Annotated in this window: 49 protein-coding genes (1 of these 49 running past the window's edge); 17 read left to right on the top strand and 32 right to left on the bottom strand. The window is 48.8% G+C overall.

From position 1 onward, the window contains the following. Window positions 1–402, top strand: the 3' end of a protein-coding gene (locus ACKFKF_RS09750; protein WP_446867549.1) for an NACHT domain-containing protein. Its footprint begins 2,781 nt before the window's first position; only the last 402 of its 3,183 coding nucleotides appear in the window; its start codon lies beyond the left edge, outside the window; the stop codon is at window positions 400–402. On the opposite strand, the gene ACKFKF_RS09745 is transcribed toward ACKFKF_RS09750, so the two are convergent. The 13 genes from ACKFKF_RS09745 to ACKFKF_RS09685 all read right to left on the bottom strand — a co-directional run bounded on the left by ACKFKF_RS09745 (window position 393) and on the right by ACKFKF_RS09685 (window position 6,754). Then, window positions 393–866, bottom strand: coding sequence for a hypothetical protein (locus ACKFKF_RS09745; protein WP_446867548.1), 474 nt, complete (start codon window positions 864–866; stop codon window positions 393–395). The genes ACKFKF_RS09750 and ACKFKF_RS09745 overlap by 10 nt on opposite strands. 36 nt (window positions 867–902) lie before the next feature. Further along, complete coding sequence (locus tag ACKFKF_RS09740; RefSeq protein ID WP_446867547.1) at window positions 903–1,754, bottom strand: hypothetical protein; 852 nt, start codon at window positions 1,752–1,754, stop codon at window positions 903–905. A 51-nt stretch (window positions 1,755–1,805) separates the two neighbouring features. Beyond that, window positions 1,806–2,087 (bottom strand): hypothetical protein, encoded by a 282-nt coding sequence (locus tag ACKFKF_RS09735; RefSeq protein WP_446867546.1) that lies wholly within the window; start codon window positions 2,085–2,087, stop codon window positions 1,806–1,808. A gap of 54 nt (window positions 2,088–2,141) precedes the next feature. After that, entirely contained in the window at window positions 2,142–2,633 is a 492-nt protein-coding gene (locus tag ACKFKF_RS09730; protein ID WP_446867545.1) for a hypothetical protein, read from the bottom strand. Window positions 2,634–2,663: 30 nt separating this feature from the next. After that, window positions 2,664–2,942: a hypothetical protein gene (locus tag ACKFKF_RS09725; protein ID WP_446867544.1), complete on the bottom strand. Its 279-nt coding sequence runs from the start codon at window positions 2,940–2,942 to the stop codon at window positions 2,664–2,666. A gap of 41 nt (window positions 2,943–2,983) precedes the next feature. After that, window positions 2,984–3,541: a relaxase/mobilization nuclease domain-containing protein gene (locus ACKFKF_RS09720; RefSeq protein WP_446867543.1), complete on the bottom strand. Its 558-nt coding sequence runs from the start codon at window positions 3,539–3,541 to the stop codon at window positions 2,984–2,986. A gap of 105 nt (window positions 3,542–3,646) precedes the next feature. Continuing rightward, window positions 3,647–3,988: a hypothetical protein gene (locus ACKFKF_RS09715; RefSeq protein ID WP_446867542.1), complete on the bottom strand. Its 342-nt coding sequence runs from the start codon at window positions 3,986–3,988 to the stop codon at window positions 3,647–3,649. A 12-nt stretch (window positions 3,989–4,000) separates the two neighbouring features. After that, entirely contained in the window at window positions 4,001–4,372 is a 372-nt protein-coding gene (locus tag ACKFKF_RS09710; protein WP_446867541.1) for a hypothetical protein, read from the bottom strand. Between the two features lie 189 nt (window positions 4,373–4,561). Beyond that, window positions 4,562–5,224: a hypothetical protein gene (locus ACKFKF_RS09705; protein WP_446867540.1), complete on the bottom strand. Its 663-nt coding sequence runs from the start codon at window positions 5,222–5,224 to the stop codon at window positions 4,562–4,564. Between the two features lie 131 nt (window positions 5,225–5,355). Continuing rightward, on the bottom strand, window positions 5,356–5,646 hold the full coding sequence (locus tag ACKFKF_RS09700) for a type II toxin-antitoxin system RelE/ParE family toxin (RefSeq protein WP_446867539.1): 291 nt from the start codon (window positions 5,644–5,646) through the stop codon (window positions 5,356–5,358). Beyond that, window positions 5,634–5,900 (bottom strand): ribbon-helix-helix domain-containing protein, encoded by a 267-nt coding sequence (locus ACKFKF_RS09695; RefSeq protein ID WP_446867538.1) that lies wholly within the window; start codon window positions 5,898–5,900, stop codon window positions 5,634–5,636. Before ACKFKF_RS09695 ends, ACKFKF_RS09700 begins: the two co-directional genes overlap by 13 nt. Window positions 5,901–6,021: 121 nt before the next feature. Next, window positions 6,022–6,147, bottom strand: coding sequence for a hypothetical protein (locus ACKFKF_RS09690; protein ID WP_446867537.1), 126 nt, complete (start codon window positions 6,145–6,147; stop codon window positions 6,022–6,024). A 253-nt stretch (window positions 6,148–6,400) separates the two neighbouring features. Beyond that, the gene (locus tag ACKFKF_RS09685) at window positions 6,401–6,754 is read right to left on the bottom strand and encodes a hypothetical protein (RefSeq protein WP_446867536.1); all 354 of its coding nucleotides are present in this window, start codon (window positions 6,752–6,754) and stop codon (window positions 6,401–6,403) included. A 319-nt stretch (window positions 6,755–7,073) separates the two neighbouring features. Here ACKFKF_RS09685 and ACKFKF_RS09680 point away from each other — a divergent pair, with 319 nt between their 5' ends. Genes ACKFKF_RS09680 through ACKFKF_RS09665 form a run of 4 tightly spaced genes read left to right on the top strand, consistent with a single transcriptional unit; the run spans window position 7,074 to window position 10,405 of the window. After that, window positions 7,074–7,496: a hypothetical protein gene (locus ACKFKF_RS09680; protein ID WP_446867535.1), complete on the top strand. Its 423-nt coding sequence runs from the start codon at window positions 7,074–7,076 to the stop codon at window positions 7,494–7,496. 12 nt (window positions 7,497–7,508) lie between these two features. Continuing rightward, entirely contained in the window at window positions 7,509–8,624 is a 1,116-nt protein-coding gene (locus tag ACKFKF_RS09675; RefSeq protein WP_446867534.1) for a ParM/StbA family protein, read from the top strand. Between the two features lie 13 nt (window positions 8,625–8,637). Continuing rightward, window positions 8,638–9,594, top strand: coding sequence for a hypothetical protein (locus ACKFKF_RS09670; RefSeq protein ID WP_446867533.1), 957 nt, complete (start codon window positions 8,638–8,640; stop codon window positions 9,592–9,594). Continuing rightward, a complete protein-coding gene (locus tag ACKFKF_RS09665) occupies window positions 9,581–10,405 on the top strand; it encodes a DUF6753 family protein (protein ID WP_446867532.1) in 825 nt (274 codons plus the stop codon). The genes ACKFKF_RS09670 and ACKFKF_RS09665 overlap by 14 nt, the downstream gene beginning before the upstream one ends. 55 nt (window positions 10,406–10,460) lie before the next feature. Here the strand turns inward: ACKFKF_RS09665 and ACKFKF_RS09660 are convergent, their stop codons facing one another. The 7 genes from ACKFKF_RS09660 to ACKFKF_RS09630 form a co-directional block, all read right to left on the bottom strand. Continuing rightward, the gene (locus ACKFKF_RS09660) at window positions 10,461–11,042 is read right to left on the bottom strand and encodes a hypothetical protein (protein WP_446867531.1); all 582 of its coding nucleotides are present in this window, start codon (window positions 11,040–11,042) and stop codon (window positions 10,461–10,463) included. Window positions 11,043–11,130: 88 nt separating this feature from the next. Further along, window positions 11,131–12,948: a DNA polymerase gene (locus ACKFKF_RS09655; RefSeq protein WP_446867530.1), complete on the bottom strand. Its 1,818-nt coding sequence runs from the start codon at window positions 12,946–12,948 to the stop codon at window positions 11,131–11,133. A gap of 50 nt (window positions 12,949–12,998) precedes the next feature. After that, complete coding sequence (locus ACKFKF_RS09650) at window positions 12,999–13,718, bottom strand: response regulator (protein ID WP_446867529.1); 720 nt, start codon at window positions 13,716–13,718, stop codon at window positions 12,999–13,001. Between the two features lie 4 nt (window positions 13,719–13,722). After that, window positions 13,723–16,524: a response regulator gene (locus tag ACKFKF_RS09645; protein ID WP_446867528.1), complete on the bottom strand. Its 2,802-nt coding sequence runs from the start codon at window positions 16,522–16,524 to the stop codon at window positions 13,723–13,725. A 281-nt stretch (window positions 16,525–16,805) separates the two neighbouring features. Continuing rightward, on the bottom strand, window positions 16,806–17,801 hold the full coding sequence (locus tag ACKFKF_RS09640; RefSeq protein ID WP_446867527.1) for a DUF5895 domain-containing protein: 996 nt from the start codon (window positions 17,799–17,801) through the stop codon (window positions 16,806–16,808). A 61-nt stretch (window positions 17,802–17,862) separates the two neighbouring features. Then, window positions 17,863–18,450 (bottom strand): methyltransferase, encoded by a 588-nt coding sequence (locus tag ACKFKF_RS09635; RefSeq protein WP_446867526.1) that lies wholly within the window; start codon window positions 18,448–18,450, stop codon window positions 17,863–17,865. A gap of 107 nt (window positions 18,451–18,557) precedes the next feature. Further along, the gene (locus ACKFKF_RS09630; protein ID WP_446867525.1) at window positions 18,558–19,190 is read right to left on the bottom strand and encodes a hypothetical protein; all 633 of its coding nucleotides are present in this window, start codon (window positions 19,188–19,190) and stop codon (window positions 18,558–18,560) included. 175 nt (window positions 19,191–19,365) lie between these two features. Between ACKFKF_RS09630 and ACKFKF_RS09625 the strand changes: the two genes are divergently transcribed. From ACKFKF_RS09625 to ACKFKF_RS09585, 9 genes are all read left to right on the top strand, one after another. Further along, window positions 19,366–21,183 (top strand): type IV secretory system conjugative DNA transfer family protein, encoded by a 1,818-nt coding sequence (locus ACKFKF_RS09625; protein ID WP_446867524.1) that lies wholly within the window; start codon window positions 19,366–19,368, stop codon window positions 21,181–21,183. Between the two features lie 200 nt (window positions 21,184–21,383). Further along, window positions 21,384–24,659, top strand: coding sequence for a DISARM system SNF2-like helicase DrmD (gene drmD, locus ACKFKF_RS09620; protein ID WP_446867523.1), 3,276 nt, complete (start codon window positions 21,384–21,386; stop codon window positions 24,657–24,659). After that, window positions 24,656–29,893 carry an Eco57I restriction-modification methylase domain-containing protein gene (locus ACKFKF_RS09615; protein WP_446867522.1) on the top strand — a complete coding sequence of 1,746 codons (5,238 nt, stop codon included), beginning with the start codon at window positions 24,656–24,658 and terminating at the stop codon, window positions 29,891–29,893. The genes drmD and ACKFKF_RS09615 overlap by 4 nt, the downstream gene beginning before the upstream one ends. 47 nt (window positions 29,894–29,940) lie before the next feature. Next, window positions 29,941–30,225 carry a hypothetical protein gene (locus tag ACKFKF_RS09610; protein ID WP_446867521.1) on the top strand — a complete coding sequence of 95 codons (285 nt, stop codon included), beginning with the start codon at window positions 29,941–29,943 and terminating at the stop codon, window positions 30,223–30,225. After that, on the top strand, window positions 30,222–30,641 hold the full coding sequence (locus ACKFKF_RS09605) for a type II toxin-antitoxin system VapC family toxin (RefSeq protein WP_446867520.1): 420 nt from the start codon (window positions 30,222–30,224) through the stop codon (window positions 30,639–30,641). The genes ACKFKF_RS09610 and ACKFKF_RS09605 overlap by 4 nt, the downstream gene beginning before the upstream one ends. Before the next feature lie 5 nt (window positions 30,642–30,646). Continuing rightward, entirely contained in the window at window positions 30,647–31,249 is a 603-nt protein-coding gene (locus ACKFKF_RS09600; RefSeq protein ID WP_446867519.1) for a Uma2 family endonuclease, read from the top strand. 156 nt (window positions 31,250–31,405) lie between these two features. Then, the gene (locus tag ACKFKF_RS09595; RefSeq protein WP_446867518.1) at window positions 31,406–32,032 is read left to right on the top strand and encodes a type I restriction endonuclease subunit R; all 627 of its coding nucleotides are present in this window, start codon (window positions 31,406–31,408) and stop codon (window positions 32,030–32,032) included. After that, window positions 32,029–37,929 (top strand): DEAD/DEAH box helicase, encoded by a 5,901-nt coding sequence (locus ACKFKF_RS09590; protein ID WP_446867517.1) that lies wholly within the window; start codon window positions 32,029–32,031, stop codon window positions 37,927–37,929. The genes ACKFKF_RS09595 and ACKFKF_RS09590 overlap by 4 nt, the downstream gene beginning before the upstream one ends. After that, window positions 37,929–39,989, top strand: coding sequence for a 3'-5' exonuclease (locus tag ACKFKF_RS09585; RefSeq protein ID WP_446867516.1), 2,061 nt, complete (start codon window positions 37,929–37,931; stop codon window positions 39,987–39,989). The genes ACKFKF_RS09590 and ACKFKF_RS09585 overlap by 1 nt, the downstream gene beginning before the upstream one ends. A 4-nt stretch (window positions 39,990–39,993) precedes the next feature. Here the strand turns inward: ACKFKF_RS09585 and ACKFKF_RS09580 are convergent, their stop codons facing one another. Together ACKFKF_RS09580 and ACKFKF_RS09575 are read right to left on the bottom strand one after the other, a co-directional pair. Next, window positions 39,994–41,913 (bottom strand): helicase-related protein, encoded by a 1,920-nt coding sequence (locus ACKFKF_RS09580; protein WP_446867515.1) that lies wholly within the window; start codon window positions 41,911–41,913, stop codon window positions 39,994–39,996. Between the two features lie 179 nt (window positions 41,914–42,092). Further along, window positions 42,093–42,770, bottom strand: a complete 678-nt coding sequence (locus ACKFKF_RS09575; RefSeq protein WP_446867514.1) for a DEAD/DEAH box helicase — start codon at window positions 42,768–42,770, stop codon at window positions 42,093–42,095. A gap of 71 nt (window positions 42,771–42,841) precedes the next feature. Between ACKFKF_RS09575 and ACKFKF_RS09570 the strand changes: the two genes are divergently transcribed. From ACKFKF_RS09570 to ACKFKF_RS09560, 3 genes are all read left to right on the top strand, one after another. Beyond that, on the top strand, window positions 42,842–43,096 hold the full coding sequence (locus ACKFKF_RS09570) for a hypothetical protein (protein ID WP_446867513.1): 255 nt from the start codon (window positions 42,842–42,844) through the stop codon (window positions 43,094–43,096). A 355-nt stretch (window positions 43,097–43,451) separates the two neighbouring features. Beyond that, window positions 43,452–45,860 carry an AAA family ATPase gene (locus ACKFKF_RS09565; protein WP_446867512.1) on the top strand — a complete coding sequence of 803 codons (2,409 nt, stop codon included), beginning with the start codon at window positions 43,452–43,454 and terminating at the stop codon, window positions 45,858–45,860. A gap of 2 nt (window positions 45,861–45,862) precedes the next feature. Continuing rightward, window positions 45,863–48,667, top strand: coding sequence for a hypothetical protein (locus ACKFKF_RS09560; RefSeq protein ID WP_446867511.1), 2,805 nt, complete (start codon window positions 45,863–45,865; stop codon window positions 48,665–48,667). Window positions 48,668–49,022: 355 nt separating this feature from the next. Here the strand turns inward: ACKFKF_RS09560 and ACKFKF_RS09555 are convergent, their stop codons facing one another. From ACKFKF_RS09555 to ACKFKF_RS09510, 10 genes are all read right to left on the bottom strand, one after another. Then, entirely contained in the window at window positions 49,023–49,253 is a 231-nt protein-coding gene (locus ACKFKF_RS09555; protein WP_446867510.1) for a hypothetical protein, read from the bottom strand. Between the two features lie 87 nt (window positions 49,254–49,340). Beyond that, window positions 49,341–49,631, bottom strand: coding sequence for a type II toxin-antitoxin system RelE/ParE family toxin (locus ACKFKF_RS09550; RefSeq protein WP_446867509.1), 291 nt, complete (start codon window positions 49,629–49,631; stop codon window positions 49,341–49,343). Continuing rightward, complete coding sequence (locus ACKFKF_RS09545; protein WP_446860330.1) at window positions 49,631–49,864, bottom strand: addiction module protein; 234 nt, start codon at window positions 49,862–49,864, stop codon at window positions 49,631–49,633. The genes ACKFKF_RS09550 and ACKFKF_RS09545 overlap by 1 nt, the downstream gene beginning before the upstream one ends. Before the next feature lie 162 nt (window positions 49,865–50,026). Further along, complete coding sequence (gene holA / locus ACKFKF_RS09540) at window positions 50,027–50,983, bottom strand: DNA polymerase III subunit delta (protein WP_446867508.1); 957 nt, start codon at window positions 50,981–50,983, stop codon at window positions 50,027–50,029. 83 nt (window positions 50,984–51,066) lie between these two features. Continuing rightward, window positions 51,067–52,461, bottom strand: a complete 1,395-nt coding sequence (gene dnaX / locus ACKFKF_RS09535) for a DNA polymerase III subunit gamma/tau (protein WP_446867507.1) — start codon at window positions 52,459–52,461, stop codon at window positions 51,067–51,069. An 80-nt stretch (window positions 52,462–52,541) separates the two neighbouring features. Further along, complete coding sequence (dnaN, locus tag ACKFKF_RS09530) at window positions 52,542–53,801, bottom strand: DNA polymerase III subunit beta (protein ID WP_446867506.1); 1,260 nt, start codon at window positions 53,799–53,801, stop codon at window positions 52,542–52,544. A gap of 206 nt (window positions 53,802–54,007) precedes the next feature. Then, window positions 54,008–54,274 (bottom strand): hypothetical protein, encoded by a 267-nt coding sequence (locus ACKFKF_RS09525; RefSeq protein ID WP_446867505.1) that lies wholly within the window; start codon window positions 54,272–54,274, stop codon window positions 54,008–54,010. A gap of 133 nt (window positions 54,275–54,407) precedes the next feature. Next, window positions 54,408–55,754, bottom strand: coding sequence for an ATP-dependent DNA helicase (locus ACKFKF_RS09520; RefSeq protein ID WP_446867504.1), 1,347 nt, complete (start codon window positions 55,752–55,754; stop codon window positions 54,408–54,410). 66 nt (window positions 55,755–55,820) lie between these two features. Next, window positions 55,821–56,381 (bottom strand): hypothetical protein, encoded by a 561-nt coding sequence (locus ACKFKF_RS09515; protein WP_446867503.1) that lies wholly within the window; start codon window positions 56,379–56,381, stop codon window positions 55,821–55,823. A 94-nt stretch (window positions 56,382–56,475) separates the two neighbouring features. Continuing rightward, entirely contained in the window at window positions 56,476–57,423 is a 948-nt protein-coding gene (locus tag ACKFKF_RS09510; protein ID WP_446867502.1) for a tyrosine-type recombinase/integrase, read from the bottom strand. Between the last annotated feature and the right edge of the window lie 248 nt (window positions 57,424–57,671).

The following is a 57,671-nucleotide window of genomic DNA, read 5'->3' as shown; positions in this document are numbered from 1 at the left end:
CTGGCAACAGAAGCGGTATGGATGCTAGAGAATACAAATCGGTTTTTTTCTTTCGATTTAGCTTCTATTAAGGCGTTACTGCAATCAAATACAGTTTCAGAAAATCTACTGGCGCTGAAGCAATTGCAAAAAATCTATGAAGATGAAAGAGCAGTTGGTTCCATTTTTAGCCAAAGCCCCAAAGTGCCTGTTGACTTTAAGTGGGAACGAGCTACACAAATTCAATTGCCTTCAACCGTTCTAGTACAAGCCCTTGAACATCCGTCTATTGGAATTCGTTGGAATGCAGGTTTGCTCATAAAACACGGTGCTGGAGGGCAAGAAGCCATTGAAATAGCAAAGAGTGTTATTGGAGAAGATGAGTGGCAAGAATTTGAAGCAATGCAAGAAATTTACGTTTGAGGTCGCAATGGCTTCTTACGAGGCTGATTTATTGCCTGCCAACGCTGAATGCTAAGGACGATCGAGTCCAGCGATCGACTGGCATAGGCAGGAGTTTTACCAGCACTCTGCCAAATGGTATCCGCTTCATCAGAGTCAAGTGGTGGAGAGCAGCGATCGCAGTAGCGTTGAAACAATCGCTGCGGATCAGAATAATACGCAATCCCTTCCTCATCGAGCAGGTTCGCTGTGCCCAGTAAATCACGAGCCAGCTTGTACCCTGCATTGTTGCGGTTGCCTTCCCCTTCGCCCCACTGCAACAAACGTTGATCATCGTGAGTCAGGCAAATCAATAGCGGAATAGCTGCGCCGCTATCGCGTCGCTGGGGGCGCTTGATCGGTTGTGGGTTGCGTCCCACCTGCCCTGACCGTTTCAGAGGTTGCAGTCGATTCGGTTGGGAGGGCAGTACGGGTGGATCGAGCAAAGCAGAAAGTGGGTCAACGGTTTCATCGGCTTTCGATCACCGCGTGAGCCGCACCCACTTTCGCCACCGTTGCTCAGGTAAGTCATAGGGAAATAAACCAGTAGCATCGAGTGCAGTTTCCAATTCCTCTGGACTATATTGACGATCGCTCTCTTCTTCCAGCGTGATTGGAATGGGTAAACCCAACTGACCATCAACAACTTTGCGACGTACCATTCCTGCTAGCCGCATCGATCGCGCTGGGTTACAAATTGCAGGGTCAGCATTCTGCAAAATGGCTAATTTGCGGTTGAGCCTCAACCAGTGTTCAGGAGCTAATGGTTGTTGACAGCGAATATAAACATGAAGGGACTTACCGCCCGTATAGGCAATAGCAGTGGGATGCAGTCCTGTCTGGTCTTTCAAGCGCTCCAGAGCTAATTGTTGCTCAGTCAACTGTTGGTCGTCAATTTCGTAAAAAAGGCAATTGCAATGGTTGACGTGATCGTTACTGATGCCCTGCTCTGGTTGGTTGGGGTAGAAGCAAACCGTTGCACCCAGCCACGAAAATTTAAAGGCAACTTTCCAGCCATCTCGATAACGGCGACGGCTCACTTTCCAGCGAGTATTGCCTGCTGCATCTCGTCCACTATGCATGCAGGCGCACAAAGTGAAACCCCGTTTCGTCACCTTGCCGCAAAATACATAGTGCTGATAAATTTGCTTGTCCCCTTTCTGGTAGGAGTCCCACCTGGGAGGAATCAACTGAGTTAGCAAATCCCACGAAATCCGCAGCCAGATTCGATTACCAGGACGAAACCCAATGCGGCGCAAAAATCGAACGGTGGTCTGTCGAAGTCCAGCACGATCCAAACGGATAGTTTGAGGTGAAGATAGATTCTCAGTCATAACCTTTTGAAAAAGCACCCCCGGTAGTCGTGGTCGCTGGAGTCAGTTGCATTACTGCATGGCTACTTTTTGGTATTTCTGAAGTGCAATCTCAAAACCATTGCGGTTGAAGGCGTATTGAGCAATTCCTGTATGGCAATGCCAGTCAGCTTCTTGTGCCAGTTGCCCAACCGAGAGTTCAAGCCACATAATGATGGCTTGTCGGAGAAACATGAGGTCGTAGACAGTATCATCTTGCTGTGCAAAGAACTGCTGAAGCTTTCTGGCAGCCTCATCAATTAAATCCCCTGAAACAGAAAGTTGGATGGAAGTTTGAGTCGTTGCGGTGTCCATAACGCATCCCATGAAGGTCAGGACACGGGGTCGCGGTAGCGGCTTTTCTAAAAATTATTCCCTGATATGGCTTTCACCGCAGTCTAAGCAAAAGTAGGTGCTTGACCAGACACCAAGTTGTTTCCAGTAACGGTTGTAGGCACGATCGTAAGCAATTTTTTGCAGCCACCAGATACCCACACTCCCGATCGCCATGATCAAAAATTTCTGCACTGATGATGTCACAAATGCTTGCTGACTCATGCCACCCGTTAAGCAGTAAAACAATTCCCACAGCACTCCTGGAAACCAAAAAACAATCCAGAGTGCGATCGGAATTGCTGACATTGTGGGTGCTGTCGGTCGGGCTGCACGCTGCGCCAACTTGCTCTGGGCGGTAGAAGTGCCACGATACCTTCCGGTACCGAGTGAATATCCACTATGAGTCACTTGATAAGTGCCTTCCTCATAAATCTTGTCAGCACTTTTGATTCTGTCACTCCCGCAGTGTGGACAGGTGGGAGGTTGCCGTCGAGACGGGATTGGCTTGATGCTTTGTCTACTCACGGCAATCGCTCCTGAAGATTCGAGGTCGTTTCACCAATCGATATCTTTACCCTTCACCCCTTTAACTGTCCACCACCCGTAGGCACGTTGTTCCAGATTTTTTAGCACTTCCGGTTGGGTCAGGTCAAGATTGGGAAATCGTGCTTGAACCACCGCGAATGTACCTTGCCATTCTTGTTTCAGAATTCGTTGTGCTGCGATCGGCGATCGCCATAGTTTGGAGTAGAGCATTTTGGCGTAGGACTGAATTAATTGATTACGAGATTGAGGATCAAGTGCATCAATCGGTTGCGAGTTAGGTAAAACCATAGACGAAATAACAATGCTTCACCACCTCTCGGCGGTAGGCATCACAATTCTAACTGACGACTTTGTTCGTATGGAATGGAAAGTCTTTGATGGTTATTTTCTTCATTAATGCTAGGCAGTACCATCTCTGGATATTGCCTCTTTTCCTTCTCCCAAGTAGATTCAACTGGAGTCAAATTAAACTCCTGTTCTAATTTTCTCATCACTGTCTGAATACGAAGGTGATCCCAGCTATCTGAGACACAAAAGCCATTCAGCTTGATACGACTGGCAATAATGTGAACATGATCATGGGCACGATCACAATGCCGCACAACCACATACTGGTTATCATCAAAACCCATCTGTTTCAAATACTTTTGTGCAAGGGTATGCCAGACCGCATCCTTTATCTGCTCTGGTGGAGGCAGACTGAGGGATGCATGATACATACAGCGATCGACTGCCGGATTCAGCCGTTTGAAAAAATCAAATTCTTGGGCTAAGTCAGCAGGTTGTGAATTTGCCATGTTGCTGCCAATCAACTTCGCCCCTTGCTTTCCGAGCGCGTATGCCAGCACTGGATAAAACGCTTTTCCTTTGAACTGCTTACCAATCATCAAAACAGTACTTTTAAGATTGAGTCGCTATGCGATCGTTCAATGAGTCAGAGAATTACTGAGGTGGCTGCAATTTGGCTCTACCGCTTCGAGCGTCGTTCTCACCTACCGTTCCTCAATCGCTGTGCGAATCTGCTCACCTAGGGCCGTGTAGATTTCGTTCAAGGTATTCTCAATCTCAGTCAGAATGACTAAATCAGCCGGACCCTGCTCCCCTTCATAGTGATTTGCAGGATCAAGTTCTCGACAGAGCCTCCCTAATTTAACCACTTGTTCTCGGTGCAACATTGCACTGGCAACCGCACCATATTTGGACAAGATTTCATAGCTGATCAGTTGAGCTGCACTAATGCCCAATTTTCTTGCCCGTTGTTCTGATTCAAATTGTCGGACTGAGTCAATCGGAAACTCAATGCGTAAATGGTCTTGAGGTCTTGCTAAATTCACAATAGTTCTCCTTCAAGCATTAATTTGGACAATGAGATTTTGGATTTGCTTGATCATCTCATCCAACTCATCAAGCAGGGTTACACTCACAGCTATCGAAGCTTCTGGCTGAGACACGTTACTTAATTTCCTAACTTGATCAAGCACCGTATGAATCGCGCCGAGTTGTCGATAGAGGACAGCCAGTTGCAGAAGCTTCGTCTTTGAGAGCGATCTCGACTGATCAGGAAATAGAAGCGATCGTTGAGCCGCCTGCTTCAACAACACTCGGATGAGATCACTCACTGACAGGTCATATTGAGTCGCTAATTGCTCTGCCAGCTCCCGATCTTCATCACTGGCTCGGAATTCAATGCGATCCAGACGCTGTGTAGACTTTGGCATTTGGCTTTGTCCAAGATGATTATTAAACGGATTATTGCAGAGAGCATAACGGCTTCCTGATCAGTAAGTATCTCAAGTGTTGCCACTCGTCGCCTCATATCGCCTCTCCCACATGACCGGAAAAATTGTCCCTTCCAATAGCAACAAAAACATTTCCAAGCGGTTTCACCTGCTGAGAGATGGAGTACGTCAGTCAAATAGGCTAACTTGCATCGTATTAGAGAGTTCCTCTACCACAATCGGCTTGAGCGCCTCAGTCTTCTGGCGATACTTGGGTGCAGACCTGACTACTTTTCTACGAATGTCCATCCCCAGTTCCCGGTAAGTTCGTTCAACTCGCTCAAATGAGATAGGCACATCGCCGTTCATCTCAAAAAATGAACTATACCCCGCTGGCACTCGGTTATGTCGTTGCAGCACTTGATCAAATGCCCATAAGACTAAATCCGCATAATCGCGATGCAGCGGTGCTTCCAATGTCAGTGGTTGCAAAGCGCAAACAATCTCAGCCGGGGTCGATCGTTCTGTAATTGCGCCCTGCTCAAATTCATCCAGGATTTGTTCAAACCGCTCCCGTCTAACAGCCTGCAACAGCCAATCAGGAAGCACATCTGCCCAGGCACTTTTGCCAACCACAATTGAACCCCGGAAGTAGTGGAGATGTTCAGCTTTGACCTGGAGCAGCAGCAGGCAAATTTCCATAAAGGCTGTCGGCGCTGGCTCCAATACTGAAGCCATTGCTTTCATTTGGGCAATGGTTTGAGCAAGCCTTTCGCCATCTGCTTTGCACACAACGTGAGGAGCGCCAGTCGTTTGGTCAGCAATACCGAAAAGTTTGAGCTGGTCTGTCATGGCGTAGTGGGTAACTCATTGCCATGACCATTGCGGTAGCAGAACCAACAACCTTTGCTATTGGAGAGAGTGAGACTATTACCTGCCTACTTCATGCACTGCCCATTACTACAGAAATGCTCCAGAGCAAATTAAGTTGGTCTATCCTCCAAGCCTTGCCAAATCTGAAGAATGTATATGGTGTCGTCTTGAATTCCAAAGTAAATCAAATACCCACGTTTACCCCAAAATACTCGCAGTTTCCTCCGATTCGGATGCGTTCTAAGTTGTGGACAGCGGAAAGGGTTTTCTGCCAAACTATCGGCTGCCTCAAAAATTGCCTGAACCGCACGAGCGGCAGCGTCGGGATTTTTAGATTCTAAGAAAGCATAGACTCGGTTGAGATCATCGAGGGCTTCTGGCAGCCAGACTATTGCGGACATGACAAGGGATTGTCCGTACTCAGGCTGTAAGCCCACTCTCTGACATTTTGATGGGAAACAGCATGACCTGTTTTCTGAAACTTCTGCCAGCGACGATCGTTCTCTTCATCTACCTGTGCTTCAAGTGCCGGGTCAATTAACTCATCAAATTGCAACAACGCCGCTGCAACGACCTCATTAGGACTACCGTAGGCACCAGAAGCAAGTTGCCGTTCGATGATTGCCGTTAGCTCAGGAGTCAGAGAAATTTGCATCGCGAGTACCAATGGGCTGCTGAACGATTTAGATGATTCTAGTTTAGTCGATTTCACGGCTGATCGCGATCATCACATCTCCAGCGATCGCATAGCGTCTCACAGGAGAATCGTTCATTGCCTAGCTTTCACCAGCAACGATCGCCTTCAACACCTGTGTGTATTCTCTAAAAACAAATTGTCCGTACACCAACATAGCTTGCAATGTTTTTCGAGGGGCAGTTCGCGGCGTAAACGAATGGCACATTGCCGCATCCTGACGCACACAGCATCTTGTTCAGTATCAAGCATTACCTGTTGCTGACAGCTATTTCTAATAGGTGGTTAAAGAAAATCGGCAGTAGAAGGCATTTTGAGGGCGATCGCCGCTATGCGTCTCAAACCGCCACGTCACGAATCAGAACAGAGGAACTACTCCTTCGCCCTCACAAAGCGGGTGGGCTGGGTGGGCAAAAAGTAGCCCCATCCCTGAGTAGGAATTCGGAATGGGGATTGTTGGCTTAAGCGGTTAGCTCTGCCACATCGTTGCGGGCAACGGCTGCTTTGTAAGCATTCTGGCGTTTGTAAAACGTTGCCAGTTGCTTCTGGCGCTCTGCCCGCACTTCTTCAACCGAAGTGAAGCCGAACTTTGCTGCTTCAGCCATCAACTCGTCTAAATCGAGCTTGCCATACTGCCGTTCAAATAGCACCTTAAACTTTTTCCAATCAAAGTTCTTACCCTGACTGGAAGCTTTGATTTCAAGGGCATGTCCAGTCAATTCTCGCAGGGTGTTGAGCACCATGCGGACTTGCACTTCACCATTGAGGTGTTCGGTGGCAGCATCAATCAAGTTCACGCGAGTGGTCTGAGCCATGTTGATTCTCCTTGTTATTTTCAGGTTGTTCAGGTTGAGCCATGCTCACGATTGGCACGACCGTGGTCGCTCCTTGCGCTTAAGCAGCGTTTGCTCACCCTTACCGCGACAGCGTCGCTATTTCAAATTCCTTGCGCGTTGGGGAGGTGGGTGGGTGCTGAATCGGTATTGAGTGTTGATCATCTCCCAACTGGCTAAAGTTCTTTGAGTGCTAGCCACTCCTTCACTTTTGAATGGGAGATTTTTCTTGTCCATCCTTCAGAGGCGATCTGCCACAGGTACTCGCTACGGTAAGCAATGTCATTGGTCACGATTTGCTATGACATCTTCCTCCGAATTGGCAGAACTATCTTGTCGCCTGCGGGTTCCGGCAACCTCCATTTATGCTCATTTGTTGCGCTACCTGAAGGAACACCCGTATCACACCATCAGTGATTTTTTGCTGGATGCAGCTACCGCCTTCTATCTGCCGCTGTCACTCATGGAACCGTCGATCGCGTCTGCTATCTCACTAGAAGATCTGCACATCTATGGCTGTCAGGCAGTCTCCGCGTTAACGGCTCAATCCGCTTTGATTACTTCCCGGCTGAATGCCCAACTTCCGACCTCACTCCAGATTCACACATCACTGACAACATTCAATCAAACCTTAACTGCAAATAAAGATGTCGTCCAAGCGACAACTGTGCCTGATAAACTCGTCAACCCATTTAGTAATGCAAACTTCAGCAAACTCAAGTAGTGGAACCATTTCATGCCAACGACTAAACTTCAGTCACGTCACCTTATGGTTGCGATCGACTTTGGCGGCTCGTCTACCAAAGCAATTTATACAACCCTGAACGAAATTTCATCTCCTACCAGTCTGGTAATGGCTCCTGAAGCGGCTCAGATCTCACCTACCAGTTTGGAGCAATTGCAAACAACCCAATTGTTTACACCTGCTCCAGAACACAATACTTGGGTGAAGTTGGGTAATGATTGCTGGGCAGTAGGGACACTCGCCAAACGCTTTCACGCCCATGCTGGACTGAATCAACCCAAGTTTGAGCGTGCCCTCTACAAAACACTGGCAGCCATTTGGGTGATTCAGCAGCGACTACAGTTTCCGCATGAATTTCACCTGTCGCTTTCCTGCCTACTGCCACCGAATGAGTATGAGGATAGAACACGCTTTGAGAAACAACTTCGCTCTGCTCTGACCCGCTTTGAAACGCCCAGAGGTGGATTGAAGGTGAAGCTAGAGCAGTTTGACTGTCAACCTGAAGGAGCGGGGATTGCCATTCGCTATGCCAATAGGCATAAAGACAAGTTCTCAACTCAGCGAATCGCGATCGCCATGTTAGGACACCGCAATGCTAGCGTGATTGCTTTTGAACATGGAGCCTTGTCTGTCTTCAAATCCTCTAACCTGGGTTTCATTCGTTGTCTGGAACAGATTGAGCAACGCAGCAGTGGGCAAACTCCTGAACGTCTGCTTTCAGCGATCGTCGAGTGGATTGGCAGTAAGATGCAAAGTGAGGAACCCTTTGTGGAGATCGCCCGCTCCACTCAAGCATCCAATCGAACAGAGGAAGCCAAACATTTGGCAGCGATCGCTCGGCAAGCACGGGCTGACTACATTCGAACTATCACCTCCTGGCTACAAGAAGTGATGCCCAACGGTGCCGATGAGTGGGTACTCGCTGGTGGCACAACCAATCTGATTGCTACGGAGTTAGTCAAGCACTTTGGTCAGCATCTTTCCTTTCATGCCGATGTAGAAATACCAGAACCCATTGACACTGACGAACTGGGACACCGGCTCTCAGACGTTTGGGCACTGTTTCAGTATTTCTGCTCGATTCACCCACAACTGCAACCTGTTTGATTTGGAGGCAACCATGCAACCTACAATTCATATCGTCGATGGCTCTGGGGGTGGGCGCGGCAAATCCTTGTTTACCTGTGCGATGGCGCATTATTGCCAGACTCACAACTACCCGATTCAACTGTTCGATGCGGATAATGCACACAATTACAACGTCAAAAAGTTCTACAACGATGCTGTTGAACTGGTCTTGAGCGAGATTGAATACCAAGACCTGGACAAAGTGTGGAGCAGCGTGGAGCAACATTTGATTCCCCTGGTTAACCTGCCTGCCGGAGCACATCAGTTTGTCTACGACTGGTTCAAAAGCAACGGGCTGCTGGAACTCAATCTCACAAGTGGTGGTGGCATGAGTTCAGAAGAGGGCGAACCTGTGCGCCTGATCAAATGGTTCCTGTGCAATCCCAGCCAGCAAACATTGGAGCTATTTGAGCGATCGCTGGAGGACCATGCCACATATCCTGAAGGGCGAGTCATCCATATCTTTGTTCGCAACTTGCACTTGGCAACAGAGCGGCAATGGCGGGAGTTTGGCAACGTGATTGAAACTCAACAGACAGGGAATGGTAAACCCTGGAAAGCCCTTTTTGCCTCGCCCCATGCCAAAGTGATGGATTTCCCCAAGTTCCCACCTTACGAACGAGACAAGTGGGATAAGTTGGGCTGGACGTTTGCTCAGACTATCGCCGCGTCGGATCACTTCCATCTACTAGAACGGCAGCGTGTTGCCACCTTTCTCAAAGAATTTGCACGGGCGATCGATGCTCTAAACCTTTGGAATGGCACTCTCACCCAAGAAGAAACGGCCAAGCTGACCCAGGCTGCCCAACTTCAGGAGAAAACAAAGACTCGAAAATCGAGTACAAAAAACTCTGCTTCTGATAAATCCGAACAATCCACAAAAACCACACCTGACACTGTCAACGTAATCGAAGAAACAAGTCAGGAGGTTGCCCATGTCCAATCGTAATGGTACTTCTCCAATCCCTACTGATGAAGACCTAATTCTGGATGATGAGGAAATCGCACCGCCACCGCTACCAAACCGTCCACCATCCTTAAAACTGTCAGCAAGCGCAAAATCTGCCCTGGATTATCTGTTGATCAGTGAACCAGACTATGTGAAGGCAAAGGTGGTTGAAGTGTTGACGCAGTACAACCTCAATTCCGATGATCCAGCCTTTATTCTGATGGCAGCAACTGGACGATTGCAGGCTTTGCTGGAAGAGAAACCCAAAGACATGAACGCGCTGTTTGAGCAGTGGCGAGATGAAGTGTATCGCCGAGTGGCAGACTATCGGGAAGGTTTGAAGGAATACGAACGCACGGCATTAGAGGCACAGAAAACCGCGATCGCGCACACGGTTCACACGCTGATTCGTAAAACCGCGATCGACCAGTTCATGCACCAGTTGAGTGCCACTTCGACTATCATTGCAGGCGCGTTACTATTAGCTGCTGCCGCGCTTGGCGGTGGACTGGGATGGTCCTATGCTCAGTCACGACAAGCTCAGGTGACTCAAGACCCATCTGGCAAGCGTCAACTCACGCTAGATGAAGCAAATGCCTTAAAGTGGGCAACCAGCGGCGAGGGCAAGTTTGCCAGGAATTTGATGGAGTGGAATCGGGATTTGCTGTCCCGCAATTGGCAGGGACGTTTGGAGTGCGAGGAGCAGGCGAAAAAGCTAGGAGTGACGCTGAAGTTGGGGGAGAAGAAGGTGCGATCAGGCTTTTGTACACTGTGGGTGCGATCGCTAGAGCAACAAAAAGCTACTAACTAAAAAAGAAAGCCCAACTCCTCTTGGAATCAGGCTTTTAGGTTTTCAAGGTTATTAACTATTCGTCATCTAAGTCGAGGCCATCCTCGTCAGTTTCCTCTAGATCGTCGTCAGCATCCTCTTCGAGTTCATCGTCAAGATCCAGATCGTCCAGACTGTCAAGTACATCAGGCACATCCGGATCAGCCGCCTTTCTGCCGTTACGACGTTCCAGACTGCGCCGATTCACGTCGATCAACGCTCGAATTCCCTCATCGGGATCTTCAGGAATTGCAGCATCAAAGTGAGCGGCAATTTGCGCCATCACTGCCAGGTCAAACTTCAATGAGTCTGGCTCACCAAACAGTTTGGGAAACACTTTCGTGTTCCATGCCTGCCAATCAAAGGTGCCGTTGTTCTTTTTAACCGCTGCGGAGGTGGCATTTCCCATTACTTCCCGGAAGCCATAATAGGCTGGAATGACAGCACTTTCAGTTCGCAGAGCCACCTTCACCTTGTAGGTTTGGAAAAGAGCATTGCGAATTGCTTTGGTTGCCACTTTGGGATCACTCAGATCAAGTAATGGTGCAGGCTTAGCAGCCGTTTTTGCTGGAGTCGTTTTGGTAGCATTACCATTTCTAGCTTTCGTGGTTGTTGCCATATCGATGAATTCCTCATCTCAACTTCACCCTAACCGCCGCCAGGGGCGGCAGGGGCACTGGTTGTGCCCCCTTTTTTTCACTCTTTTTTCATGCCGCCCAACTCTTACCCACTCGCACATCAACAATGACAGGGATTGGGTCAAGTAATTGCTGCGCTACCTGCTCCATCCACCGATGCACCAAGCGACTGACCTTTGCTGCCATTCCTTCTGGGCATTCCACTAGCACTTCATCATGCAACATTCCAACGATGTAAGCCTCAAATGGTAATCGTCCAGTTAGATTTACCAGCGCCAGCTTCGTGATGTCAGCGTTCAATCCCTGCACGGGTTGGTTAATCATCTCGTTTAATCTGGGCTGTTCTCGCCAGCGTCGTCGCCGTCCGGTCATCGTGCGGCATTCTCGTAACTTACTGATATAGACATCGCGCTTCACTTGTTCATGCCACTTTTTAATGCCGGGATACAACTCGAAAAAGCGCTTACAAAAGTGTCGGGCATCTTCCAAGCTCATCGTTACTCCATACTTCACCTGTGCCTGGTTTTGCAGTTTGCCTGCTCCCATACCGTAAATCAATCCAAAGTTAATGGCTTTGGCTAAGCGGCGCTCCTCCTCAGTCACTTGTTCTGGTGGTTTTCTGAGAATGAAAGCGGCAGTCAATCGATGCAAGTCTTTTCCCGCTCGATACGCCTGCTGCATCCGGGCATCACCACTGATCTTGGCAACAATTCGTAGCTCAATCTGGTTGAAGTCTGCCTTGACAATGACGTTTCCTGGTTCAGCAACAAAGCAACGACGGATCGCCTCGTTGTGAGGAATGGTTTGCAGGGCAGGATCACGACAACTGGCTCTCCCCGATCGCGCGCCGAGTTGATACCATGTCGGATGCACTCGTCCCGTTGCAGGATGAATATGGTGCAAGAGCGGTTGATAGAAGCTGTCAGATAATTTGCTGAGGTGGCGGTATTGCAGCAGAGTACAAATAGCAGGATGTTGATCTGCGATCGGCAGCAACGTTCGCTGATCGGTTGATTTGACTAAAATGTCAATGGCAGCAAGGGCAGCTTTTACCTGCTTCGGCGAATTGGGATTAATCCCATCACTACAGTCAGGCAATAGGCTAATTTGAAAATCTCCAGGCGATCGCAGTTGTTGATGCAGTTGTTCTAAAGTCTGTGCTAGCTGGGTGTTAAGGGCAGACTGTTGCTCCTTCCACCGATGCTGATCAATCCCCATACCATGAAGTTCCATTTGGGCAAAGGCAACTAGGCATTGGGATTCCAGATGGGCGATCGCCTCCAGCTTCGTAACTTTCAACCGCCGAACCAGAGCGTCATGCAGTGGTAGCAGAATTGCCGCGTCTATCGCCGCATACTGTAGCTGCTTGGGAGTCAGGTTTAATCGCGAAAAATTGCTCTGCTGCTGGTCTTTGTCGAGATCAATCTCCAAAATTTTCTTGACTACCGCCTGTAGCGATGAACGAACTTTAATACCAGCCGTCCACACTTTAAAGGCAAGCTGTGTGTCGAAAAACGAACCGGATGGCGACATTCCAGCCTGCGTGAGAAACTGCCAGTCAAACTTGAAGTGATGTCCTACTTTGAGAGCACCACCCTGCAATAAGTGCTTGAGCAGGCGGTAATCTTTGACTGCAAACAGGTCAATGATTACAACGGGTTGATTAGGTGTCGCCAGTTGCACTAACCGCAGGCGATCAGTGTGCGGATCTCTGCCAGTAGTTTCGGTATCGATCGCCAGAATTTTTGCAGTCAGCAGCGGAGCGATCGCGGCTTCCAAGTCAGCATCACTTTGTACATAAGAATAAAAAGGTTTGGCGCGAACACCACGAGATACCTTCTGCTGCGCCCGTTGCGTGTCTTCATAGGTATAAAAATCGGCTGACATGGGGAACCCTTATTTCATCCCCATGTCAGCGGCGGTAGCAGGGAAAGTAGCTATTTCTGATTCAAGAGTCCAGTTGTCAACGCACGGCTAGCAGCTTCCGTTCGACTCTTGGCAGACAATTTTTGCATAATGCTGGCAACGTGGCTCTTGACCGTGCCTCGACTGATGAAGAGTTTGTTAGCAATTTCGCCGTTGGTCAGTCCTTTTGCGACCAGTTCCAGCACATCAACTTCCCGATCGGTTAGCTTCTCAAAGGTCTGAATGGGTTCGTCAAATAGTGCTAATGGCTCTTCGGAACGTGATTCTGGCTCTATTGGCACTTGAGGTTGAGCAGGTTTCATTACGCAGCTTTGGAGAATGTAGCGAGCGATCGCCGGGTCGATCCAGTGGTTTCCTTCATAGGTTTGTTCCAATGCGGTTCCAATTAGCCCGATCGGATTATCTTTCATGCAATAGGAATCCGCTCCCGCTTCAAAAGCAGAAATCACATGGGCTTCATCTCCGCTGACCGTCAACACCATTACCTTGACTTGAGAATGGTGACGCTTAAGATGCTGGGTCACTTCAATGCCGCTCATTTTTGGTAGACTCAGGTCTACGATCGCAACATCTGGTTGTCGCGTCTTGATCAGCGTAAGTCCTTTCTCGCCAGTCTCTGCATCGCCAATGACTTCAATTTTGGGATTATGTTTGGGAAGCGCTACTGTCAACCCAAACCTGACCAGTTCTTGATCCTCAATCAGAAAAATCCGAATTTTGCTGCCAGCCATAATCTCACCCTCTTTTTGAGTCTGAGTGTGTACTGGTCGATTGCACCCAACGATTAATTCGCAAGACTTCCTGGCGGCAATGCTCTAACAACCGCTCTCCCTCAACAGCCAGGGGATGAGGCTGCTTTGCCAATACTTCCAGTTGCTTTGTCCACTGTATGAGAGATTGATTTCTGACGATAGCACAAGCTCCTCGAAACCGATGGCTACAGTAGGCAACTGCCTGCCAGTTTTGTTGCTTTAGAGCAACATCTAGAACGGCAAGTTCCCGTCGAGCGATTCTTACAAACTTTTGAACAACTTCTAATACGGCTCTTATGCCATCAAACGTTTCCAGCAAATACGTCACATCCACGGGCACAGGATCAGAGGGTAGCACTCTCAAGTCACGGGGCAGAGACCTCCGCTTAGGCTGGTCGGGCGGTGAATTGTTCCGCAACTGCAAAGCCGATCGTCTGCCCCATTGATTTAGCATTTGGGCAAGTTCTTGTTGAGAAACTGGCTTGCTCAGGTAATCATTCATACCTGCATCCAAGCAACGCTGCCGCTCTTCCACCATTGCGTGAGCCGTTAGAGCAATGATGGGCAAACTTGCGTGGGCAGCGTTGCATCGAATCAGACGGGTTGTGCTGTAACCATCCAACTCTGGCATTTGGCAATCCATTAAAACTAGATCAAAAGGCTTCAGTTTCAGCTTTCCCAACGCATCTTTTCCATTGTTGGCAACCTCGGCTCGATGCCCCAAGCGCTGTAGCTGGTGCTGTAAGACATATTGATTCATAGCATTATCTTCAACTAACAGAACGTTTAATGCCTGAAGAACAGGTTCCACGGGCACTACAACCCCAACAGGTTCTGACTGTAAATCTGAGGTCCTTACATCAAACCGAGCTGTGAACCAGAATGTTGAGCCTTTTCCAGGTTGACTCTTGAAATCGATCTTTCCACCCATTTGCTCCACGAGTTGTTTAGAGATTGCCAGTCCCAAGCCTGTCCCTTCGTGTTGGCGCGGCGAGGAAGAATTAACTTGTGAGAAAGCCCGGAATAGTCTGGGATAGTTGCTGCGAACAATGCCAACTCCGGTATCGGTTACTTCAAATCTCAGCAGGGTACTGGTCAGTTCGCAGACCTCTGCCCTAACAGCCAAACTGACCTTTCCTTGCGTTGAAGTAAACTTAATCCCATTGCCAATCAAGTTGAAGAGTATTTGCTTGAGGCGATGGGCATCTCCATACAATCGCTTGGAGACTTTTCCCTCGATCTGAACCGACAGGGTAAGCTGCCTATTTACTGCTTGTGGTTCCATCGCCTGGATGACCTCATTCAAACACTGATTGAGATCAAACCAGTGGCGCTCGAGAACCAGTTTGCCCACTTCTAACTTCGACAGATCCAGGATGTCATTAACGATCTTCAGTAGATGCTGGGCATTGGCATGGATGATTTCGACGAAGCGGCGGTGCTGTGCATTGAGACCATCTCCTAGCAGCAGTTCTGTACTGCCCAACAATCCATTCATCGGAGTCCGAATCTCATGGCTCATATTTGCTAAAAATTGAGACTTAAAACGAGCTGTCTCCAGAGCCGCCTCTCGTGCCTGTACAAGCTGGTCGATCGGTTGTACTAACAAAAAACTACCGCCAATTTGCCCATCTTGATACCACGGTTGAATCGTCCATTTCAACCAATGGTTTGAGCCATTATCCAACAGCACGGCTTCTTCAGAACGATGGGTAATCTTGCCGCGAACCGCCTGCTGGTGAACTTCCTTCCAGTGGTGGGGTACGCATAGTTTACTGCCGACAATTCTTTTACCGAGGAGATTGGCTTCTGCCAGCCAGTATTCACTATAAGCAATTATTCGTCCAGCACGATCAAAAATAGCCATTGCAACAGGAGCATGGCGAATCAAAGACTGGAGGCGCTGCCGTTCGTATTGTAAGGCGACAGAGTATCGAAGTTGCCGCCACACGCCAACAGCCGCGACAACGATCAAGCCGCTAATTACAATTACCAGAGTATTGAGCGGCATTAGGCGAGTTTCCACCGTTGACTGTGGAATGACCTGTGCCAATAGCCAGGGGGCTTTCTTCAGCGGTACATAGACGACTGTATAACCTTGCCAAGTTTCGATGCCTTTTTTGTTAGGCTGCCAACGTTGCAGTAGTCCTTTGGGCGGGGGTTGAGTTGCGCGGATCACTCGCCCCGTTGAGCCAAAGAGAACCGTGCCACCAATTTTTGGCGCATCAATCTGGAATTTTTCAGTAGGAATTCCACCACCTAATACACCCACAACAGTCCCCTCTGCTGCACGTATCGGAGCCGCGATCACAATGGTAGGCTTTTGCGTATTGCGACTTATAAGAGGATCGCTCACTGTCACATAGCCCCGAATCGTGTGTTGGAAATAGGTACGATCGCGAATTGAAATTTGCAGAAGACCTTTATTGGTAGTAAAGATTTTGCGACCATTTCTTGGTGCTATGAAAAAGCGATCCAATGTACCTATGTGCTTTAGTTCGGCCTTTAGATAAGGCTGTACGGACTTCCAGTTGAAAGAGCGCGTTACGGGGCTGTTAGCGATCGTGGCAACTTCTGTTTTCTCTTCCAGCAGCCACTGATCAATCTGTTGTGCCTGTCTTTCGGCATCTGCTAGAATTTCTTGCTGCACACTGGTGAGTAACAATTTTCTGACCAGCAGATAACTGCTGATGGTAACTACCCCAGCAACGACTGCAACACTCACACTAATGACACCCACTGCCCGCCGTTTACTGAGTTTCTTGAAATTCGGCTTCTTAATCATCGGCACCTCAAAAGCGACTGGGCATTCAAGAGCATTTGAAAGAATAAAAATATTCAATTTTATCTTTAAGAAGTTTTGTTAAAAAATCTAAAACGCTAATATAGCAAGGCAATGTGAGCAATGGCATCTGGTCAGGAATAAAATCCATCATTAGTTGGATTTACAAACGTTGAGATACGAAACAGTCCACCTGTCAGATGGCAAACTCAAAACTAGCCAATCAGCAGATGACTGAAAAAAGAATGCCAGTCCTCTACTAAGCATGAGGGCTGGCAGTTCGATTATTCCTCGTCTAAATCGTCATCGTCAAAGTCGAAATCATCGTCGTTGATCGCTTCTGCTTCCATATCAAGGACATCTACATCATCGAGTTCATCATCTGGCTCTGCGATCGGTTTAGCACTCTTGAGCTTACGAGTCGTAGCTGGCAATGCCGGAGCGTCAGCCTCACCAGGCAAGGCAGGAAGCGACTGCTGCTCTGTAAAGCCTGCAATATCGTCGTGAATACTCCAGACCAATGCTTTTGTTGTTGATGTGCCTAGAAATAATTGAGACAGGTTGTTTGTTGCTGGAGGCGTAATGTTCTCCGTCTTGCAGCACCAGGACTTGTTGTTGCCCTCGCCCTCCTTCACGGCTTTGAAAGTGACTTCCAACACACCTAGACTACGCCACTTATCACTTTTGCCGGAATACCGCTGTCCAGTGAATTCGGCAAACGTTTTCTCCAGCTTGCGGTAGAACTCTTCACGGGCTGATTTGAAGCTCCAAAGGGCTACATTCTTGAAGCGCACAACAACTGGAGTTGTGTGTAGTGGTTGATTATCTTCATCAAGAAAGACCAGCGCGTGTTCGGAGCAAGCATCCATCGTCTTTTTGTCAAAGGCGTGGCGATACTCATCGTACAGTCCGACTACCGTATTGCCCAGTTCTTCAATGTCAGACTTGTAGCGAATGTACTCTGGCACAAACGCTAGCACCAGCATTCGCACTTCAGTGAGGAGTAATCCTGTTACCTCTTCCGTCAGTTCAACTGTGTGAAGATCCTCCTCGTTCGGCATTGCTTTCCATCCGGCTTTATCAAGCTGGTCAGAGGGAATCAAAATGCCTGCTGGTTTATCGTTAACGACAATTCCGTAAGGCAACTGCGGACGGCGCACCTGGTTATAGTGTTCGTCTAGCAATTCTGGATCAATCTCCAATACAGAAGCTTTCGGTTTGGTGCTTCGAGTTGTTTTTGTCGTCGTAGATTGGGCGGGTCTGGTTTTTGTATTGACCATGCATGGAATTTCAAACTCAGCACGGGAGAGGGGGCGATAGCCACCACGCTCTACTAATTGTTCAGCCTTTGTGGGCAACGACTAATCGGCTCTCGACTGTCACCGGGCGATCGCTCCCCCAAAAGATTTCCAACGGCAACTCAAGGAGAGTTGCATCAATTCGCTTGAGAAATCTCCGAAACTGCTGCGCTCTGGGACAGTTTTTACAGTTCATGGAGTTGCTAACGACACTCACCAACTGTCCACCCGGAGCCAGAAATTCTCCATAGGCATAACGAATATGTGCCAGATCAACTCCACGCTGCTCAAAACTGGCAGAAAAGGGAGGATTCATCAAAATCAGGTCATAGAGTTGAGTGGCTTTGGTACTTAGAAAATCACTGCCCACAACTTTGAAACCTTGCTGGAACAGAAGAGCTTGGAATCGAAAATCAAGTTCAACGACATCAACAACTGCCCCTCGTTGTCGCATTGCCTGAGCCAATACACCAGACCCAGCACTAGGTTCTAAAGCAATTATGCCAGATTGAATTTTAATCTGTTGTAGCATCATCTTGGCTAATTCGGGAGTAGATGGGAACCAACCATATGGAGGACATTTGAGGATTGAGTCGTAGAGCGATCGCAACATAGGAGAGAACATATACATGACTCGTAGCGAGAGGTAACATCAGATTCTATTGAGGCAGTCGCCTTTATTGACTGAAATACTGCTGTCAGGGACTGGAGTCAACTAAAGCTGCTGTATAAAATAAGCTATATCGGCACTTCCTCAATGGCTTCCAAGTTCCTCAATACTTCAATTATTTCTTTCGAGTAAGGCGCGGTAGTAGAGGGCATTGGAGCAATAGATTGACAACTTTTAGATAGCAAAGAAAATAGCCACCGCTCCGTTTGTTCATGCAATTCAGCATTCCAGTGAAGGACTATTTTCTGAGCCGATCGGTCGGGATGCAACGCAACAACAATCAGAGTTACGTCATTGGGATGCACCTCAAAATGTTTAGTTGTTACCCAAAGTTTGACACGGTCAGTCCAAGTTAAATGCGGCTGTCGAATCACCCATTCAAATAGCTTGGGTTGTCCCTGACGGAATCCCACATTTACTTCTACCCTTACATAGGTCTGGTTACCTAACAGAGCCGCGATCGGGTAATTTAGTTGTAGTCTCCTACCCGGACGTAACGCATTTGGTAGAGATGCTTGCACTTCACAAACTAAATGATGCAGAGCCGAATCAGCTTGTAGCAACGGCTCCACAGGCAAGTTAAGGTGCAATTGTCGTATCGCCAGTTGCAAATGGTCTTGTAGGGTTGAAAAAGGTGATGGAGATAAACCATCAAGACCTGAAGGTTGTAATTTTCGCAGGTCGGAGAGGGTGATCAGCATAGCGAAGAGAGGTTAACAGCTCACTTCTGCGCCGGAGGGCGCAAACAGATAAACCTCAGTTAATATCTGCCATCCGGCTAAAAAAACCTGACCATTTATCAGTGCTGAATGGAAGTTGGTATCTCTGACAATAGGTTGGCGATTTTTCGAGAAGCTTTACACGCAATTCACCACCATGCCTAAACAAACACACCAATTTTCAGCAATCTCCCCCAACAATTACTTGGCTCCCTTTATTGAGACTTTCCAGGAATACAACAATCCTCAAGGCTGGGCATTCATGGGAGTTTTCCTAATGCTGATGTTAGTAGTGATGATTGCGGGAAAAAGCAAAGGCAAAATCACGACGGGGAGAGTGGCACGGATGGCTGAAAAATTAGCTGCCGTTGGAACTGCTTCAAAGCAAATGCGAGAACGCAAACACAATCGGGTCACGCTTTGGTGTGGTAAACCGCGCTACTGGATAAAGGATTCATTTCAAGCCGTAGGAACTCATCTTCAAACTCTGCTGGGAAACCCTCCAACGGTCTTTTTACCCGACGCTCAACGCAGCATACTGGTAATCGGAACGCCAGGAAGCGGAAAGACTGCCAGTGTGATTGATTCAGCCCTTGAAAGTGCTTTTGTTCAAGGCTTTCCAGTCATCCTTTATGATAAGAAGGGGGATCAGATGCGGCTCCATGCTCCACTTGCCGCCCGCTATGGCTATCAAGTGTGGGTGTTTGCACCTGGTGAACCCTACAGCGGAGTCCTCAATCCGCTCGACTTCATCCGAGATCCTTACGATTCTGTGATGGCAGGCGAGATTGGGCAGGTCATCAACCGCAACGCTTCCAGGGGTGGTAAGAGTGATGAGTTCTTTGCGACAGCAGGTGATTTGCTAGCAAAAGCCCTACTGCAACTAGCCAAAGGCACCCAGTATCCTGACATGGCAATGGTCTATGCACTGCTCCGTCTGCCGAATCTAGCTCAACGGATTGACTATGCAGTACAGTCCCATCAGATGGATGAGTGGGTTGCTACGTCTTTTAACCAGTTTCTCAGTGCCAAAGATGCGGAGAAAACGATCTCTGGAATTCTAACGACAGCAGCGGCGACCTTCAGCAACTTCATTCAGGCAGACCTGTTACGAACGTTCATTGGGCAATCTGACCTCCCTGCTCAAATTCAAGGCAGGCAAATGATTGTGTTTAAGCTGGATGATGCCCGCCGAAGTGTAGTAGGTCCACTGCTAGCGGCTGCATTGCATTTGACGATCGTGTCAAATCTGTCCAAACCTCGTAAAGATCCCCTAATCATTTCCCTGGATGAATTACCATCGCTGAAACTGGAACGGTTGCCGCAGTGGATTAACGAGTACCGCTCCAACGGTGCTTGTTTCTTGTTAGGGATTCAGTCACTCAATCAGTTGTATGAGCAATACGGAGAGAAATTGGGAGCCGCGATCGCCTTCGCGTGCAGCAGCCATATTCTCTTCAATCCAGGTGATGTCAAAACCGCAGAGGAATACTCTAAACGCTACGGCGAAAAAGAGGTTGTCGTGCGAACCCGTTCTACCAGCCACAGCACAGGACTTCATAGCAGTCGGTCTACGAGTTGGAACGAGTCTCTCCAGAAGATCCCAATCCTTACCCCTGATGAAATTTTGCGCTTTGAGCAGGGGAAATGTGTGATTACGAATCCTGCTTATCGATCGCGTGGTGAGGGTTCCATTCCCTATCTGCTGAAGATTCCGATCGCGCAGGCAGAATTTAATCACCGCACCAAAACTGAGAGCTTGTGGGATAGCCAGGTACAGCCTGCTCTTCAGCGTCGAGTTCGGTTGGCAGATCACCAAGCACTGACCCAGGCACTATACGAGCGTATTGAAGCTGCCGATCGCCTCTTGCCATTACCAGAGAATAACTCCCCATCAGCAAGCGGAGGGATGGAGCGTCCTCCCAATGTACTGGACAACCTGCCTGTACGACAGTATCGCCCAGGGTTAAGTTAGGGTGCAATACAATCCCTATAAAATTAGCTTTTGAGTGCAATTTGCACCCTAAAAACTTAAGCAGCGATCGTTCCTACAGGGCAAATTTCATGTGACAAGAACCTCAGTAGGATAAAACATCTGTGCAGTTACTGGCAGTTCAGAACAGAATGAGGGATCTTGGATAAGGATGCCATTCAGTTCGCGAATTGCTTTTTCCTATGATCGATCACCCAACTGCCAGTTCTGAGGCTGCCAACCCGCGAGTAGGAATGCTTGCTACGGTTCGGAACCGTCGAGCATTAATTTCTTCAGTGGAGCCATTCGATGGCAGTTTGACTAGGCGGTTACATTTGGTGACGCTGGAATACACTGACTCTGATGGTGTTCCAGAAGAGTCAGTTATTTGGGAATGTGAAGTTAGACGCTCGGTGCTGGAACCAACAGCACTGCCCCAGGTTGCAACTGAGCCACCGATGCTTGCGGCTGATTTTGATGCCATGCAGCGATCGACCCGATGGACGGCACTCTCTCCATTTTTGCCGCCCGATCGCTCGACCACCAATTGGACTCCCCCGGTTGCTTCTCCGTTCTTTGGGGCGGTTCAGGTCGAAGATTTTCAGTTGGTTCCCTTGCTGAAAGCGTTACGGATGCCTCGAATCTCCCTGCTGCTGGCAGACGATGTGGGGTTGGGTAAGACGGTTGAGGCAGGGCTAATCCTGACTGAATTGCTTCTACGGCGACGCATTCGGCGGGTGCTGATTCTTTGCCCTGCGGCTTTGCGGAAGCAGTGGCAGCAGGAAATGAAGGTCAAGTTCTCGTTGAGCTTTGATGTCGTGGATCGAGCAGAAACCCATGCCTTGCAGAAGCGGTTGGGGCTGGATGCAAACCCCTGGCGGACATTTCCTCGGATCATTACTTCTTACCATTACCTGCGGCAACCAGACGTGCTGGAGCAGTTTCGAGCTGCCTGTGCCCAGCCAGAGGGATCGGCACAATTGCCCTGGGATCTGCTGATTGTGGATGAGGCGCATAATCTCATGCCGTCCAATTTTGGGGAGGATAGTGACCTTTCCAAGATGCTGCGGGCGATCGCTCCCTGGTTTGAACACAAGCTATTTCTCACGGCTACTCCCCATAATGGGCATACTCGCTGTTTTTCTGGGTTGTTGGAGCAGCTTGACCCCGTTCGCTTTACGCAATCTAGCGAGTTCACTGACGCGATGAAGCAGAGGATCGAGCAGGTTGTGGTGCGCCGCTTAAAACGAGAGATTAATGTCTTAGATGAGCAGGCAGGGCAAATCCCCCGGTTCTGTGAGCGTCGTCCCCGTCCAGTGCCTTTGTACTTTAGCTCGACTGAACGCAAGCTCTCGATCGCCTTTGCCGAATTCCGCAGCGAAGTCAAGAAGTTAATTGCTCATGCTAGTCGGACTGAACAGCTTGCTGGGGCGTTCGCGGTGGAGGTATTAAACAAGCGGTTGCTGTCCTGCCCCTATGCGTTTGCGAGTTCCTGGTATCGATTCCGGGAAGGGACGACTCAGGATGAATCAGCAGAATTGGCAGCAGTTCAAGCGGCGCGGCGATCGCTCTCTGAAGACCTTGATGACGACCAGGAAACGGAAGGGCGGCTTCAGTATGCCTCTAAAACGACGGGTGCTTGGTTTAAGCCCTTAATTCCACACTTGCAAAATGAGATTGTGGCGGTCGATGCAGCCTTGCAGCAATTGGGGTTAGTTCTAGGGGCAAATGGGGAATTGCCTCAGCCAAGGCAAGATGAGCGGTGGGAGCGATTGATCGACACGATCGAGCAATATTTACGGTTGGGGAATCAGTGGCGTGGCAGCGATCGCATTGTCGTCTTTACTGAATACAAGACGACGCTGGATTACCTGGAGCAGCGGCTCAAGACCCATTTTAAGAAAGAGCCGGAAATTGTGCGGGTGCTGTATGGTGGGATGGACGATCGCCAGCGCGATGAAATTAAACAGGCGTTTAATGACCCAACCGATCCAGTCCGCGTGATGATTGCAACGGATGCCGCTTCTGAGGGACTGAACCTGCAAGAAACGGCTTATATCGTGCTGCATTACGACATCCCCTGGAATCCATCGCGGTTGGATCAGCGCAACGGACGACTCGATCGCCACGGGCAGGCGCAGGATGTGATTGTGCTGCACTTCACCAGCGAAGATGATGCGGATCTTCAGTTTCTTGGTCATGTGGTGGACAAGGTGAACACGATTCGGGAAGAGCTGGGATCGATGGGTGAGGTATTTGATGCGGCATTTCAGCGGCGTTTTATTGACCTGGAGGACACAGGTAGCGTTGTCAAAGGTCTAGATATTGCCGTGAATTACCGTCGAGGTCGCAGCCAGATTCCGCGATCGCCCGATTTGGCAGCAGGCAGTGAAGCCGCAGAAACCTTACGACAGTTAGAACAAGAGCTAGACCTGACTCCAGAGACGCTCAAAAGTACGTTAGAAATTGCGTTGGGAGCAGGGATTGGGCTACCCCGGTTTGAAGTGTCTGACTCAGAAGGACGGCTGCGACTACGGATGCCCGTGCCTCAACGCTGGGAACCTGTGATTGATGACTATCTCCGGCTAGAAACGGATTCTGGGCAGCGGGGAGCGTTGCCTGCGATCGTGTTTGACCCACAACACTTTATTCAAACCCGCAACGGTCGCCCAGTGTACCGCCCTACTAAAGATACGACCTTGCTGCACCTGGGGCATCCCCTCTTCCACCAGGCGTTAAATCTGTTTGCCCGTGCGCGGTTTCCGGGAGGAGGCTTGGATGACTACCCTTGTAGCCGTTGGACGGTGCGGTATGGAACTGTACCCACTGGTGCTGATGCGTTGCTGCTGCTGACGGTAGAAGAATTGGGCGTTAATGAGTTGCGAGAACCCTTCCATCATTGGGTGCAGACGATTCGCTTTCCCATTCAGAATGAGGAGTTGGGCGATCGCCTGCCTCATGTTCCGGTAGCGGACGATCGCCCATCGGTTCAACGGGTGAATGAAGCGGCGATCGCCCAGGCGCAGGATCTGTGGGATGAGGTTTCGCAGGAGGTACGGGCGGTTTTGTCTAAAATGGCGGATGATTTGACGGCCCAGTTGACGGCACGACTGAAGGCGATCGGTCAGGAGGCACAAAAGGAAGAGAAGGAGCGCTTTCGTCATCGACTTCAAGAAGTGGAACGGGCGATGCGGGAGACCACCATCCAGAAAATTGAGAAGGAGCGGGATGCGTTGCTGGGGGATATGCAGCAGCTTTCCCTGATTCCAGATGAGCGGAGAGCGCAGGAAGAGCAATTGCGGGATCTAGACGATGAACTGCGTCGCCGTAAGAGCCATTATCAAGACTTGCTCGATCAGCTTAAACGGGAACAGTCGCGAGTGCTGGAGGGCACTTTACCGAAACGGTATAGCCTCAGGGGAACGGCTCAGGTCTTTCCCGTTACGGTTGAGATTCGCTTACCAGAGGTGAAGCCATGATTCTTGCGCTGCAATCGTCAACTTCTATTTCAAACGATTGGTGGGCATCGCTGAAGCATGGTGGCTTGCTGATTGCCCCCTCGAAGCTGAATGAATTTTTTGTGCCTGAGTCTTTGCCTGCACTGCCACGATGGATTGAGGATCGGCTGCGGCGGGATGTGACCCGCTTGCAGAATGGAGAAGAGGATCACCTGAGTACCTTTCTAGATACGGTGCTGGAAGAGGTGCTGGGGCTGACGGGTGACTGGCAGAAAGGGAGCCAGGTCGATCGTACCTGGTCATATCCAGCCATTACTCGTGAAATCATTCGTCCTCGGCGGGTGTGGCAGGGGGCACATGGGGAAGTGTTGCCCGTCTTTGTTGCCGATGGGCAGGAATCTGGGGGCAAGGTGGCGCGGTTGGGGATTGGACGCGGCAAGCGGTCTGTCTCTCGCGTGGTGGAATGGCTGCGAAAAGCGAACCAGAAAATTGCGCTGCTGACCAATGGCTATCAGTGGCGGTTGATCCATGCCGGGGCAGACTACGATGCTTGGTGTGAGTGGGATGTGACTTTTTGGTTTGAGGAGGGACAACCGGGTTCACAGGTAACGGCACTCCGGCTGTTGCTGGGTCGGCAAGCCCTTCAGACAGATCGCGCTGATATTCCCAGTCCGTTGCTGGCAGCGATCGCCTCATCCCGGCAGGGGCAGGCAGAACTGTCGGAGGTGTTGGGAGAACGAGTCCGGCAGGCGGTTGAGTTGCTGATTCGAGAATCGGCGGAGGCGTTGGCACACTTGATGGCAACGTCGGATGGGATTGAGCCTCGCCACGTTTATATTGCGGCGACTCGGATTGTGATGCGCTGTGTGGTGATTTTATTTGCGGAGGCGCGAGATCTGCTGCCGCGCGATAACCCGATTTATCACAGCGCGTATGGTTTACAGGGCTTGCGAGAACAGCTCGATCGCCGTGCTGGAGGACGGGCTGGCGAACGGTTGCGTCAGGGGGGCAGTGCCTGGTCGCGGTTGTTGGCTCTGTTTAAGCTGGTGGATGAGGGATGCGCCCATGAAGCGTTGCCTGTGCCCCAGTATGGTGGCGGGTTGTTTGAGCCAGGTAATGCTGCCTCCCGTGATCCCATTTTGCGGGCGCTGTCGGCGTTTGAGAATCCGAGCCATACGCCATCGGATGCGATCGTCTATCGCATTCTGGAGTTGCTGTGTCGCAGTAAGGTGAAGGTGCGGCAGGGACGACGGAGTACCTGGGTGGAGGCTCCGGTCGATTTTTCGGATTTGTCGTCGGAGTATATTGGCATTCTCTATGAAGGCTTGCTGGATTTTGAGCTACGGCAGGCGGCATCGGATAGCCCAATGGTTTTTCTGAATCTGGGTGATCAGCCGGTTCTGCCCTTAACTCGTTTGGAGGGGATGGATGATAAAGCTTTGTCAGCCCTGGTGGAAAAGCTGAAGCAAAAAGTAAAGGGGGAAGCGGAGGGCGAAGAAGCCGGGGATGCTGAGAGCGATGCAGAAGACTTGGAGACGGAGGGCGAAGAAGACCTGCTCGAAGAAGTCGAAGAGGGCGCTGAACTAGGTGTCGAGTTGGAGGTTGCGATCGCCACAGATGCCGATCAACTGCAACAACTGCGCGATCGCGCTCAACGATGGGCAGTGCGGGCAGTGAAGGCAGGAAATTTGGTGCCCAAGCCGCGTAGCAAGAAGGCAGATGCCTTGGCGACGTATGAGCAGACGGTGAGTAAAACCGCTAATGCGCTGATTGCTCGTGTGGTGTTGCCGGGGGAATGGTTTCTGGTGCGTTGGGGTGGCACTCGAAAGGGGTCGGGGACGTTTTACACGCGACCCCAGTTGGCGATTCCAACGGTACAACGGACGTTGTTGCCGTTGGCGTACAATCCACCGCTGGATGCGGCAGGGCAACCGGATGAAACGGCTCCTGCTTCTGCCTGGACACCCAAGACCCCGATCGAAATTCTCAATCTAAAAATCTGTGATCCGGCGTGTGGGTCAGCTTCATTCTTGCTGGCGGCGCTGCGTTTTTTGCTGGAAGCGTTGTGGCAGAGCTTGTTCCATCATGGCTGGTTGGTGGAACGGGGGGATGAAATTGTGGTGTCGATTCCGCTGGATGCTCAGCCGGGATGGTTTGCGGAATGTGTGAAGGAACTGCCTGTCACGGTGGAAAAGGCAGAGGAGCGATCGAAGCCTCGGCTGAAGCGGTTTATTGTGGAACGCTGTCTCTATGGGGTGGATATTAACCCGCTGGCGGTGGAGTTGGCGCGGTTGGCGCTGTGGGTGGAGACGATGGATAAGTATCTGCCCTTCAGCTTTTTGGATCACAAGATTAAGTGTGGCAACGCGCTGGTAGGTTGCTGGTTCGATCGCTTTCAGGATTACCCGGCGATGGCATGGGAACGGGAAGGGGGTGATGCAAACCACGATCGCTTTGTGCATCATTTTCGAGAGTATGTGGCAACGCGAGGCAAAAACAAGGGGCAACAGCTTCAGTCGGGCGATCGCTGGACACAAGCAATCAAAGACACCAAAGAAACGGTCAAAGCAGAGTTGGTGAATTTGATTAAGGCATCTGATCCAGAGTGGAGGCGACAGATGCAGCTACCCGCGCCTGACTTTGCTCTGCCTAAGCCGCCAGCAGAACTTCATCAGGATGCGGTCAACATTTTTGAGGAGTTGCACCAACTGGCAATTGCCGACACTCAAGAGCAAGAGCGTCGCTATCGAGAAAAAATCGAACAGAGTCAAGAGTTGCACCAGTTGCGACGGGCGTTTGATACGTGGTGTGCGGTGTGGTTTTGGTCAGGGGAGGCGATCGCCCATGCTCCGATTCCGGGGCGGTTTTTTACTCAGCCTCCAGAAACAGCCGCAATGGTGGATCAACTCGCCAACGAGTACCGTTTTTTCCATTGGGAACTGGAGTTTCCAGATGTGTTTGTGGGCGAGAATGCTGGATTTAGCGGCATTGTGGGGAATCCGCCTTGGGAGATTCAGAAACCCAATTCTAAAGAGTTTTTCTCGAACGTTGACCCCCTCTATCGCACCTATGGCAAGCAGGAAGCGTTAGAAAAGCAGTTGGAGTATTTCGAGAATTCGCCCCAGGTGGAGCAGGAGTGGTTAGCCTATTGTGCAAGGCTCAAAGCCCTTTCTAACTGGACGAAGTATGTGGGCTATCCTTTTGGCGTGAATGAGACGGGCGAGTTTCACTTTAGCCTGTCTCGCGGTAAGGAAAACGCCATTCTGCATCAAGACTGGCTTGCCCAGCAGCAAAAGCGATCGGGCTATGCTGATCCTGCTCACCCGTTTCGATATCAAGGGTCTGCTGATATCAACACTTACAAGATGTTTGCAGAACTTGCCCATGCTCTATTAAAAACAGGTGGACGGTTCAGCCTGATTACGCCTTCGGGTATCTACACTGATAAAGGAACTGGACAACTTCGCAATCTATTTCTAAATCACTGTGAATGGACACATCTGTATTCATTCCAGAATGAGCGGTTTGTGTTCAGTGCAATCGATCACCGGAACAAGATGGTTGTTCTGAGTGTGAATAAGGGCGGATGTACAGAATCTGTTGCTACTCGCTTCCGCTTAGGTCCCGGTAATTCACCGGAGGCGCAGGAACTTGAAACCGATATTCTTAATGATGCAAATTATCTCTCTGTTCCAGCCCAGCAAATTAAACGCTTTAGCCCCAACACAGGCGCACTTTTAGAAATTCGTACTGAGCAAGACCTGAAAATCCTTGAAAAGATGTATCAAAACGGGGTTTTGTTGGGCGATCGCAGTCCTCAAGGCTGGGGTATCCAGTACGCCAGAGAATTTGACATGACCAACGATTCTAAACTCTTCCCGCCTCGCCCCAAATGGGAAGAAAAAGGCTATCGCCCCGATGAGTATGGTCACTGGCTCAAAGGCAACTGGCAACCTTACGATAGTGAACCCTCCATCCTCAATCGTCCTGAAGGGTTGGTTTTGTCGGTGGATGGGGAGTGGGCGATCGCAGTAGACGAAGTTGAAGATGTTGCACTGCCTTTGTATCAGGGAGTGATGATGGGACAATTTGATTTCAGCGCCTCAGCTTATATTGAGGGCAGCGGAAATCGCTCTGTGTGGGAGTCATTAAGTTGGATAAATAAACGTTTGCAGCCGCAGTTTTTGATGTCGCGAGTGACTTACATTGACAACACAAAGGCTAGCCGGAGTCTAAAGATTATATTTCGTGATATTACTAACTCAACAAATCAGCGTACTCTGCTTTCAAGTCTGACTCCTGATTTCCCTGCTGGTAACAAAACACCGATCTTAGAGCCGATAGGAGACTTAACGAATAAAATTTTCCTTTGTGGAATCCTCAACTCTTACGTGTTTGACTTTTCTCTCAGACAAAGACTAGGTGGTACAACACTCAATTACTTCATTCTTGAAGAAGCGCCTTTATCCAAGAGAACAGGAGAAAGTGATTCAATCACCAAACTTACTGCACAATTGAATCTTGCTAGTAACATCTTTTCTAACTACTGGCTTCAGTTACGAAAACTATTTTGCAAAGATTCCGATCTAAAGAGCTTATGGGCTTTTACAACATATGAACGTTTAAGAATTCGTTGTATGCTAGATGCTCTCATAGCAAACCTCTACGGTTTAGAAGTAAAAGATTTTACCTGGATTATTCGAGATTGCGATCATCCTGCTGAAAAGGTTTGTGATAATACCTATGCCCGTACTCTTGAACCCAAAGGCTTCTGGCGAGTAGACAAAGAAAAAGACCCCGAACTGCGTCACACCGTCCTTTCCCTCATCGCCTTCCACCACCTCAAGCAAATCGGACTTGAAGCCTTTCTCAACCTCAACGACGGCGAAGGCTGGATGCTCCCCGAAACCCTGCGACTAGCAGACTACGGCTTAGGTCACGACGATCGAGCCAAAGAACATCAGCCCGTCGCCGCAAGATTGGGCGACAGATTTCTCGCCTGGCAGTTGGAAGGAACGCCGGAGGAGTCTTGGGAGGAGTGCGAAAGACACGCCCAAAACTTGAAGCGACTGTTGGGAAATCAGAGATCGGGAATCGAGAATCGAGAATCGGCAACGCAATCGACTCCCGACTCAACAACTCCCGACTCCCAACCCCCGACTCCCAACCCTCAACCATTCACCCATCCCAAACAACTAACGCTAATCGAAGCAGAAACCCAGCAACTCGGACTATTCGATACCCTGGAGCCATAGGAGATCAACACCATGACAGCCTTGATCATTAATTCAGGAGAAGTGCGATGACTACTGCTAAAGAACAACTGATTCAAGAACTTGAGCAAATCCCTGATTTTGTTGTGCAGGAAGTTCTGGATTTCCTGCTATTTGTCAAACTTCGATTAAGGCAGAAGATAAGCAACGTTCAACCCCCTGATTCACAGCAACCCTCTAGTCTTCCGACCTTTCTACAGTTTGTTGACGAAATTAGCGCCCAAGTTCCCAGAGAGGAGTGGGAAAAACTACCCAAAGATCTTTCTAAAAATATTGATCATTACTTGTATGGCTCACCAAAAGATGAAGCATGAAAACCATTTTTGCCGATACAGGATATTGGATTGCAATCTTGAATCCTGCTGATGATCTGCGGAACAAAGCTATCAGTGTCTCCAATGCTCTAGAACCTTTCCAAATTCTGACTAGCGAAATGGTTTTCACCGAAGTCTTGAATTCCTTTTCCAAACGGGAGAGTGCTTTCAGGAAGGCGGTTGCCAAGTTTGCCAAACAATCCTTTAAGAATCCCAAGATTGAAGTTGTGCCTCAAAATCATGATTTATTTCACCAGTCCCTTGACCTCTATGAGCAAAGATCTGACAAAGGCTGGAGCCACACCGATTGTGCTTCATTTTGTATCATGCAACAGCGCAACATCCTCGAAGCCCTAACTCACGATCGTCATTTTGAACAAGCAGGTTTTATCGCCCTTCTTCGTCAGAGTAGCTAACAACTATGACCGCCTTCACCATCGACCTCAGCCCGATTCTCTCCCAGTCCAACTCCGCCAACGTCGTCCTCACCCACGACCAGTTTGAGCGACTTTGTGCCGCCAATCCCGAAATTAAATTAGAACGTACCCCCACCGGAGAACTTGTAATTATGTCGCCCACAGGCGGAGAAACGGGCATGAATAATGCCACCCTAATTGCGCGATTTGTGGTTTGGAACGAACAGACCAACTTAGGCAGAGTCTTCGACTCATCGACCTGCTTCAAGCTGCCAGGAGGAGGCGATCGCTCTCCAGATGTTGCTTGGGGCGAGCGATCGCGCTGGGATGCTCTTACACCCGAACAAAAACGCAAATTTCCGCCCCTTTGTCCAAACTTCGTCTTGGAACTCCTCTCGCCCAGTGACAACCTCAGCACCGCCCAAGCCAAAATGCGCGAATACCTGTCCAGCGGTGCTCAACTAGGCTGGTTACTCAACCCAGAAGATCAGGAGGTCGAAATCTCTCGCCCCGGTCAACCCGTTGAAGTCCTCCAAGCCCCCAGCACCTTATCCGGCGAAACCGTTCTCCCCGGATTTACCCTTAACCTGGAGTGGTTTTGGTCGTAAACGATCGACATCCCGTTCCCAACTCTCTGGAGATAACTAGCATGGTCAAAACAATTCGGGTCAGGAAATCTAAAAAAACTTTTCCAGCTTCAACCTCAAAGGAGCAATGAAGCAACTCAATATTATTGATCTCAACCCCTGAGCTAAAGGCATCCCATGAGCCAAATCACTGCCGTTACTAAAGCCATTACCAACCTCAACGAAGCTCATCGCAAGTTCAACCTTTCTCCCACATCTGATCCCAACTTCTTCCCTGAATGGCAGACTAATTTGCCTAATCTGACCGAAGCTGAAAAAGAAGTGTGCGATCGCCTAAAAAACCGCTACCTCTACTACGCCGCCGATGGAGCCATCTCTGAGGGCACCGTTCATTACATGATGCTCTCACCCCTACTCGAACTGCTCAACCTATACGACCCACCCTACAAAGTCCGAGCCGAAAAACACGTTTACGTTGAGTTAGAAACCGACGACACCGTTCTAGAAGGGCGAATCGATGCCTTAGTGATTCAAGATCAGCTTTGGGTTGTGTTAATTGAAGCCAAACAGTATGGCTTTAGCGTCCTGCAAGCCATCCCCCAAACGTTGGCGTATATGATGGCAAACCCCAACCCTGAGAAACCCCTATTTGGGCTGATTACCACAGGTGAAGATTATCTCTTTATCAAACTAAATGCTCGACAATACGCCCAATCTTACAAATTCACATTGCTATCAGATGAACACAATAATCTATTGCGAGTGCTGCAAATTCTGAAGCGGATGATCACCTTTATTCAATGACCTGCGCTCCAACTCCCATAAAAGAAATTGGCAAATTTTGGCTGATCGCATGTCTTAAGGCTAGATTGGGAGCGAACCATCTCCTCATTCAGCCACTCCCCATGCTCAACCCGATCGTCTACACCGAAAAAGTCGTTGACGATTTCTTGAAATACCAGCTCACCGCCTATCCTTTCGCGGACGGCAACCTCTATGAACAGATGCGGACGCTTCTCAACTTGGAGAAAACCCGCGCCACTCCTCTGCTTAAAGGTCCCTACATCAGCCTCAGCCGCATCTTCAAACAGGGCGCAAGAGTAGACGATTTAGTGACTGAGGGAATTTTTCATCCTGGGATGAAGGCAGTGATTCCCAAAGAGCACCCAGCCGTTTATGGGCATCAGGAAGATGCCATTCGCCACATCCATTCAGGTAAAACCACCCTGGTTTCTACAGGTACTGGCTCCGGTAAAACCGAATGTTTCCTTTATCCCATCATCAGCCAATGCTTGACCCTGCGTGACCAGGGCGCACCCGAAGGCATTGTTGCCGTTATCGTCTACCCGATGAATGCTCTGGCAGAAGACCAACTGGGACGACTCCGAGAATTGCTGGCAGGCACAGGGATTTCCTTTGGCATGTATGTTGGCAAAACCCCCAGAAAAACTGGACAGGTTGTCGGTAAACGGCTTAAAGCTGGAGCTTCTAAGGCAGATTACCTCAAAGCGGTTGAGAAGTTGCAGCAGGAAAAGCGACCTGAAGCCGTCCATCCGCACGAAGAACGGGTCTCTCGTGAAGAAATGCAGAAGCATCCACCCCGGATTCTTCTCACCAACGTCAAACAACTGGAACTGTTGCTGACCCGTCAGGAAGACGTGGAAATGTTCAACCAGGCGCAGTTGAACTTTTTGGTTTTTGACGAAGCCCATACCTTCACAGGGGCAACCGGAGCAGAAACAGCTTGCCTCATCCGCAGATTACGCACCTTCTGTGGCAAAAAGCCAGACGAAACTGTTTGCATTGCCACCTCCGCCACGATCGCCGACCCCGATAAAGGACGAGAAGCCGGACGGGATTTTGCTGCCCGCTTCTTTGGAGTGGCTAAGACCAATGTAGAACTGGTCGGCGAGAAGTATGAAGAGGAAATCTGGGCACCCCCCAGCGATCGCCAATTACCACCCGCCCCCAATGGAAACACAGCAAGCAACCTGCAAGCGGTTCTCAATGCCGTTGAAGATGAAACTGGGGTTGCGGTTTGCACAGTATTTGAACAATTGATGGGTCAAGCTCTTGAACCCGATCGCTGGCAGGATAGCCTCTACGATTCCCTCGCTGCCAACGAACTGATCTTTCAGTTAGCGATCGCCCTCCATGCTCCCCGCCATCTTAGCGACCTGATCCACCAACTTAAACAACAGATTGGTCGCCCTATTTCTGAAGAAGAGCTACTAATCTGGCTGGCTTTAGGGGCTGCTTCTCGCAAAGAGGGAAGACCGCTTCTGCGCCCGATTATTCATGCCTTTGTGCGAGGGGTAGGTGGAGCCGTTGTCACCTTCCCGGATGGCAAATCTCGCCCCCGGCTATGGCTCTCGGCTGAAGATGCCAGCAACGATGCCGCCAGTGACGACTTATTCCGATTGCCCGTCCTGACCTGCACAACCTGTGGGCAGCACTACTTTGAACACTTTGTTGAAGACTTCACCTTTACAGGCAAAACGCCTGAAGGAGGACAGGCACAGGGCAAGCAAACCATCTGGCGACCGCTTTCAGAAGAGTTGCAAGGCAAACGCTTACTGCTGTGCGATCGCCTCATTACCGATGACGACGATGATGACGATCGCTCATCCGACTCCCCGCCCCTCACGGCTACCCCTCGCACTTATCCTCGCTCCACTGTTCCGCTTTACTTCTGCCGTGCTTGTGGCACTCTCCATGCCACTCCCATACAACGCTGCGACCACTGTGGGCGAAACGGAGAAGCGATCGCACTCCTTGCCATCCGACAGAAGGCTGATCACCCTGGAGCACTCAGTTCCTGCATTGCCTGCCAATCGTTAGGACGAAATAGCTTCGGTCGTTTCCGTGAACCCGCCCGCCCAATTCGAGCCACTACCGTTTCTGATGTCCATGTGCTGGCACAGAACATGCTTCACTATGCCGAGCGCAGAAGGCTCCTGGTTTTTGCGGATAATCGCCAGGATGCTGCGTTTCAAGCAGGTTGGATGCAGGATCATGCTCGTCGTTATCGCCTCCGCGCTTTAATGGACGATCGCATTAAGCAAGGCTCAATCTCAATTGGGGACTTGACTGCCCACATGGATGACCTCTTAGATGCCGATGAGGAACTCAGCCGTGCGCTCATTCCTGAAGTCTGGCGGGCATTCCCGAAGGAAGCAGAAGGGGTCAAGCATGGAGACGAGCGCCGCTATTTCCTGCGAATCCAGATTTTGCGCGAGATCACCACAGGCGTAAAGCAGCGAATTGGTCTGGAGCCCTGGGGACGCATTCAACTAAGTTATGCGGGTCTAGCGTCTGATTTACCCTTTATCCAGCACTGGGCAAGCATCCTGGGTCTTTCTGGGCAAGACCTGGTGCATGGAGTGGCTTCCCTGCTGGATATTGCCCGTCGCAACAATATTGTGCTGGACTCTCAGGGCAGGATTTTCTCAAAGCTTTGGCGAGAAGGCGATCGCGAAGTACAGCGAGGCTACCTGCCCATCTTAAAGGGGGTGCCCAAAGGATTAAAGAGAACCAGAGAAGGTGGCAACTCAACGAGTTGGATACAGCAATGGTTGAGTGATAAGGGAGATACCACTGCTCGGCAGGCAGCTCGTCGATGGGGGATGCCCAAAGAGCAAATGGACGCATTCTTTGATGAACTGTGGCAGTGCCTGACCGAAGACCTCAAGCTCCTACTTCCTGTTACCCTGCGAAATAGTGCCAATAAGCCGCTGACAGGTTGCGATGGAGCCTATCAAATCGACTCCGACAAGTTGAAAATTGCGCCCCACCAAGGCGTTTACCGCTGCAATATTTGTCGTCGTCCCCATCCTCGTCTCACACCTCACGCCGCCTGTATGACCTGGCGCTGTCAGGGCACCATGCAATATGAACCAGAGAGTGCCGATGATTACGATCTGCGGGTGCTGGATGAGCAATTCGAGATGTTGCGCCCTAGAGAACACTCGGCTCAGGTGCCAACGAGCGATCGCGAAGTCATTGAACGGCTCTTCAAAGGCAACAGCGAACTGCTGAATACTCTGGTCTGTACCCCAACCTTGGAAATGGGGGTTGATATTGGTTCGCTCGATGCCGTGCTGATGCGGAATATTCCGCCCCTCCCTGCTAATTATTGGCAGCGGGCAGGACGTGCCGGACGACGACATCGCATGGCAGTCAATATTGCCTATGCCCGACCTGCCAGCCACGATCGCGCCTACTTCAATGACCCCATGCGGCTTTTACAGGGGCAGATCTCCCCCCCCCGCTTAAACCTGCGAAACACTTTAATGGTGGGTAAGCATGTCCACGCCGCTATTCTGACCGTTCTCTATCAGCTTGCGCGTCCGACCAGTTCTTTGACCCTGGGCGATCGACAGGAAATAGCCAACGTGCTGGAAAGCTGCTTCCCCAGCCAAGTCAAACACTACCTGTTCAGCGACTCAGGCGTTCTACGAACTGCCCCGTTAGATGTCAGTAGCCTGACCACCTTAATTCAGAAGCATGAAGCCACGCTTTTGGGGCATATAAAAACCGCCTTTGCAGAAAGCTGGCCCAAAGAAGACCAGATTGCAGTCAGTGAGAAGGAATTGCGCTCCCATGTCGAACGAATGGGTGACCAATTAGCTTTAGTAATTCAGCGGCTCTGGCGCAGACTGCAATGGGCACTCGATCAAATGCGTCGGCTGAACGAGCTGCGAGTTCAAAAAGGAACCCTCGACCCGGATGAAGATGCGCTCTTCCAACGATGCGATCGCCTGATCAAGCGACTCAAAGGAATTCAGCAAAAGAGACGGCAGGATACAGAAGGGTTTGATGACACAAACACCTATAGCGCCTTAGCGGCTGAGGGATTTCTGCCAGGTTATGGGTTAGACATCGGCTCTATCAAAGGCACAGCTCAAACCCCTCGGAGTGCAGGTTGGTTGCCCGACTTTGACTTGCCCCGTCCACTTGGTATGGCACTACGTGAGTACGTCCCTGGCAACCTGATCTACGCTAACGGGCATCGCTTTGTCCCTCGCTTCTTTCATCTAGAACCGGAAGAACCCCTCCGCTTTCAGGTGGATATTGCTAACGAAGCCATTCGAGAAATGGGGACTGCGGGCACAAGTGCCGGGCTACTGACCTCAAGTTTGAAAGCCCTGGCAATTTGTGATGTGGACTTACCCCACCAGTCCAACATTTCTGATGAGGAAGACAACCGTTTTCAGATGCCTGTGACGTTGCTGGGCTATGAGCAAGACCGTCACGACGGAGGACTGGCATACACCTGGGGTAACCACACGGTTACACTGCGCCGTAACGTCCATTTAAGGATGGTCAACATTGGAACAACCAGTCTCGTTCGAGGTGGTAGCCTTGGCTATACCGTTTGCTCAGTTTGTGGACAAAGCCGATCGCCCTTCACCTCCCAGCGCGATCGTGATTTATTCGTTCAGGACCATACGCAGCGCTGCGGCAAACCCATTGAACCCGTTGGTTTCTACGCCAATATTGTCGCTGATGCCCTCTCGATTCAGGATTGCGAGAACCGCCAAGTTGCTTACAGCGCTATGGAAGCGATTCGGCATGGTGCCGCCAATGTGCTGGATATGGAGTTGGAAGACCTCCAGATTCTGACGATCGCTCAACCTGGCACTGAGAGAGCAGATGTTCTGTTGTACGATCCGATGCCCGGTGGTTCTGGCTTACTGGAACAGTTGTTAGTCCGTTGGACAACCGTGATCTCAGCTGCTCTAGAAGTCGTTGGGCATTGTCCTTCGCAGTGCAATACCGCGTGTATTGACTGCTTATTCACCTTCCGCAATGCCTACTATCACCGCTATTTGAACCGCCATGTAGCGTTAGAGAAGTTGCAGAACTGGGGCGACATTCTGTCCCAAAGTCATGCGATTCCTGCCAAACTCCCGAAAGCAGGGGCAAAGGCAGAAGCACAGCCCGTTAATCAGGCTGAATCTCGGCTCTATGAAATGCTCAAACGAGCTGGGTTTTCAGAACCAACACCTCAAAAACCGATCGATTTGGGTAAACCGTTAGGCACGACCAAACCTGATTTTTTCTTTGAAGATCCCAATGAAGACCTGGAAGGTATTTGCGTTTATCTGGACGGGATGAGCAAGCACTTACACGGCAACCCTGATACGGCACAGCGCGATCGCGCGATTCGGGAAGAACTGCGTAATTCTGATTATGAGGTAATCGAGATTCCGGCGGGCAATCTGGATGACCCTCAGGCGATGGCAAAATACTTCTACCGCATTGGCAAAATACTGCTTGGTAAAACGAAAGCCAAAGATATTCGAGACAACCCAACATGGTTTGACGCATCAGCTACCTCTGCTCCAAACAATAAATCTGATGAATCACCGGCTGAAATTGACTGGAGTTTGTTTGAACCAACCTGGTTATCGATTCTAAAAACACTTGCTGATACAGAAGGCATTGAGGTTGATGAAGGTCTTGATATTGACGACGAGGGGCAGGTGGTAGGAACCTGTATCGCTCAAGTAATCCAGGGCGATCGCGCAGCGTCCTCCCAGGAGAATCGTATTCTCTTACTCATTGATCAAACTCGAAGTGATGCTTTCCAACTTCAGCAAGCACTGCACAAGCAAAACCGTTCTTCAATTGCTGTAGATCCGAATCATCCAGATGTTGTCGATCAGATTCTAAGCGCATTACAGGAGGGAATCTGATGATCGTTTTACTCGGAAAGTCCTTAATGAGTTCCCTGTCAAAGCTAAATGCAAATGACACCAAGCGAGTGACCGATTTTATCGACAAGTTCTATAACAATCCGGCTCACCCCAGCATTAGCCTGGAAAGGGTCACGAAAGTAAAGGATGATAACCTCTGGTCTGCCCGCATTACTCAAGGGCTACGTGCCATCATCTACAAAGAAAGTGATACTTGGGCACTGCTCTATGCCGGACAGCATGACGATGCCTACGCTTGGGCACGAGTGCGCCGAGTTGAGCAAAATGCTAAAACAGGTGCCCTTCAAATTATTGAGTTTACGGAAGCGATCGAGCAGCAATTTGCTGAGAAACCTCAAAACCAACTCGGTCTGTTTGACACCCATAATGACGACTATCTTCTGAGTTTAGGCTTACCCCCTACCTGGTTAGCGGTTGTTCGTAAGCTGGTTACAGAGGATGACCTATTGAGTATCCTCGAAAAACTACCAGAAGAGGTCGCAGAACGCTTCTTACGATTGGCAGGCGGTGAACTCGTTACCCCTCCACTGCCATCGTCTCCTGAGAAACCAACCTTTGAAAATGAAGACACTCAACGCCGTTTTATTGTCGTCAAGAGCAGTGATGACATTGCCAAAATTTTGGCAGCTCCCCTGGCAACCTGGATTGGCTTTCTTCATCCCTCACAACGCAAACTGGTAACTAATTCCTACAAGGGGCCCGTCAAGGTGACAGGTTCCGCAGGCACAGGTAAAACTGTTGTTGCAATGCATCGGGCGAAATATCTGGCGCAGCAGGGCAAGAAAGTGCTCGTGACCAGCTTCGTTAAAACACTCTGCGACAACATCAATCGCAACCTGAAGCTGCTGTGTAGTTCTGACGAGTTAGCAAACATCACCGTCGGCACGGTTGCCAGCCAAGCAGGACATATCCTGAAGGAAGGAAACAAGTCCCTCTCCATTGCTAGCGATGAGGAAATTCAATCCCTGATCGCAGAAAACTTTTCTCCTGCTTGTTATCTTAATGCCTCTGCTCTCTGGCTGGAATGGAAATTTGTGATCCAGCATCAGGGCATTGCCACTTGGGAAGCTTACCGCTCGGCCAGTCGTGCAGGGCGTGGGCAGTCTTTAAGTGCTAAAGGGCGTAAGCAAGTTTGGCAAATTTTTGAATGGGTTCTCTCTCAATTACAAGCCCAAAATAAAACGGATTGGTCTGGACTATACCGTCATGCAGGTGATCTGATCACATGCGGGCAAGTTGAAAGCCCCTTTGATGCAGTCATTGTGGATGAGACTCAAGATCTCAAACCGCAAGAACTCAAGTTTTTGGCAGCTCTGGCAGGCAATGGCCCGAACAGCCTAATGTTGTTCGGGGATGGTGGACAGCGTATTTATCAAGGACGGTTCAGTCTCAAGTCGTTGGGGATTAACGTTCAAGGACGTTCTCATGTCCTAAAAATCAACTACAGAACGACCGAGCAGATTCGCCAGTTTGCCGACCAGTTACTTGACGGAGAACAAGATGACCTTGATGGTGGTACCGAACAACGTTTAGGCACCATCAGCTTACTCAATGGCCCTGAACCCATCCTAAAACCTTTTACCAATGCAGCTAAACAGGCAGAATTTGTAGCTGAAGAAATCTCTCGGTTAGCTCAACAGGGAATACTAACGAACGAAATTGGGATTTTCAGCCGGACTAAAAATCTCCTCAAACCCATTGAGAAAGCTCTAAAAAAGCAGAACATTGCCTCTGTTCGACTGGATGACCAAGAGCAAGACGCGATCGCCGATGCTGTGAACACCGGAAGCATGCATCGAGCAAAAGGGCTGGAATTCAAAATTGTCTTTGTTGTTCACGTCTCTGAAGCTGTCATTCCCTCACCTCACATTGCAGAAGAACCTGATCTCCAGGCTCGGAAAGAAGCATTAGAACAGGAACAACATCTACTCTATGTCAGTATTACCCGTGCCCGTGATGCTGTATATCTTTGCTGGAATGGACAACAAAGTCGTTATTTAGAGGAAATAACCAATGGGGTAGCAAAACCTACACCTTAACTGCTTAAGCAACGATCGCCTCCAAAAGCGCCAGTCCCATCTGTTTGAGCAATCCCCGATTGCCATCAGGACAGCCGTGCTGGATCAAGCACTTGGGACAGCCGTATTCACAATCACAGCTTTGGGCAAGTTCAGCCGCGACTTTGACCAGCTTTGGTAGATTTTTGAGAATCCCTTCTGTCGAGCCATTGCCGCCATCTGTTGTGTCGTAAAACAAACCACAGAAACCGCTGCCGTCCGGCTCCACGACAAAATTTAGATCATGACGAGATGCCAGAACCACGAGCGGCAACGCCGACATTAGCTGATGCCCTAAGCTGTGCAGTGCCACGAAGACAGCAGGGTAATCCCACAACATTTGATATTGAGGAGGAATCGGTTGTCCTTCAAACGCGGCTTTTGCTTCACTGGCAAACTTCCGTAGATAATCCTGTGGATCGGCATTGAGCGACAATTTGAGGATCGGAGTACTGTAGCTGACTTCATAGGGCTTGGGAAAAGCAGTCTCTGTGACGACTTTTACAATTTCCGCTTCCCGGGTTCGCTTGCTGCACGCTGGACAGTGAACCGTATTGAGTAGCGATTCTCGATAGTGAATACACCTTTTGTTCAAGCAGGTGCGCTCATACTGCCGGGTCATCAGTTGGTAGCCAGTCGTCATCTGGCTCAATGTACCAAACGCTAACTCCAAAGTGAGGTGGGCAGGTGATGTCTCTAAAGCAGACTGGATCTCTTGCCCAACTGAGAAATCGAGTAAGATCTGTATTGGCTGGGTCAGTAAACTTTGTGTTTTTGCTTCATGATGAGTCAGGGCCCTAGTGAATATAGCTCCGTCATCGATGGGTGAGAGGGTCGCCAATCGTTGGGTCAAGTCCAAGGATTCAGATTGATAGGTTAGCATCTGCCCAATTTCGTCCTGCCTGCGGTAAATCGCACCCGGAAACACTTCACGGTAGGCAATCTCATCGTTCATCTCTTCCAGTTGTCTACCAGAAATGACATCGATCAGCTTGAAGCTACCTTGACCCACTCCTCCCCGAAAGTTGATATCACTATGAGGAAAACCTTTAGCATAAAGTCCGTTTCTGCCTTTGAGCAGGTGTCCTTGAGCCGTCAGCAATTTGGCAACCTTCACCGCTTCAGTGCCGAAATAAAGCTTCAGTTGATTCGTTTGAATCCCTGTTTCAACGGCGGCACAGAGCAAGTGTTTGGCAAGTAAGATTGGGTAGTTAGGGTTGAAACTGATGGATTCAGATGCTGCAAATAGGCGATCGCGCTCTGTAAAATGAACATCTACCAGATTTTGAGCGATCGGGATGTAGATTGCCAGTCCTTTATGCTTCCGTCCTGCTCGACCAATCCGTTGCCAAAAGCTCATCAAGCTACCAGGAAACCCACGCACGATCGCACAGTCCAGCACAGGTAAGTCAATCCCAGCTTCTAGGGCTTCAGTGCCAATAATCCAGGTAATTTGACTCGTCTCAAGCTGCTGAATAATTTCCGCCCGACGCTCATCGCTGAGAGAGCCATAGAAAACCGCAACTTTTCTAGCAAACTGGTCACAGTGTTGTAATAGGCATTCTTGTTTGATTAACTCTGCCAATGTTTTCGTCACTTCTCTAGCATTACAAAAGGTGATGCCTCGTAATCCCTGACGCATCAGAAAAACCATCAGCTTTGCTGTTTCAGCATTCGCGTTATAAGTCGGTTGAGTGACTATCAATTGCTTCTCTGGTGTATAAGCACCATTGGTTTTGATCCAAATTAGCCGTTTGGGATCAGTTTGTTGCTTGCGCCCTGATAACCTGCGGGCAAGTTGAGTCGGATTACCACAGGTGGCGGAGAGAAAGATGAATTGCAGGTCGTTGGAATTTCCGCCGTGGCGATCGACTGCCAGTTTCAGTCGTCGCAAGAGCAACGCCATGTTTGCCCCATACACTCCGTTAACGTGAATTCGATGAGAGGTTTTCCGCTTCGTTGTTCACGGCTTTTGCCCCCCAACCCCCCAATTTGGGGGACTTTAAGAGAGGAATTCTGGTTCAAAGTCCCTCACTCGTGGGGGATTTAGGGGGCGTTCCTGGATCTAAAAGCGAAGCGAAGCGTTCATCGAACTGACGTTCCGTTAAAACTGTGCATCTCGTCTACCAGGATGAAGCGAAGCCGAGAAAGAAAGTGCTGCCATCCCTGCGATCGCCAGACAGTGCGAAGCTGGTAATGCAGCAATTCTGGCGTGAGCGCGATAATGTGCGGATGAGCATTGAGCAAAACTTCCCGCTCATCCTTGCTGGTGTCTCCAGTCATCTTGGCAAATACGGGACGCTGATCATCAGGCATCTGCTCCAGCAAAGCATTCAGCTTCGTATTCTGATCACTTGCCAAGGCTTTTAGTCCGTAAAACGACAGGCAGCGATCGCCCATTGCCATGCATCCTTCCAAAATCCCCACGTAGGCAGCCCAGGTTTTACCAGATGCGGTTGGAGGGGTAAGAACCACATCTTTACCTGCCCGAATCGCTTTTAGCGCCAGTCGTTGATGGGAGTAAAGCGTTTCAATTCCCTGTGCCTGGAGTGCCTGCTTCAACGCGGTTGACAGCGACTTGGGTAATGGATGCACCTCTGCGGATTGAGCCGCGATCGTTTCTTGCCACAGCAATTGATCGCCCAAAAACTGAAAAATGTCTCCATCGTCCAAAATCTCAGGTTCCGATTGTTCTGGCTCAGTGGCAGTTGCCGCAGGAGTCCACAATTCCTGTAATAATGCAGCATAATTCGGTGATGGCATAACCCCTTCCTCAAAAACTCATAAAAAATCCCCAGAAGGGGGAAAAAGGAAAGGAGAAATTACGGAAGAATGTGCAATTGTTTGGGGCGATGTATTCGATCGTCGTGGCGCTGACTCAGTTACAGGAATTGGTGGATGATACCTGTTTGGCGGTGGGGAGTGAGGCGTATGCGACGGTGTTGCAGATGTATAACTATGCTAAGGCGCGTGGACAGGGTGGAGGCTTGAATGCAGTCGTGGGTGAAATGAGGCAACGGTTTGCCCGCAAACCCCGAAAGGCGAAGGCTCAGGAGGGAACGGTGAAAGTTGAAGGGACAACGGTATAGTAAAAAGCCTGACCATTTGACCTCTGAGACTGACGGTTGAAGCTCAGAGCTCGAAAGATGGAGCAAAAAGCTCGACGTTCCGGGTTCTGAGCTTTAATTCTGGAGCAAAAAGGCTGATGTCCCGAGGTCAAAGGTTGGAATTCCAAGTTTTGAGGTCGAAGTTTCAAGTAAAAAGGTTGGAATTCCGAATTCTGGGGTTGAAAGGTGAGGTTCAGAGAGAGATCGCAAATAATTTCCTGTAGAAAGTATTATGGTTCTGGGCGATATTCGACGTTTTGAGCTAAAAGTATTTATCCTTGAAGAGACTCATCTCTCCTTGAACTTTGTCCTTTGCACTTGAGGATCTACCTTTGCAATGGAACCAATCACCTGGGCATTTATTCTAACCAGTATTCTCGGCGGAATCATTGGTAATCGAGCTGATGCAGGTTTCGTGCGTGCATGGGGAACCGGTACAAAAGCTTTAGCATCTCGTATTGGGCAGGGAGATCAGTATGTCAACGATGAATTAGAGAAGGCAGTACGTCGATCGTTCTTAAGAGCATTGCAAACGATAGCAAGTGATAGCCTGGAACAGTTAACGGGGGGATTCCAGAAGTACCGAGGGATTTATGTATGTAGTCAAGAAAGTAGACAGGACGTAACTTGGCTAGACCAGTATTTCAAGAAAGTAGAGAAGCAGATTACTCAAATAGAAAATGATAATCTAATAACAGTTCCTCTAGAGTCAGTACAGCAAATTGAGTTGTTGGTAACTCCAGATGGAATATTAAATGAAACTTTAGTTGAGAAAGCGAAGCAACAGCTAATAGATTCAGCAGCACAGGAGCCAGGAACTCCAGAACTCTATCGAAGGGTAGCTGAGGAAAGCTTATTCGAGCGACTCTGCCTATTTTTTACTTACGAGATTAAAAATAACTCTGCGGTTCGTGACATTTTCCAGACTCAACTTCTAGCTAAGGTTAATCAAATTCTTGAAGGGCAAGCCTTGACGCTGGAGAGTATGCAATTAGCATTGAAAGACATTACAAGCTCACTACCACATTTACTAAATAAGCTAGATTCTTTAGAAATTGCAGTTCAACAACTTGGATATAATCAAGAACAACAATTTTCCGAACTTACTTCAATTCTGTTGAATAATGCTACCACTCTGGAAAATGTTAAAGATTTATTACTTGAAAATCGCCAAATCCATGCTGATCTTGAAAAGTTACAGCAAGAGGCAAGATTCATATTAGGTGAGATCCGTACAGACATTGGAGGCTTAACGCTTAACCGCGCTAATGTGGTTGCTGAAGCATTGGAGAAGCTATCGAACACTTTGCTCTTAGAAATAGGGGGTGCTCCTGGAGTTGGTAAATCAGCCGTATTGAAAGCTCTTGCTGAGTATCAGAGAAACCAAGGACCTACCGTGGTTTTTTCAGGCGATCGCATCACTGGTACAGGTTGGAATGGTTATGCCAGCTATTTGCAACTCACTCAACCACTGGATAAGTTATTGCTTGCACTAAGCAATGGTGCTCAAACTACAATTTTCATCGACGGAATTGATCGCATCACTGAGCAAGGAAAACGCTCTGTTATCAACGACTTATTTCGCACATTAGCAGAGCTTTCCAGTGATGAAAATGATTCTTCAGGCTGGATAGTTGTGTATTCAGCACGGGAGGAAAACCTCCAAGACGTTTATCGGTGGTTAAATTGGCAAGTTTTGGGAAAACCCATGAGACTGCAAGTACCAGAATTAACCTTCGCTGAACTTCAAAGAGTTGCTGAACATAGTCTTCGCCTTAAACCACTGTTGTATCTTGAGCAACTATCTCCTGTACTGAAAACCCCATTAATGTTGAGCTTATTAGAAGATGTACGAATGCTGCCAAACTCAGGAGAATTACCACCCCTTGCTACAGAAATAGAAATTAGTAGAGTTTGGTGGGAGAGAATGGTAGGAGATGAAGGCTCTGTTACTGGTCGTGACAGGAAAAATTCTCTTTTAAGAGTAGGAAGACGAGTTGTTCGTTCTCCTGGAAAGCTTTTTCCTACTGAAGATGACGTTTCTCCTGAATCAATTATCTCCCTCAAATCAGACCGAATCCTCTCACAAGATCCTGAACGAGAATTGTACCGTTTTAGTCATGACTTGTTAGAAGATTGGGTGATGTATCGTGTGCTGGACCAACATCGAGAAGAACTACCTGCCTACCTACAAGAGATAGGTGAACCATTTGGTCTATATAGAGCAGTTCAATTGCTAGGAGTAGCCTTACTAGAAAACTCTGAAACAGCAGATGTTTGGATTCAACGAATTGAAGAAATTGAGCAAGCCTCAAAGCTCTCCTCTAGATGGCGACAAGCTCTTTTAACTGCTCCTCTCATTTCACCACGCGCAAACGAACTACTTAATAAAGCAGAGTCCTTATTGCTTGCGAACAATGCACAACGATTAATTGAGTTAATGGTTGTATTACGAACTGTGGAAGTTATTCCGAATTTCTCATTAATACCTTTATCTACAAAAACAAAACAAGAACTTGCTAATCAACTCATGCCACTTTTCATGAGCGATCCGATACCAAGATGGTCAATATGGAAACCCTTCATGGGTTGGCTGCTAGAACATATTAATAATTTGCCTAAAGAGATTCGTCTAGAATCTTCTAGGTTAATGAAAATGTGGCAAACAAAAGCACCAATAGGTTCTATCTATCGAAGAGAAATTGGCGAAATTTCATTCAAATGGCTTGAAGAAGCAGGAGATTAGTTATGGCAAGAAATGACGAGTATAAAGATAATCTAAACAAAATTGTATTTCATTCAGCCGACGTTCTGCCAAAAAGAGTCATCACTTATCTCCAAGGAGTTGCAGAGCATAATCATTCTGATGTAATAAAAGAAGTTTTCAAAAACTATCAACCTCTAGCAGATCGTATCCCCAAGGAATTCATAGACTTTGCTGTTGATGTTCTAATATCTAAACCAAGATGTCCTATAACTCCACGAGATAATCTTGAATATGCAATTTATCTGGCAAAATCTAACCGATTTAAGCCACGTTCTATGTTTGGTATTCGAGACAATTGGGACTATGAGCTATTTAATCCACCCGCTTATATTCATGGACCATTTTTATACCTACTTTCAAAGGATGAAAATGAAGGTCTGCGTTTAGTGCATACTCTCACAAATGCAGCAACTGATCGATGGTATGAATATACACGAAGAGAAAGTTTAGATGAGCAAGAAAGTTTGGATGAACGCTTTCTAACTGTATTACCAATAAAACTCAATTTGCCTTTTGGAGAGCAGGAATTCTGGGGAGATGTCCAAGTTTACTGTTTATACCGAGGAGGAATGTCCTATAACGGATCTAACACAGTTATGTCTGCTCTTATGGCTCTTGAAGTCTGGATGGAGAAGCAGATTGAGAATGGTAGAGATATAGAGGAACTTTTTGAGAAAGTTCTTAGGGGTAGTAATAGTGTTGCGGTGTTGGGAATTTGTATCAGCCTCACTCTTGCTCATCCTCAAAAGTGCCTCAAAGCAGCATTACCCATCGTTAGTTCTCCTGCAATTTGGAGTATAGACATTCAACGCTTAGTTGACGACATGAGTAGTCGCTTCAGACTTCCGTTTGAGAGGAATGATTGGGTTTATAAATTGCTTGAAGAACATGATCAGAAGCCTCATCGTAAACTGGACATCCGCTCACTCGCAACACACTACCTATTTTTTAGCGATGAATCTCTTCGCATATCATTTGAGCAGGCTGTCAGCCAATTTACTGAAAATCTACCATTTCAATACCGAGAGGAAGAACAAGACTCTGTAACCATTTCTGCTATTCACAAGAAAATGGAAAATTATCAAGCTTTTGGCAAAAGAGAAAATTATCAGCTTTTCAAAAATGGGGACAACTTGTATGTGCAATTTCAACAACCTGAGCATATAAAGAAACGAAACGAGAAAGAACTTGCTATTAACTCTGAATATCAACGATGGCTCCGCATGGAACTGTGGTCTCGTAAAGCGATAGAGGAAAACAATATAGAAGACAGGGAAGCTCTGGAAGAGATGGTCAAGTGGGCTAAAGAATTTCAACAGTCGAATGACTTTACTAGTGAAGAGTCGGAGAATTCTTATGACAATTCGCGCTTAGGAGCAATTGCTAGTGTTGCTGCCGCAGCTCTTGTCATAGATTTTGAATGGATGAAAGCTCAAGATCTTCTTCAATGGAGCAAAGATATTCTGATGTTAGCGGCTCGTGCTGCTCAACCCTCTGTATATGCTAGACCACTTTGTAGATTTGATGTATCTGCCGGACGTGGATTAGCTGCTCTTGCTGCACATGGAATAGCCGATTTAGAAGCACGCCGACAAATTCTTCTACTTGTTGGTAAATCATTGAAACGATTTGCTCATTCCGATGATAGGGTTCTTAAGGTATTGTTTCTCAGTTTACAGTCTGCTTGGAGCGTCGATCCAGTACTGTTTTGGAATGCCTTGAGTCTTTGCCTCTCCTTGTCTATAATTCCTGGACAAGTTTATTATGGGACTCGTGTTGGAGAATTTGGAACTAGTTATGAAGAGCTAGAAACTTGGGAAGACAATATTATTCAAAGTCACTTTGATTATTTAGCAAAAAATGAAATTCCTCAACTTCCCAGAATTCCCACAGCAAGAAATACTGTTTTTGTGCATGAACAGGCTAAATACGGGCTTTATGCTTTGCCGCTCACTGAGTTGTGTCAAGTCTATAACATAAAAGATAATTTGCTTCAGCTTTGTGACAATTTAATAGCTCGAACTATTGAAGATAACTTACCAGTAGAGGGTAGACAGTATTCACAACCTAATCGACCATATACGTGGAATCCTTTTATCTTCAACTGGACGGCGTATTTAGCAAAGTCACTCAGCATAGAGGAAATTCGCCATCATATTCTGACACCATTGCAGAATAGTTGGGCTAAGGTTCCAGATTTGACGGCTGATTTGCTAGATGGATACATCAGTCATCAAATTGCTTATGTTGAAGGACCAACTGAACAAGCTCTAGAAATTTGGAAAGAAATTTGTACCTGGGTGCTGGATAATCCAGAAATTTCTAGAAAAGCCAGCCATGACTACCTCGATCGTGATACTGAAAAAGTTTTACAACTGCTCGTTTTTACCCAGCATGGTAGTTCTCGAATTAAAGACGACTGGCAGTATGCCCACCTTTTTGTTGATATTTTTGATAGATGGGTTGGTGTAGCTGGTCATAATCCCGACACCTATAGCCATCTTATTATTATGCTCAACGGAATTGGCTGGCAGTTTTCACCAGAACCAACGCTTAACTGGCTCAGTCAGTGTGCAAGCAATGCCACTCACGACCTTTGGAGTGAAAAACGCGGAAATGGCAGAAGAACAGCAGAATTATTAAACCGAATTTGGATCAACTTTGAAACACAAATTCGGAAGAACACCGAAAGCTTGAAACGGTACTCTGAGCTAGTTTATCGCTTAGTTCGTGCAGGTGTGCCCTTAGCAAGTACCCTTCAAAGGAAGCTGGAAGGACGAGGATAAGCCTGGTTTGCAAAATAGTAGGCTCAATGCTTCTAGCGCATCAGGAGCGATCGCCCTCTAACCCTCACCTTCGATCCTCTGCTCCCGAAATTCCGATCTTTGAACCCCAAACTTCGCCTTTCAATTTCAAAACTCCGACTTCAGAGCTTGGAACTTTGACTTCAGAACTCGGAACTTTGACCCCGAACACCGAACGTCAGCCTTAAAGCTCGGAACTCTGACATCTGAACACGGTACGTCAAGCTTGGAACTCGAAACTCCAAGATCAAAGCTGCAATGGTCAGGTTTGCCGTGCAACGCGACTCTTCCAGAGGCTGAAGCTATACGAACAGAAGCTCAACTGTGTAAACCTGTATCAAAAACCACTCGATGCAGGCTCAGCAGCAAGTAACCAACGTTGCTCGTGGAGACGGTGCCATGCCTTACAAACGTGCTGAGGCTTCATAAGTTCTCGTTGTCGTAGACTCCAATCCTGAACTTTGGCGATCGCCTTCTGAAAGCTTGCTGCTGTTTGCGAATCTTCCTGAGTAACCCAGTGGGTAATGGTTAGCATCTCTAACCCATATTGGCTCTCGAAGCCTTCCATCAGATCAGACACCCGACTTAGAACGTCAGTCGCAGCAGAGTTATCAACCAGATAAGCATGAGCAATTTCTGTTGCGATTGGAAAAAGTCAAACTCTATCTGTCCAGTAATTTGGCTTGCGCTGGAGATGCATAAAGGCAACAATCAAGATGCGATCGCCCCGAATCTGGTAAACGATGCCGTAGGGAAAGCCAACGGTTCGGCAGCGTCTCGTGTTTATGGATAGTTGTGCCCAAGCCTCTGGAAACTTGACAATGCGTTCCAGCGATCGCTCTACCTCATCGAGAAAAGCATCGCCTAATTCCTGATTGATCCCATCGTAGTAATCAACCGCTTCTTGCAGTTCTCTCTGAGCATCAGGATGAAAATCGTACCGCATCAGCGATTCCGAGAACGCAGTTCCCGTATAACCTGTTCGCCAGGAATCAGTGTCACTGTTCCTTGCTCCACCGCCTGAACTCGCCGTTCAGCTTCCTCCGCCCAGAGCATATCGACTTCTGCCTGTTGTTGGGCATCCAGGCTTTTCAGAAGATGCTCCGCCAACATCGCCCTTAAACCAGGTGGGAGCGCCAAAGCAGCACCAAAAATGTCATCGTAGGCAGTATTAACCATACTTATGAAGTTCTGCGTTAGAGGCTATACCCATTTTAAGCGTTTTTTAGAATACAGGCATGTAAACAGTTTCTCCAGCAACAGACATAGCCGCTAAATTACATTTTTAGGGTGCAGCAGTGCTCAGAACCTGGTGATTTTGGTCAGATTATGCACCCTAAATCAAGTCTTGAATAGCCTTGCAACCCCCACCAGTGCTGGCATTATCACGTCAGGATTGGCTCCCTGTTTCAAGTCGCATTCCAACTCGAACAGCGATGTCACTGCTTGAGTCAACGCTATTATCGGCGTTTTGGCAACCTCTTGACGCAGGTAGTAGAGCCGCTTGGGGTTGCCCACTCCGCATAGTTGAGCGATTTCGGTGTCTTTCCGCCGCGTCTGATCGTTGAGGGCACACTTGACCCATAACCAGGTGCGAAACTGAGTCAGAAGAGTTGAGAGAACCACTAGCGGAACCTCAGCTCTCGATCGCAATTCATGTAGCACTTGCATCGTCAGTGCCATGTCCCCTTTTCTTATCGCCTCAGCCAGTTGCAAGCTACTGTGCATCGTACTGGAGACTAGGCGTTTCACCTCTGCGAGGCTTAGAGATTGACCGTTGGCATACGCCTTCAACTTTGTCAGTTCAGAATCCATTCGCGCCAAATTATTTCCGATCGCGCTTGCCAGGTATGCAACCACAGGTTGAGCCAGAGCTAATCTTTGCTGCCTCGCTCGATTTGCGATCGCAGCCTCAATCAAATCTGTGCGCCAGGGTGGAATGATCTCAAACTCTTGCAGTTCGCCGTGTTTGAGTAGATGTTTTGCCACTTTCAGGCGCTTATCGATGCTTTTGCCTGTCAATATCAGTGTGGTGCTGGTGGGCAAGCTGGGAAGCATTTGCAGGATTTCAAGTTGTTGTTCGCCAAACTGATTGAACTGGCAGTTCTCAACAACAACGACCCGCTTTATGTCAGCTAGAGGTGAAGTGCGGGCAGTTGCGATCGCTTCAGCTAAAGCTTCCGGTCCATAGATATGGAAATTGAACGCCAACCAGGTTGAATCAAGTTTGGACTTGAAAACTGCAAGCTTTTGCTGAATTGAATATGTGTCTTCGCCAATCAGTAAATATGTGGGCATGGCTGTTGTAGAAGAGAGGGTAAAACTGACAGTTGCAGGGCAATTTAGTAGCGGGCGCTGTCAGTGACAGAAATCGTTGTTCATCAGAGAGCAGCAGTCGTGGTTGCTCGAATCTCTAGTTTCACAGGTTTTTTTCCACCAATTAGCTTTTGCATCATGCGGGCAATTTTGGCAGCATTCGCCTCGAACTGCTCCAAATACTGTTCTTCAACAGCAAGTACCGCATGATTATCGTTGAAGCTCTGCATCCTGGCTCTGCTCAAAAATCGCTTGGTATTGTCTGGAGCGCGGTCAATCACTTTTTGCCAGAGTTTCTTGGCTGTCATCTGACCGCTACCATTGTTCCTGTAGACTGACTGTTCCGGTGATGGAAACGTTGCTTTAGGTTTGCTCGTCAGCTTGGGCAGCAGATTCAGTAAACAGACCTCCAGCCAAACTTGAGCATTAGGACTGAAGCGGAGTTGACCTTCGCTGGCGTGGAGTTGAGCCAACCCTGCTTGAATTGTGTCATGGCTCCAACACTGAGCGATCAACTGAAGTTGATCCGAACTGACAGAACTGGTCAATAAGTGCCGTTGATTCGGGGCGGATTGTACAATTAACAAGTCTCGGTAGGTTTGTAGCAAGCTGCTCAGAATCAATTTGGGAGATTTGCCCGCATCCATCAAGTTACGGGCAGTTTGCAGCAGTTGAAATGTGTCACTAGCAGCCATCGCTTGCAACATTGCCAGTATGTCCACTTCGGCAATTCCGCCTGCCAACTCAATCACCTGACTTGCCGTGACTTCCTCACCCAGTAAACGCACTTGAGCCAGCAGTTGTAGGGCATCTCGCAATCCACCTTCACATAGCCGAGCGATCGCCATCAACGCTTCATCCTGAATCACGATCGCTTCCGTATCTGCAATCCAGCGCAGATGTTTCACGATCGTCTTAACCGACAATACTCGGAATTCAAATCGCTGACAACGGCTGGCGATCGTTGGTAATACTTTGTGAGCCTCTGTTGTACACAAAATGAATACAACGTGCTTCGGTGGTTCTTCAATGCATTTGAGCAAAGCGTTTTGTGCCTGGGTTGTGAGTTGATGGCACTCGTCCACAATCACAATTCGATAACGCCCTAGCACTGGAGCTAAATTCACTCGTTGAGTTAGTTCTCGTGCATCATCCACACCATTATGACTAGCAGCATCAATTTCGGTTACATCCAAACTGTTACTGACTTCGATGGAACGACAGGACTGGCATTCGCCACAAGGTTCAGTGGTTGGTCGATCGTCGTCGAGACAGTTCAAAGACTTGGCGAAGATGCGAGCAGTGCTGGTTTTACCTGTGCCTCTCGACCCAGTGAACAGATAGGCAGGCGCAATGTGCTGTTGAGCAATTGAATTACTCAAAGTTCGTTGAATCATAGGCTGTCCAACCAAATCTTGCAAGGTCTGCGGTCGATACGCTAAATGCAGTGCGGTGGTCATGGTTTTGAAAATGTAAGGTCATCATTTTTGCCCCAGTTGGGGGAAACTGCACCAGAGTGGCGCTCTAGTGCAGCGATCGATTAGTCATCGTCCTCGGTTGTTTGGTTCTCTGATATCTCCTCGGATGGAGTTTGACCGTTCACTTCATCCTGATTCACCATCGGAAACAGAAAATAGGTGGCTTCCATACGCAGTTCTGGAATGTCCACATCCCCCACCGCCTCAACCTTAGCAGGCGTATTAAACTGATGCATTACCAGCTTGAGAGCAGAACTGCTCATCGCTTTGAGAATGTTTAACAGGTAGGTGACGTTGAATTTGATCGCCATGCCCTTTACAGTTTCAGGAATCGCTGCATCGAGCACCTGCTTGCCTTTGCCGTAATCCCGCTCGATTAAAAGGTCGATCGTCTGGTGCTGGCTATCAAAGCAGAATTTGACCGTTTTCACCTTTTTGTCTGCCAGCACTGCCAGCCGCTCCAATCGCGATAGCAAGGATGAACGGCTGATAGTAACTGTTTGGTTGAATGGATAGCGGCTCAACAGCAAATCGCAGTCAGGATACTCTTCTTCGAGGCATTGACACGAAATTTGCTTCGAGAGGTCGTCCTCCTCCACAGCAAATAGAACCCGCTTCGCCTTGTCGTCATAGAACACCTGCAACTCGGTTTCGGATGCTGTTTTCTCCAGCGTCTTCGCCAGTTCCTTCAAGGCTTTGCCCGGAATAATATAAGCACTTGCAGCTTCAGTCTGCACCTTACGCTTTTTCTTGCCGATGCCACTCGTATCTAGCACCACCTTCGCAACCTGATGTCCGTCGGTTGCAGTGCAATGCAGTGTGCTCCCGTCCAATTTCCATTCCATGCCTGTCAGCACCCGTTTCGTTTCATCTGTACTGACAGCAAACAACACACCCTTCAGCCCCGCTTGCACAACTTTGGCTGGCAAAGAAGCCGGATTGCCCGCTACAGCAGCGACTTCAGGAAACTCTTCTGAACTCATGCCCCGGATCTCAGTGATGCCGCCCTGCTCATCGCTCAAGATTGCTGAGGAGCTTTCTTCAGTTTGAGTGGTGTCGATCGCCAGTAAACCCATCGGACATCGGCTCACCACGGCACTTAAAATTTCAGCAGGCAGCGTAATGGCACCCGATCGCTGCACAGTTGCCTCACAACTAGCAGACAGGCTAATTGCCATGTCAGAGGTGATCAGCTTCACCTGCTGTGTGTCCTGATCAGCAACCAATAAGACATTTGCCAGCACTGGATGTAATGGTTTAGTAGGCACGGCAGCTTTGACAAACGCCAGTGCCTCGTTTAATTTAGCTTGCGCGATCGCCAACTTCAATCCTTCCTGTGTAATTATCTCCGCGTTCTCTTTAGGTTTGCTGTCAGATTTAGAGCGTCGGGATTTCTTAGGGATTGCCTCCGTTGAATCGTTTGAAGCAGTTATCCGTGTTTTCCCATTAACAGATCGAGTTTTGGTTGTAGTCATGGTCGTGGATTGCAATCACGTCATGAGATCGTGGCGGTAGCCTCAACAAGTTCTCAACGGTTTCGTCTCCGATCCAAGCTGCGAAGTTGCAATTCCTGCCACCAGGTTGTACTGCGTTGCGTCAGTCCTTCTAATCGATACAGCCATTGATAGGACTGCTCCTCTGTCTCTACACACCATACACCAACGATCATTCCAACCTCCTGAGTCGTCTTGACTTTAACCAGTTGGAAGAATGAAAATTCTGGCATTGGAACCGCAGGATTCAGTACCGGAATTGATCGGGTGGGATCATTAGACTGTGGCAATTGCGTTGTCATCGGTAAACACCTACATAGAAATTGCTATCGAAGAAGGCTGACTTGCAATGACCAATTAATCTTTGGCATCAGATTCAAGTTCAGCCCCAATGATTTTTCTGGTTCTAATTGAGTTGGCTGACTGGAGCAGGACTTATGACCAAGCCACCAGCACTCGTCTTTTTGCGCGGCTCGCTCCGACGTAGAACAGGCGGTTATATTCTCGAATACTGCTGCGATCGCCATCCCCTAAACGCTTCCGCAGGTCATCGCCATCAATGCCGACTTCTTCAAACGTGCTGCCTTGAGAGCTATGTACTGTCAACGCAAAGCAGGGGCGCACCTGAGCGAAGGTTTCCAAATGGCGATAGTACCTGCGCCACAGAAATGGATTTCGTTTGGCATCGTTGCTCAATCGTTGGGACTCGCTGTCAAAACGGAGCCGCTCATCCTCGTGCAAAACATAGAGCTGCCGTTCCGTCTCAAATCCCTCTGGCAGCACTGTTAAGCACCAAGTGCGATAACCTTCATAGCGTTGTTCCTCAATGTTCGTGATAGTAAATTCGATGGAGGTCGGTAACACGACCGTTTTGCCATCGGGAGCGATCGCACTTTCCATCGTGATCAACCGCTCGCTTACCAGAAACCGAGAAGCATGATTGCCATAAAGTTGCCTGCGGAGCAATCGGTTGTAATAATCCACCCGTTTGTTGGTCCAACACAGAACACGAAAGCGATTGGATTCCTGTTCAAACTGCTGAACTCGCTTACAGGCATAGTTCAACAGCGTCGTTGAGTTGACCAGAACCATGCCACTCTGCCGATCCTCGGTGGTATGCATCAACGGTTGAAAGAGCGATCGCTGTTTAATCGCTTGCCGACAGCGCTTCAGCACCTCCAGCAAGGGATTATCGTCGTTCTGACGTACCACCTGAGTCAGGATGGTTTTGTCCGGCACACTGAAACTGGGTGATTTCAGTTCGTTGACGGGGTTCAACTGTGCTGGATCGCCCATCAAGACAATCTTGCTACGGCACCAGAGATTGGAGACTGCTTGCTGAATCCAGTCCCACAAATCCCGATTTACCATCGAACACTCATCGACCACTACCAGATCAAACAATTCCAGATAAGAAGGACTGGTACGCTCTAAAGCTTTCTCCTTACCGCGCTTGACCAAACTCAATCCGAGAAGCTGATGGATAGTCATGCAGTCTACTCGGAGTCCTTGCTCAGATGCCATCTGCTTAAGGACTGCCACCGCTTTATTAGTCGGCGCAGTCAGAACAACCTTCAGTCCTGCCCCTGCAATCAACAATCGCACGACTTGCACAATGGTTGTACTTTTGCCCGTCCCTGGATACCCAGCCAGCAAGAACAGTTTTTTCTCATCGTCACTCAAAAACTGCTGCAATGCCCTGACTGCTGTCTGTTGTTGCTCAGTCAGCAGCAGAGGAGGTGGCGATGCAGTTTGGCTTGAAACCGGAGGATTGACTACCACCTGCGCGTCCTCAACTCATCAATTGAGTGGAAGCGGTAGCCATTTTGGGTAGTGGGTGAGCAAATCCTACGAGTTTTTGTTCAGCCAATCCATGCCTTCGTCATCCAGAAAGTCCAGCACATCCAGGTCAACAACTTGATGTTTCGGCTGATTCTTGACAATCAATTTGTCGCGAAAGGGATTGGCATCAACAACGGTAGTGGGATTTTCCGATGGAGAATGCTTTGTGACGGTTGCTTTTGACTGCGATGCCTGAACCGGAGTTTGCCGATTTGCCTGTTGGACGATCAGACGACGAACGGCGATCGCAGCCTCACCACTAATCACAACCAACCACTGTACCTGCGACCAATCCCTTACTTGCTCTGGCTGAGTCACTTGAGCCAAAACGACTTTGCCTTGCTTCACTTCTGGCGTGTAAGCCGTCGCCCCTTGAATCGGTTGATTGAACCAAAGCTCGACTACAGGCACTTGATCGTCCCGGTCGAGCGATCGCGTCAGCCGAAATCGATCCTCTCGCCGTTTGATGACAATCTGACAGTTGTGAATCGGCAGCACTTGACCGTTCACCAGAATCGACTGACCGGGAACTAACCATCTGGCTTTTGGCGCAGCAGACTTGGACATTGGACATCTGTTGTACGTTACGCAATCGTTTTGATTCTAATCCTCCCATCTTTAAAGGAGTTTAGGCGTACTATTCTAACAGGAAGCGATCGCATTAATCGCCAAATGCCGCATGAAAGGCTGCCTCTGCTGCTTGCTGACGGGCGTGTTCACTGTAGCGACGGAAAGCACTTTCCGATTTGTGGCGGGTTAGTTTTCGTGCCAGGTAGCTATCAACGCCTTTCAGCACCAAGCGCGTTGCAAATGTATGGCGCAGCCGATGAGGGTGACAGTTTTCAACTCCAGCCACTTCACCTAAATCTTTGATCAAATCGTAAATCCCTCGATAGCCCAGTCGCTTGCCTCGACTATTGTGCGAAGTGGATAAAAATAGGGGAGACTCCGGACGCAATTCCGCTCCTCGCTCCTGCCGTTCTTCCAAATAAGCTTGTACCGCGATTACTGCTTCAGACACTAATGGCACTTGTCCTACACTATCGCGCTTGGCTTTGCGAATCGTAATCCGCTGCCCATCAAAATCTCCCACGATCAACTGGGACACTTCGTCCACTCGCAGCCCATGTTCTAGAACTGAGAGAATGGCACGATCGCGAACTTCCGTATCACCTCGGAATTCCAATGTTGCCCATAATGCCGTCATTTCTGTTTCACTAAAGTGCTGTGCTTGAGGTTCTGGTGGTGACGGGGTGCGGACTGCCAGTGTGGGATTCTCCGCCAAGTAATGGCTGTCTACCATCCATCTGAAGAAGCTTTTGAGCGCCGCGATCGCCTGCGCTACCGAGGCGGGCGATAGTCCTCGCTGTTGAAGTTGAAACTTAAACTCCGCTACATCCTGGCTAGTTATGTCCGCCCACTCCTTATTCGCCCAGGTTAGAAATCGCTGCAACTCTCGCCGATACTCTTTCTGAGTTTTTGCCGCTAACGCCTTCGACTTGAGAAATTGGTCAATCTTGGTTTGAGGAGCATCTTCACCCACCACCTCTAGGGTTGAGGGATTAATATTCGTAGGGAAAATTTCAAGGATCGAGGTTAGTTCTGCCATCTCAATTTGCCTGGAATATGGGTGCTTAGATACTAGCTGGGGAGAAAGCCCTGTATTTGATGAAAACCTTTAGATCATGGGGTTCAATCGAATTGTTGGACTAGAATGCTGATATGAGAATTTAATTTAGTGTAATTTTAGTGTAAGTCAACCAATGGTTAATTGGTTGAGGTAAAAATCATTTTATCAGTTGTGTGACTTTACCCATAACCTGTCCAGAACGGACAACTTATGAATGAAACCGGAAC

The organism is Phormidesmis sp. 146-12, from assembly GCF_052939495.1.
Note: the sequence above shows the minus strand (reverse complement) of the source record. Positions and strands in the feature narration are given on the sequence as shown.

Excerpts from the sequence above, each read along its gene's own strand:
- ACKFKF_RS09545 (WP_446860330.1), bottom strand. The coding sequence starts at position 49,864 with ATGGTTAATACTGCCTACGATGACATTTTTGGTGCTGCTTTGGCGCTC.
- ACKFKF_RS09585 (WP_446867516.1), top strand. The coding sequence starts at position 37,929 with ATGATCGTTTTACTCGGAAAGTCCTTAATGAGTTCCCTGTCAAAGCTA.
- ACKFKF_RS09555 (WP_446867510.1), bottom strand. The coding sequence starts at position 49,253 with ATGGAAGGCTTCGAGAGCCAATATGGGTTAGAGATGCTAACCATTACC.
- ACKFKF_RS09645 (WP_446867528.1), bottom strand. The coding sequence starts at position 16,524 with ATGATTAAGAAGCCGAATTTCAAGAAACTCAGTAAACGGCGGGCAGTG.
- ACKFKF_RS09580 (WP_446867515.1), bottom strand. The coding sequence starts at position 41,913 with ATGGCGTTGCTCTTGCGACGACTGAAACTGGCAGTCGATCGCCACGGC.
- ACKFKF_RS09650 (WP_446867529.1), bottom strand. The coding sequence starts at position 13,718 with ATGGCTGGCAGCAAAATTCGGATTTTTCTGATTGAGGATCAAGAACTG.
- ACKFKF_RS09675 (WP_446867534.1), top strand. The coding sequence starts at position 7,509 with ATGCCAACGACTAAACTTCAGTCACGTCACCTTATGGTTGCGATCGAC.
- ACKFKF_RS09725 (WP_446867544.1), bottom strand. The coding sequence starts at position 2,942 with ATGGTTTTACCTAACTCGCAACCGATTGATGCACTTGATCCTCAATCT.
- ACKFKF_RS09685 (WP_446867536.1), bottom strand. The coding sequence starts at position 6,754 with ATGGCTCAGACCACTCGCGTGAACTTGATTGATGCTGCCACCGAACAC.
- ACKFKF_RS09670 (WP_446867533.1), top strand. The coding sequence starts at position 8,638 with ATGCAACCTACAATTCATATCGTCGATGGCTCTGGGGGTGGGCGCGGC.
- ACKFKF_RS09630 (WP_446867525.1), bottom strand. The coding sequence starts at position 19,190 with ATGCTGATCACCCTCTCCGACCTGCGAAAATTACAACCTTCAGGTCTT.
- ACKFKF_RS09690 (WP_446867537.1), bottom strand. The coding sequence starts at position 6,147 with ATGTGCCATTCGTTTACGCCGCGAACTGCCCCTCGAAAAACATTGCAA.
- ACKFKF_RS09700 (WP_446867539.1), bottom strand. The coding sequence starts at position 5,646 with ATGTCCGCAATAGTCTGGCTGCCAGAAGCCCTCGATGATCTCAACCGA.
- ACKFKF_RS09680 (WP_446867535.1), top strand. The coding sequence starts at position 7,074 with ATGACATCTTCCTCCGAATTGGCAGAACTATCTTGTCGCCTGCGGGTT.
- ACKFKF_RS09595 (WP_446867518.1), top strand. The coding sequence starts at position 31,406 with ATGAGCCAAATCACTGCCGTTACTAAAGCCATTACCAACCTCAACGAA.
- ACKFKF_RS09525 (WP_446867505.1), bottom strand. The coding sequence starts at position 54,274 with ATGACAACGCAATTGCCACAGTCTAATGATCCCACCCGATCAATTCCG.
- ACKFKF_RS09590 (WP_446867517.1), top strand. The coding sequence starts at position 32,029 with ATGACCTGCGCTCCAACTCCCATAAAAGAAATTGGCAAATTTTGGCTG.
- ACKFKF_RS09510 (WP_446867502.1), bottom strand. The coding sequence starts at position 57,423 with ATGGCAGAACTAACCTCGATCCTTGAAATTTTCCCTACGAATATTAAT.
- ACKFKF_RS09655 (WP_446867530.1), bottom strand. The coding sequence starts at position 12,948 with ATGTCAGCCGATTTTTATACCTATGAAGACACGCAACGGGCGCAGCAG.
- ACKFKF_RS09720 (WP_446867543.1), bottom strand. The coding sequence starts at position 3,541 with ATGATTGGTAAGCAGTTCAAAGGAAAAGCGTTTTATCCAGTGCTGGCA.
- ACKFKF_RS09560 (WP_446867511.1), top strand. The coding sequence starts at position 45,863 with ATGGCAAGAAATGACGAGTATAAAGATAATCTAAACAAAATTGTATTT.
- ACKFKF_RS09625 (WP_446867524.1), top strand. The coding sequence starts at position 19,366 with ATGCCTAAACAAACACACCAATTTTCAGCAATCTCCCCCAACAATTAC.
- ACKFKF_RS09735 (WP_446867546.1), bottom strand. The coding sequence starts at position 2,087 with ATGGACACCGCAACGACTCAAACTTCCATCCAACTTTCTGTTTCAGGG.
- ACKFKF_RS09550 (WP_446867509.1), bottom strand. The coding sequence starts at position 49,631 with ATGCGGTACGATTTTCATCCTGATGCTCAGAGAGAACTGCAAGAAGCG.
- dnaX (WP_446867507.1), bottom strand. The coding sequence starts at position 52,461 with ATGACCACCGCACTGCATTTAGCGTATCGACCGCAGACCTTGCAAGAT.
- ACKFKF_RS09705 (WP_446867540.1), bottom strand. The coding sequence starts at position 5,224 with ATGACAGACCAGCTCAAACTTTTCGGTATTGCTGACCAAACGACTGGC.
- ACKFKF_RS09635 (WP_446867526.1), bottom strand. The coding sequence starts at position 18,450 with ATGTATATGTTCTCTCCTATGTTGCGATCGCTCTACGACTCAATCCTC.
- ACKFKF_RS09740 (WP_446867547.1), bottom strand. The coding sequence starts at position 1,754 with ATGACTGAGAATCTATCTTCACCTCAAACTATCCGTTTGGATCGTGCT.
- ACKFKF_RS09605 (WP_446867520.1), top strand. The coding sequence starts at position 30,222 with ATGAAAACCATTTTTGCCGATACAGGATATTGGATTGCAATCTTGAAT.
- ACKFKF_RS09575 (WP_446867514.1), bottom strand. The coding sequence starts at position 42,770 with ATGCCATCACCGAATTATGCTGCATTATTACAGGAATTGTGGACTCCT.
- ACKFKF_RS09710 (WP_446867541.1), bottom strand. The coding sequence starts at position 4,372 with ATGCCAAAGTCTACACAGCGTCTGGATCGCATTGAATTCCGAGCCAGT.
- ACKFKF_RS09610 (WP_446867521.1), top strand. The coding sequence starts at position 29,941 with ATGACTACTGCTAAAGAACAACTGATTCAAGAACTTGAGCAAATCCCT.
- ACKFKF_RS09565 (WP_446867512.1), top strand. The coding sequence starts at position 43,452 with ATGGAACCAATCACCTGGGCATTTATTCTAACCAGTATTCTCGGCGGA.
- ACKFKF_RS09695 (WP_446867538.1), bottom strand. The coding sequence starts at position 5,900 with ATGCAAATTTCTCTGACTCCTGAGCTAACGGCAATCATCGAACGGCAA.
- ACKFKF_RS09640 (WP_446867527.1), bottom strand. The coding sequence starts at position 17,801 with ATGGTCAATACAAAAACCAGACCCGCCCAATCTACGACGACAAAAACA.
- ACKFKF_RS09665 (WP_446867532.1), top strand. The coding sequence starts at position 9,581 with ATGTCCAATCGTAATGGTACTTCTCCAATCCCTACTGATGAAGACCTA.
- drmD (WP_446867523.1), top strand. The coding sequence starts at position 21,384 with ATGATCGATCACCCAACTGCCAGTTCTGAGGCTGCCAACCCGCGAGTA.
- ACKFKF_RS09600 (WP_446867519.1), top strand. The coding sequence starts at position 30,647 with ATGACCGCCTTCACCATCGACCTCAGCCCGATTCTCTCCCAGTCCAAC.
- ACKFKF_RS09660 (WP_446867531.1), bottom strand. The coding sequence starts at position 11,042 with ATGGCAACAACCACGAAAGCTAGAAATGGTAATGCTACCAAAACGACT.
- holA (WP_446867508.1), bottom strand. The coding sequence starts at position 50,983 with ATGCCCACATATTTACTGATTGGCGAAGACACATATTCAATTCAGCAA.
- ACKFKF_RS09615 (WP_446867522.1), top strand. The coding sequence starts at position 24,656 with ATGATTCTTGCGCTGCAATCGTCAACTTCTATTTCAAACGATTGGTGG.
- ACKFKF_RS09515 (WP_446867503.1), bottom strand. The coding sequence starts at position 56,381 with ATGTCCAAGTCTGCTGCGCCAAAAGCCAGATGGTTAGTTCCCGGTCAG.